The following is a 56649-nucleotide window of genomic DNA, read 5'->3' as shown; positions in this document are numbered from 1 at the left end:
CTCTCGGCGCGTTTCGCGATCACCCCGGACGTGGCCCTGCGCGGTACTGTGTCCACCGGCTTCCGTGCGCCGACACCCGCGCAGCTCAATACCACCAGCACCACCCAGGGCCTGGACACGCGTACCCTGCAGATCTTCACCAGTGGCCGCTTGTCGCCGAACGATCCGCTGGCGCAGCTGCTCGGTGCCAGGCCGCTGAAGCCGGAGGAATCGCGTACCGCGTCGCTGGGCCTGACCTGGCGCACCGACCTGGGCCTGTCCGGCTCGGTGGATGTCTACCAGATCAAGCTCACCGACCGCTTCAGCCAGTCGGCCAGCTTCGCCATTCCGGCTGGTACTCCCAATCCGCTGGGCTATACCTCGGTGAACTACTTCACCAATGACTTCGATACCACCACCACCGGCGTGGACGTGGTCGGCAACTACCTGCGCGATCTCGGTGCCGGCCGCATGACGCTGACCCTGGCCTACAACTACAACCGTACGCGGGTGGACAACGGCAGCACCTCGGTGGCCACCAACGAGACCCAGCGCGTGCTGTTTGAAGACCGCCTGCCCGAGCACAAGGGCAGCCTGACCGGCAGCTGGGATGTCGGCGCCTGGTCGCTGATGGCGCGCATGCGCTACTACGGTGCCTGGACCGACGCCAGCGGCAATGCGGTGGGCGACATCTACCAGCGCTTCGGCGCGATGAGCTTCCTCGACCTCGCCGTGGGGTATCGCATCAACGAGCACCACAGCCTGCGCGTGGGTGCAGACAACGTGCTCGACCGCTATCCGGATGAGGCGGTGTTCCAGGCCAGCCGTGGCCTGGTCTACTCGCGCAACGCGCCGTACGACACCGACGGTGCCAACCTGTACGCGCAGTACCGGTTGAGCTTCTGATGGACCGCACGCGCCGCTCCCTGCTGCGTGCCGGCACCCTGCTGCCGGCCGCAGCCGCACTGTCTTCACTGCCCGCCATGGCTGCCAGGCGTTACGCTGCGCCCATGCAGATTCCCGCAACGACCGTGGTGCCGGACGTGCTGGCCCGCGATGAAGGCTATTGGGCCTCCGTGGCCAGCCACTTCGACATCACCGACGAAGTGAACCACCTGGAGAACGGCTATTGGGGCGCGATGGGCCGCGAGACGCTGGCCAGCTACCAGCGCCATACCGCTGAAGTGAACCGTGGCAACGCCTGGTACGGCCGTCGTGAGTTCCCGGCGCAGTACCTGGCGGTGCAGCGGCAGGTAGCCGAGCTGTTGGGTGTGGGCGTTGATGAAATCGCACTGACCCGTGGTGCCACCGAGGCGATGCTGGCCCTGATTGGCGGCTACAACCGCCTGCAGCCCGGCGACCAGGTGCTGTACGCCGACATCGACTACGACAGCATGATCGGCGCGATGCGCTGGTTGCAGCAGCGTCGCGGCGTGCAGGTCGAGCGTATCGCGCTGCCGGCGGTGCCGGACCACGCGCAGATCCTGCAGGCGTATGAGGACGCATTCGCGCGGTTGCCGCGTCTGAAGCTGGTGCTGCTGACCCAGGTCAGCCACCGTCATGGGCTGGTGCTGCCGGTGGCCGAGATCGCCGAACGTGCGCGTGCACGTGGTATCGACGTGATCGTCGATGCGGCGCATGGGTTCGGCCAGATCGACTACGCGGTGCCGCAGCTCAAGGCTGATTTCGTCGGCATCAATCTGCACAAGTGGATCGGTGCGCCGGTCGGCGTCGGCGCGATGTACGTGCGCAAGGGCCGTGTGGCCGATCTTGACCCGTACATGGGGGAGACCGACGACGGCCGCGTGGGCAGCCGCGTGCATACCGGTACGGTCAACTTCGCCGCCTACCTGGCGCTGCCGGAAGCGATCGACCTGCACCAGCGTATCGGCGTAGCCAACAAGCAGGCGCGCCTGCGTTACCTGCGCGAGCGTTGGACGGTACCGGTGCGGCAGATGGCGCATATCGAAGTGCTGTCTTCACCGGACCCGGCGTTGGCGAGTGCATTGGCCAGCTTCCGCCTGCGCGGGCGTACCAGCGTGGCTGACAACCTCGCGCTGCAGAAGCGCCTGCTGGATGAGCATCGCGTGTTCACCACGCATCGTGACGGTTTGGACTCCGGCGCCTGCGTGCGGGTGACGCCGTCTGTGTTCACCCGGCCGGAGCAGATGGATGCGCTCGTGCAGGCCCTCTCCGCTCTGGCCTGACCCTGCTCTGGTAGGTGCCAACCTTGGTTGGCACATTCCGTCCGCGCCGGCGATTCCCCCGCCGGGCATGGCCCGGCGCTACCGCATCCCGGGCGCCGCGCATCGACGCATGGCGTGGATCTACGGCTCTGGTAGGTGCCAACCTTGGTTGGCACTTCCTTGCGCCTACCGCTCGATCGCCGGCAACGCATCCGACAGCAACAACCGGTCGATCCTCCGCAGCGCACTTTCCAGCTGCCGACGGTCCGCCGCCAGTCCCAGCGACAGCCGCACGCCGCTCTGGTGCGATACCCCCGGCAGGCAGAACGCCGATGAAGGCGCAATCGCCAGCCCCTGCAGCTGTGCGGTACGTACCAGGGTGGCATCGGTCCACGGCGCCGGCACGCGGCACCAGGCATGCAGGCCTTCCGCGCGCTGCAGCAGCGACGGCGCCAGCAGGTAGCGCGCCATGCGCATGCGCTCGCGCGCCTCGGTGCGCACCTGGGCCAGCAGTGACTGCGCCGAACCATCCAGCAGCAGCTGGCTGGCCAACGCCGAGACCAGCGGATGGCCCATCAACCGCGTTGCTCGCAGTGCGGCCGTCATCGCCTCGGCATGCGCGGCGCTCGGGCAACGCACGAAGGCGGTGCGCAGGCCGGGGCTGATCACCTTCGACAGCGTCGCCACGTAGAACACATGACGCGGTGCCAGTGTTGCCAACGGTAGCGGCGCATCTTCGGCCAGATGCCAGTACGGATCGTCTTCGATCGCCAGCAGGCGTTCGCTTTCCAGCACGCGCGCCAGCGCTTCGCGCCGCTGCAGCGGCAGGGTCAGTGCGGTCGGGTTCTGGCAGGTGGGATTGAGATAGACCAACCGCGCGCCGCTTTCGCGTGCCAGCCGGGCCAGTGCATCGGGGCACATGCCGTGTTCGTCGCTGTCCACCGGCAGCAGGCGCCGGCCCAGTGCGGCGGCCGCCTGTAGCAGGCCCGGATAGACCAGCGCATCGCACAGGATCGCGTCGTCGTCGCGTCCCTGGCTGACCAGGATCGACGCCAGCGCCACCTGTGCACCCTCGGTCAGCAGCAGGCAGGCATCGTCCACCTTTCCCAGCATCGGCTGCAGCCAGCGCGCCGCTGCGTGGCGGTCGGTGGGGTTGCCGCCGCCCAGGTGATAGGTCATCAGGTTCGGTGCGTTGCTGCGCGCAAGCACGGCGGCGGCACCGCGGCGCAGCGTCTCGGCCAGCGCATCGGCATCGGGCACCGGCGGCACGTTCATGCTCAGGTCCACCACCTGGTCGAAGCCGGCCTTGGGCGGTGCGATGAAACTGCCCTGTGGTCCACGCGCTTCGATCAGGCCACGCTTGCGTGCTTCATCGAAGGCGCGGGTGACCGTGGTCAGGTCGATACCGAGCTGCTGCGCCAACGCGCGCTGCGAAGGCAGGCGCTGTCCCGGTGCGAGACCACCGCGGCGCACCGTGCGTTCCAGCGAGTTGACGATGCGCAGGTAGATCGGCCCGCTGTGCGCGAGTACGTCCTGCACCCATTCGCGGGCTGCGACATCCGGTCGCGGCATGTACGGAGCATGTCGGGGCGTATCGTTGCTTCCAACGGCGGGAGCCTGTCCATAACCATCGGTCGGTTCGGACAGGTGACCGCCGTTGTTGTTTGCGGCGGCCACGCCGGCCAGCGTCAGTGATGTCATTGCGCGTCCTCAGCGCTTGGCCTGCCAGGGGCAGTAGCAGCCCACGGCAAGCAGTCCTTTCGGGCGCACGGTCTCGCCGCGCACCAGTCTGTCCAGCAGCGGTTCGACGAAGCTGTTGGCCGAGTTGCAGACCATGCCGATGCTGTACGGTCCTGCGTAGGCGAGGTGGCCCTGGCGATCCCAGATGGCTACGGCGGGGCTGGCCGGGATGTGTTCGATGCCGTCGATGGTCGGCAGGTTGATCACCTTGTTGCGCAGCGGCTCGGGCAGCTCGCCCTGCGTACCCGGGCGGCGGATGGCATAGAAGTCGATGCCGGCGCGGCGGTACATGCTGATCAGGTAGCTCAGGTGCGCACCGGTCTCGCGATTGCACACGCCGCAGGCCGGGTCCCAGAAATGCACCACGCGGATGCGGCCGGTATCACCGGCCAGGTCGGCCGGCAGGCGCAGCTGCGAATCGTCGAAGACGATGGCCTGTTCGGTGAAGGTGGACTGCGCGCTGTAGCCGAAGTACTGCCACAACGCAGCCGCGACGCCGGCCATGAACAGGCAGGCGAGGGCGATCATCGTCGGCAGCAGCCAGCGGCGACGCGGCGCGGCTGCGCCCATCAGGAATCTTCCCGGCCGAACTTGTGCACGTACTGCTTGCGCATCTCGCGGCAGGAATCGGCCTGCGCGCGGCGCTGGATCTCGCTACGCGACGGATCCTCGCTGCGCTGCACGCACTGCTCGATGGCGTGGCGTTCGGCGGCCTGCACATCCACGGTCTGCGGCTGCAGGCAGACCCAGGCCAGCGCGGCCAGCATCAGCACCACAAAGCCGCCGCACCCGGCCATCACCAGGTGGAATTTCAGTTTCTCGGCGCGCATCGATGCACGTCCCTTCATCCATACATTGCATACAAAATATCATCTTGTATGGATAAAGCGCCATGCGCCCCGTTCAGACGATGGCGTTGTGGCGTGCCTCGGGGGCCTCGGACAGGATCTCGTTCAGCTTGGCCAGCGCCCCGGCCAGCGCGCCCTGGTCGACTGCGCCGCCCAACGACAGGCGGATCGCATTGCCCGGCGGCGGTTCTTCCACGCTGAAGGCATCGGAGCTGGCAATGCCCAGCCCCTGCTCCTGTGCGGCCTGGATCAACCGGTACTGGTCGAGCCGCGGCGGCAGCGGCAGCCACACATGCAGGCCGGCCGGATGCGCCTGTGCGCGGGACGGCAGGTACTGCGCGGCAATCGCCTGGCGCTCGCGCAGCTCCTGCTGGAAGCGCTGCACCATGTCCTGGGCCTGGCCGCTGCGGATCCACTGCGAGGCCACCGCCACCATCGACTGGGTCGGCATCAGTGCGATTGCGCGCAGCGCATCCAGCACCGGTTCCATCGGCTCGCCGGCCGGCACCACCAGGTAGGCGGTGCGCAGGCCCGGGGCCAGGCACTTGGACAGGGTGGAGATGTAATAGACCGGGCAGCCGGCATCGCGGTGCGCGGCCAGCGGCGGCGCGGCGTTTCCGGCCAGCAACCAGTAGGGATCGTCTTCGATCACGGTCAGATCGTGGCGCTTGGCGACCGCCAGCAGCGCCTGCCGGCGCTGTGCCGACATCGTCGCCGTGGTCGGGTTCTGGATGGTCGGGACCAGGTACAGCAGGCGTGGGCGACGCAGCTGGCAGGCCTCCTCCAGCGCCTCCGGCAGCATGCCTTCGGCGTCCATCGCCACCGGCACCACGCCCCGCTGCAGCACGCGCGCGGCGGCCAGCAGGCCCGGGTAGGTCAGCTGCTCGGCGGCAATCAGCTCGCCCGGCTGGGTGCGGGCCAGGATCAACGCGCACAGCGCGGTCTGCGCGCCGGGGCAGATCACCACCTGGTCGGCGCCCACCGTGCCCAGCATCGGCGCCAGCCACTGCACCGCGGCGGCGCGGTCCTCGCGGGTGCCGGCGCCGACGTGATAGCTCATCAGTTCGCCCTGGCCCAGCTGCTGGCCCACGTGCTGGAAGCCGGCCTCCATGCCCTGTGCGAACGGCGCACTGCCCAGCAGCGGCGGGATGTTCATGCTCAGGTCGACCGAGGTGCTGCGGTTGCCGGCCGACAGCGCGATGAAGGTGCCACCGGCGCCCTGCGCATCGAGCAGGCCGGCCTGGCGCAGCTCGGCGAAGGCGCGGGTGACCGTGGTCAGGTCCACGCCCACCTGCTGGGCCAGGTCGCGCTGCGGCGGCAGGCGGTCGCCCGGGCGCAGCACGCCGTCATCCACCGCCTCGCGCACCTGCTGGGCAATCTGCAGATACAGCGGGCCGGCGCCCTCGCGGAAGGGGCGAACCCAGGTGCGATTGGGGTGTTTCAGGCGGCGGCCGGCGGCAGGTGGCGTCATCGGTCAGTTTTTTCCATACGTGCAGATGCACAAGTCCATACAATGCTGTATCTTGTATGGGCTTGATTGGAGTGGTTCACCTGCTTGTAGGTGACCTCGTACCCACAGTGTAGCCGCTCCACGCCCGGGCGCTGCGCGCAGGCGAGCCGGTCAAGCGCGCTTCTTCAACAGGGTTGACCTCCAATGAATATCTGCTGGAACCGCATCCGCCTGGCGCTGGTCGCCCTGGCTTGCATCGCTCTGACGGGCTGCGACTGGGTGCTGCTGGATTCGAAAGGCATGGTCGGGATCGCCCAGCGCGACCTGATCCTGATCTGCATCGGCCTGATGCTGATCGTGGTGGTGCCGGCCATCGTGCTGACCTTCGTGTTCGCCTGGCGCTACCGCGTCGGCAATACCAAAGCGAAATACATGCCTGACTGGTCGCACTCCACCAAGGTGGAGATCGTGGTCTGGGGCGTGCCGCTGATCATCATCGCGGTGCTGGCAGTGATCGTGTGGACCTCCACCCACGAGCTGGACCCGTACAAGCCGCTGGACGTCGCCGGTGAGCCGCTGCATGTGGACGTGATCGCCACTGACTGGAAGTGGGTGTTCGTGTATCCGGACCTGGGCATCGCCACGGTCAACCAGCTCAACTTCCCGGCCAACCGCGCGCTGGCGTTCAACATCACCTCCAACTCGACGATGAATACCTTCTTCATCCCGCAGCTGGGTGGGCAGATCTACGCGATGGCCGGCATGCGCACGCAGCTGCACCTGATCGCCAACGAGCCTGGCCAGTACCGTGGCATGTCCGGCAACTACAGCGGGCATGGCTTCTCGAACATGAAGTTCATCGCCACCGCCAGCAGCAACGAAGACTTCGAGCGCTGGGTGGCCGAGGTGCGCAGCGCGCCGGACGCACTCAGTTTCGCGGAGTTCAAGGCGCTGGCCGCGCCGTCGCGCAACGCGCCGGTACAACACTTCTCCAGCGTCGAACCGCTGCTGTTCAAGAAGGTCATCGACCAGTTTATCGGTGTCGGTGAGAACACCGCTGCTGCTACCCCGGCGGGCGCTGCCGGTGGTGCCCAGGTTTCCCAGGAGTAACGAACATGTTGGGTAAATTGACGTGGGAGGCCGTGCCGCTGCACGAGCCGATCGTCGTGGTCACACTGGCGGCCATGGTGCTGGGTGGCCTCGCGCTGCTTGGCGCGGTGACGTACTTCAAGCTGTGGGGCCCGCTGTGGCGTGACTGGTTCACCACCGTGGACCACAAGAAGATCGGCATCATGTACGTGGTGGTGGCGCTGGTCATGCTGGTGCGTGGCTTTGCCGATGCGCTGATGATGCGCGCGCAGCTGGCGGCGGCTGGCCCGGGCAGTGATGGCTTCCTGCCACCTGAGCACTACGACCAGATCTTCACCGCGCACGGCGTGATCATGATCTTCTTCGTGGCCACCCCGTTCGTGGTCGGCCTGATGAACATCATCGTGCCGCTGCAGATCGGCGCGCGCGACATGGCGTTCCCGTTCCTCAACGCCTTCAGCTTCTGGATCTTCGTGGTCGGCGCTGCGCTGATGATGATCTCGCTGGGCGTTGGCGAATTCGCCATGACCGGCTGGGTGGCCTATCCGCCGCTGTCGGGCATCGAGTTCAGTCCAGGCGTGGGCGTGGACTACTACATCTGGGCATTGCAGGCTTCGGGCATCGGCACCTTGCTGACCGGCGTCAACCTGTTCATCACCATCCTGCGCATGCGTGCGCCGGGCATGACCCTGATGAAGATGCCGGTGTTCACCTGGACCGTGCTGGTCACCAGCGTGATCATCATCGCCGCCTTCCCGATCCTGACCGTGGCACTGGGGGCGCTCACCCTGGACCGCTACCTGGACTTCAACTTCTACACCAACACGTTGGGTGGCAACCCGATGATGTACGTGAACCTGGTGTGGGCCTGGGGCCACCCGGAGGTGTACATCCTGGTGCTGCCGGCATTCGGCATCTTCTCTGAAGTGACCGCCACGTTCGCGCGCAAGAAGCTGTTCGGCTACAAGTCGATGGTGGGCGCCACCCTGGCGATCGGCATCCTGTCGTTCATCGTCTGGCTGCACCACTTCTTCACCATGGGCTCCGGTGCCAGCGTCAATGCCTTCTTCGGCATCATGACGATGATCATCGCCATTCCCACCGGCGTGAAGATCTTCACCTGGCTGTTCACCATGTACGGCGGCCGCGTTGAGTTCAGCGTGCCGATGCTGTGGACCATCGCCTTCCTGGTCACCTTCACCATCGGTGGCATGACCGGCGTGCTGCTGGCCATTCCGGGCGCGGACTTCCTGCTGCACAACAGCCTGTTCCTGGTCGCGCACTTCCACAACACCATCATCGGCGGCGCGCTGTTCGGCTATCTGGCCGGCTTCGCCTACTGGTTCCCGAAGGTGTTCGGCTTCACCCTCAACGAGCGCCTGGGCAAGTGGTCGTTCGCCTGCTGGGTGATCGGCTTCTACCTGGCCTTCATGCCGCTGTACATGCTGGGCTTCATGGGCATGACCCGCCGCATGAACCAGTACGACAACCCGGCGTGGACGCCGTACCTGATCGCCGCCTTCATCGGTGCGCTGTTCGTGTTCGCCGGCATCATCCTGATGCTGGTGCAGATCTACGTGAGCGTGCGCGATCGCAAGCGCAACCTGGACCTGACCGGCGACCCGTGGAATGCACGCACGCTGGAATGGGCCACGCCGTCGCCGCCGCCGTTCTACAACTTCGCCGTGGTGCCCAAGGCCGATGAGCTGGATGCCTTCCACGAAGCGAAGAAGCGCGGCCTGCCGCCGCCGCCGAAGAAGTACGCACCGATCCACATGCCGAAGAACACCGGCGTGCCGCTGATCCTCAACATCTGGATCCTGGTGCTGTGCTTCGCCCTGGTCTGGCACATCTGGTGGATGGCCGCGGCCAGCTTCATCGCGATGATCGTGACCCTGATCGTGCGGTCCTATGACGAGGACGTGGACTACTACGTCAGTTCCGAAGAGGTGGCGCGCACCGAAGCGGCCAACCTTGCCAAGCTGAAGGAGGTACGCGCATGAACCTGTTGACCCGCCCCGAGCTGGCCAGCGACACGCAGGCGCACGAGGACCACCACGAACACGACCATGGCCACGAACAGGGCGGCATGAAGGTGTTCGGCATGTGGGTCTACCTCATGTCCGACCTGGTGCTGTTCGGTTCGTTGTTCGCCTCGTACGCGGTGCTCAGCACCGCCTACGCCGGCGGCCCCACCGGCAAGGACCTGTTCTCGCTGCCGTTCGTGATGGCCGAGACCTTCCTGCTGCTGGTTTCCAGCATCACCTACGGCCAGGCCGTGCTGGCGATGCATCGTCACGACACCTCGGCAGTGCTGCGCTGGCTGGGCGTGACCTTCGTGCTCGGTGCCTCGTTCATCGGCATGGAGATCTACGAGTTCTCGCACCTGATCCACGAAGGCGCGGGCCCCAGCACCAGTGCCTACCTGTCGGCGTTCTTCGCGCTGGTCGCCACCCACGGCCTGCACGTGGCCAGCGGCCTGATCTGGATGGCGGTGGTCATGCACCAGGTCTACAGCCGCGGCCTGACCCCGACCAACATCACCCGCGTGTCGTGCCTGAGCCTGTTCTGGCACTTCCTGGACCTGGTGTGGATCTGCGTCTTCACCTTCGTCTACCTGATCGGAGCCTTCTGACATGGCCCACGTCGAAACCTCGCGCGCCGGCAATGCGCACGGCTCCACCAAGTCCTACCTGATCGGCTTCGTGCTGTGCGCGCTGCTGACCGTGGTGCCGTTCGCGCTGGTGATGAACCCGGTGCTGTCGCGGCCGCTCACGCTGTTCCTGCTGGTCGGCTTCGCGGTGGCGCAGATCCTGGTGCAGCTGGTCTATTTCCTGCACATGGACCGCAAGTCCGAAGGCGGCTGGAACCTGGCCAGCTTCGTGTTCACCCTGGTGATCCTGTTCATCGTCGTCGCACTGTCGGTCTGGATCATCTGGAGCATGCACTACCACATGATGATCAACTGACCGTGGCCGGGGTGATCGGCATGGACCGCGCGATCACCCCGGCACCTCCGTCCTCTTTCCCCCACGGGCAGGCCTGACCGAGACCCCGCCCGCGTCTGCGTTGGTGGTACCCGTGAAGCGTCCTGCTGCTGTTGCCCGTTCGTTGTTCTCTCCCCGTTTCCGCCTGCCGCTGCTGGCAGGCCTGGCCGTCGGCCTGCTGGCCGGCTGCAGTGCGCAGTCGCGCATGGACTTCTATTCCAAGGACATCGCCTGCGAAGAACTCGGCCAGCAGTGGTCGATGCCCGACAGCCACGGCACCGTGCGTGGGCCGAAGGACCTGCAGGGGCAGGTGACCTATCTGTTCTTTGGCTTCACCAGCTGCCCGGACGTGTGCCCGACCACCATGGTCGAGCTCAGCCAGGTCAAGCACCTGATGGGCAAGGATGCCGACCAGCTGCAGGTAGTGTTCGTCAGTGTCGATCCCGCACGCGACACGCCCGAAGTCGCCCGCACCTATGTGGAAGCGTTCGACCCCAAGGCGATCGCACTGGTCGGCAACGAAGCACAACTGGCCGCGATGGCCAGCGACTTCAAGGCGTTCTACGAAAAGGAACCCGGCCCGGTGCCGGAAACCTACACCATGAGCCACATCGCCGGCGGCTACGTATTTGATCGCCAAGGCCGTCTGCGCCTGTTCGCGCCCTACGGCATGCCGGTGGACAAGCTGTTCTCGGACGTGCAGCGCCTGCTGCTCGAGCCTGGCCATCCGGCCGCCGGCAACGGCCCGCTGGCCAGCTGCCACCTCAAGCAAAGCGACACGCTCGCTGCCCGGTAGGTGTCGACCTTGGTCGACACGCGGTGAATGAATCTGGTGGGTGCCGACCGTTGGTCGGCACACCCCCCACACCAATCCCCCGACCGGCCAGGAGAGCCAACCGGCCGAGGGCACCACTCAACGCCTTACTTGGTTTCTTCCCACTGCACCACGTCCGGCTCGGCTGCCTTGATGCCGGCGGTCGACAGCAGCTTGGTGGTCGCATCCAGTGCCGCGTTCACCGACGGATACTCCACAATCGCGCGGCCCGAGGCCTTGGATACCTTCACCACGGTGCCACCGGTGGCGGTGGCCGCACGCTGCGCCGAAGCCGCATCGGTGAAGAACACCTTGACCCGCGAGGTCGCCACGACCGGCGCGCCATCGTTGGAGACAGCGGCCGCAAACTTGCTGGCACCGGCATCCGCACGTGCGGCCACACCGGTAGACGCATCCGTGGACCGCTTGCTGCGGGTGCCGACGGCCGCCGCGCTGGCATCAGCCCCGGTGGTGATCCGGAACTGGCCGCCGCTGGCCTGCTGCACGGTTGCCGACGGTGCCAGCTGGAAGCGCGAGCCGCCCACATTGAACGAACGGCCAGTGGCCTCCGCCTTCAACTGCTGCGTGTCTACGGTCGACAAGGTCTTCGCCGGAGGTGTCTGGCCCGAGCTCTGTGCCCAGGCGGTGGTGGTCATCGCCGCGAGGGCGAGGGTGCTCAACAGAATGGTCGTCTTCATCATCAGTGCCCCAGAACGCGGATCTTGAAGAATTCGAGGTTGCCACGCGATGCAGCGTTCGCGGCCTGCCCCAGGTCGGTGACTTCCAGCGTCCAGGTGCCCGTGGCGTTCTCATCCAGGAAGGCATTGCTGGACAGCAGGTCCCAGTTGGTGAAGTTGCGCTGCACACCGTTGAGGCCAGAGCCGATGGCGGTGAATGCCGGTTGCACCACGCTGCGGGTGCCACTGGGCGAGATCAGCACGAACTGCAGCTGGCGGGTGTTGCTGTGGTTGACGCGGAAGCCGAGCTGCACGCTCTCGATGTTGCGCGCACCGTTGGCGAGCTGGAAGGTCAGGCGCGCCGCGGCCGCCGAGGTATTGCCGATGGCCACGGTACGCGTCGTGTTGCGCCAGCCACTATCCACCAGTGCACCCAGCGGCTGGAAGTCCTCTGCGACCTGTACCGCGCGTGCCGCATTGACCACACCGAAACCGTACCAGTTGCTGTAGGCACGGCCGGCGGCATTCACCGTCCAGCCCGGCACCAGCACGCGGCCGTCGGAGTGGGTCACCGCTGCCCGGTTCGGATCGGTGCGGGTGGCGGTGGTGGCCAGGATGTACTTCACATCGCGGTAGGACAGGTTCGGGTTGGTCTCCAGCAGCAGTGCCGCCACGCCCGACACCATCGGCGTGGCCGCCGAGGTGCCGTTCATCTTGCCGGTGTAGTTGCAGGTGCTGTCGATGGCAGACTGGTCGCCGTCCAAGGTGTTGCGCAGGCTCGTGTTCTTGTTGCTGCCCTGCGCGCAGCCGGTGACATCGGTGGTGAGGATGGCCGGATCGTAGCGGATCGCCAGCTGCCCCGGCACGACCTGCCGCTGCCAACCATTCTCACCGCCGAAGCCGGACACCCACAGCGCCGAGCCGGTGGACGAGTAGGACGAGCGCACGCCGTCGGCGCGCACGGCGGCAACGGTGATCACGTTGAACAGGTTGTTACGCGGATCGCGGCCGGCGGGAATGCAACCTGTGTTGCGGTTCTTGGTGTCTGCCGAGCAGATGTCGGTGCCATCCGAGCGTGCACCGTTGTTGTGGTTGTTGCCGGCGGCTTTCACGTAGATGCCACCGCGGCCGCCACGGGTGCCGGACATGGCCTGCTCATAGGCGGCGATGTCGTTCTGGCTGTAGGCCAACGGCAGGTTGGGGTTGCCCGGGCTGGAGCCCCAGCTGTTGTTGAAGACGCCCACGTCGGCCACTTCGGCGCCGTCCCACCACGAGTACTCGATGTTGGAATTCGAATTGCCTTGGGCATTGGACGCCAGGAAATTGAAGCCCTTCAGTGTGGCCGCCGAGGCCACGCCGCGCACGCCCAGGTTGTTGGCACCTACTGCACCGGCGATGCCGCCGACCATGGTGCCGTGATTGTCGCGGTCCGGATTGGACGGTGAAGGGTTGTTGCTCTGGTTGGCGAAGTTCTTGCCGGCGACCGCCGCAACGTTGGCGGCCAGGTCCGGGTGTGCGATCTGCAGGCCGTCATCGACGATGGCGATGGTGACGCCCTGGCCACGGATGCCATTGCGGAACAGGCCATCCACGTTCAGATCGTTGCCAGCCACCGGCAGGGTATCGCCCAGTACGGCCTGTCCGGTGTTGAGCAGATGCCACTGACGCCCGGCCAGCGGATCAGCCTGTTGGGCCTGGGCGGTGGCGGCCAGGCTGCCCAGCACCAGGGCAGTGGCAAGGGCCAGGCGCGCGGAGCGCGGTGGCGCGGAGCGTTGCGTGTGTCGCTTCATACACGAATCCTTCTGTTGTGAATCGGCATGGCAGGACGGCGGGGCGGAACTGCCCCATCGCAACGAGCCAAACGCGACACAACGAACAACCCCCTACCTCTTCACACTCCCAATCTGCAGATGTGCCGATTGCGTCACAAACACTTATGCCGTGGGGTAATGACGACTGCAGCGGCCCGCATCTGGTAGGCGCCAACCTGGGTTGGCATCCGCATCCACACATGGCGTGGATCCACCCGGCATCATCGCGCCCCCTCACGTCCGGCTGTGCTACTACAGCCCGTGCGCCCTTCCGCACGGAGCACGATGATGGTCAACCCTCTGGCCCAGGCCCATCGCGGCCTTGGCACCACGCTGTTCAGCCTGTTGAACCCGATACCCTTCGGCTTCTTCGTCGGCGCGCTGATCTTCGACGCGATCTATCTCAACAGCGCCGAGGTGATGTGGGGCAAGGCCGCCGCCTGGCTGATCACCTTCGGCCTGCTGATCGCCGTCATTCCTCGCCTGATCAACCTGTTCACGGTCTGGCGCCGCAACGGCACCGCCACCCGCATCGACCGCATCGACTTCTTCCTCAACCTGGTCGCGGTGCTGCTGGCGATCTGGAATGCCTTCGTGCACAGCCGCGATGCGTATGCCGTTGCCGTGCCGGGCACGATCCTGTCGGCGCTGACCGTGGCCCTGATCGCCCTGGGCCTGATCCTGCTGTCACTGCAGCCGCCGGTGCTGCAGGGAGGCCGTCATGGCTAAGCACATCCTGCCTACCGTGGGCGCCCTGGCGCTGGCCGTGATGCTGTCGGCCTGTGCCGGCAAGGCCGAATACCACCCCACCGACCAATCCGGTGCGAAGCCGCCTCTGCCGGCACCGAAGAACTTCCTGATGCCGCCGATGCAGGTGCCACGCGGCGTGGGCTGGGCCGATGGCCAGTCGCCCACGGTGGCCGAAGGCCTGAAGATCGAACGCATCGCCGCCAACCTGGAGCATCCGCGGCGTCTGCTGACCCTGCCCAATGGCGATGTGCTGGTGGTGGAAGGCAACGGCCCCGGTGAAGAACCGGTCACCACGCCCAAGCAGTGGATCGCCGGCAAAGTGAAGGCGCGCTCGGGCAAGGCCGGCAAAGGCGGCAACCGGGTCACCCTGCTGCGCCGCACGCCGGGCACGAACAACTGGCCCCAGCATGTCTACATCGAAGGCCTGCATTCGCCGTTCGGCATCCAGCTGATCGGCGACACGCTGTACGTGGCCAACACCGGCAACATCATGCAGTATCACTACGTGCCTGGTGAAACCCGCATGTCCGACAAGGGCCGCGAGTTCACCGACCTGCCCAGCACCATCAACCACCACTGGACCAAGGAACTGCTGGCCAGCCGTGATGGCAGCAAGCTGTATGTGGGCGTGGGTTCCAACAGCAACATCACCGAGAACGGCCTGGCCGTCGAGTACCGCCGTGCGGTGGTGCTGGAAGTGGACGTGGCCACCCGTGGCAGCCGCATCTTTGCGTCGGGCATCCGCAACCCGACCGGACTGGACTGGGAGCCGAGCACCGGCACGCTGTGGGCCGTGGCGAACGAACGCGATGAAATCGGTGCGGATCTGGTGCCCGATTACCTCACCTCGGTGAAGGAAGATGGCTTCTACGGCTGGCCCTACAGCTACTACGGTCAGCACGTGGACGAGCGCGTGCAGCCGCAGCGGCCGGACCTGGTGGCGAAAGCCATCACGCCGGACTACGCCATCGGCTCGCACGTGGCACCGCTGGGCCTGCTGTTCTACACCGGCCAGGCACTGCCGGCGCAGTACCACGGCGGCGCCTTCATCGGCGAGCACGGCAGCTGGGATCGCTCACCATTGAGCGGTTACGAAGTGGTCTACGTACCGTTCAAGGACGGCAAGCCGACCGGGCGGCCGCAGACCGTGGTCAGTGGTTTCGCCTCCAAGGACGAGAAGACGCTGATGGGCGCGCCAGTGGGCATGGCCATGGATGCCGAGGGTGCATTGCTGGTCGCCGATGACGTGGGCGACGTGGTGTGGCGGGTGTCAGCCAAGTAGTTCTGTAGCGTCGAGCCACGCTCGACTGCGTTGGATCTGGCCTTGTAGAGTCGAGCCATGCTCGACTGCTTTTGCCAGCAGCAGTCGAGCATGGCTCGACTCTACAAAAAGCCATAAGCCGCCGAGCCTGGGCTCGGCTCTACATTTCCGAAGGCGCAGCGCGGAATCCACTGAACACCGACTCGGCGGCAAACCCCACGCCACCCAGCAGCACGCCGAAATACACCACCGTAGCCACCACGAAACCATAACCAGCCGCCACCGCCGCACCATCGCGCTGGATGAAGCCGATCGCAAAGGACATCAGCGCCAGTGCCGGCAAGGTATTGCTGAACGGAATCGGCCCAGCCGGCGCCATCAGCAGCAGGGTCGCGAACACCAGCATCAGGTTGTTCAGGCGCATCATCTTCTTCGAGCGCACCATCACCGCCAGCCGCATCGGCCGCGACAGCCGCTCCATGCGGTGCACCCATTTCAGCGCACGGCCCAGGTTGGCCTTCAGCTTGTCGGTGGCGATCTCGCGGCGCGCCAGTTTCTGCGGCACCCACAGCGGGCGGTTGCGTACGCGGCTCAGGCCGATCAGCAGGATCGAGGCACCAAACACCGTGCTCAGCCCCGGAATCGACACCGGAATGATGAAGATGGCCGAGAGCAGGATCACGATCAGCAGCAGGCCTTCATCGCCCAGTGCGCTGAGCAGGATACCGACGCTGACCTGGTCGCCGGGCAGCTCGTCGATCATCTGCTCGATCTGCTCGGCCAGGGGCGCGCTGTCATTGGTTTCGGGGGCACGGTAGGTCATGCGTCGCAAGGTTCTCCAGGGAAGGGCGGTCAGCGGGCCGTCCTGCGGTGGGGGACGCACAGGCTCCCGCAGTATCCCGGCCAACGTGGGCAAAGAGGTGAACCGGGCATGAGGGGTTAAACTGGCGTGCCCCGCACGAGTTGAACGCAATGGACATGGGCCGCAGGCAATCGACCATCGAACTGGTCGCCATCGATATGGATGGCACCCTGCTGGACCCCAGCCACACCCTCACCGCGCGGGCCAAGCAGGCGATCGCGCAGGCGCGCGCGCTGGGCGTGCACATCGTGCTGACCAGTGGCCGCCCGGTTCCCGGCCTGGCACCGTTCCTGCACGAGCTGGGCATCACAGGCGACGACGACTACTGCATCGCCTGCAATGGTGGCCTGGTGCAGCGCATCGGCACGCGCGAAACCGTGGTCGAGTATCCGCTCAGCTTCGACGACTTCCTGTTCTGCGAGCAGGTGGCCCGAGACCTGGGTGTGCACTTCCAGGCGCTGGACAGCCGGCGCATGTATACGCCCAACCAGGACATCAGCTACTACACCGTGGCCGACTCGCATCTCTCGCGGATGCCGCTGTCCTATCGCCGCGTGGAAGACATGGACCCGTCGATGTCCTTCATCAAGCTGATGATGATCGACGCGCCCGACGTGCTGGATGCCGCCATCGCGCGCCTGCCCAGCGAACTGACCGAGCGCTTCGCGGTGCTGAAGAGCGCACCGTTCTTCCTGGAAGTGTTCGACCACCGCGCCGGCAAGGGCCCGAGCCTGCAGAAGCTGGCCGAGCACCTGGGCATCGACCGCGCCAACGTGATGGCCATCGGTGACCAGGAGAATGACCTGACCATGCTGCAGTACGCCGGTACCAGTGTGGCGATGGGCAATGCCATCGACGCGGTGAAGGCGGTGGCGCGGTTCGAGACCACCAGCAATGCAGACGAAGGCGTGGCGCGCGCCATTGAGCGTTTCGTCCTGCAGTAACCGCGCGCCCCTGTGCCCTGGTAGGTGCCAACCTTGGTTGGCGCACGCACGCCGTATGCGCCGACCAAGGTCGGCCTCTACCAAGTCCCATCCGCCCTGGTAGGTGCCAACCTTGGTTGGCACACGCACGCCGTATGCGCCGACCAAGGTCGGCCTCTACCGGGTCCCGTCCGCCTCGGTAGGTGCCAACCTTGGTTGGCACACGCGCACCGTATGCGCCGACCCAGGCTATACCCACGTATAGCCCACCCATCCCCATCGCCATCCGCGCTGTACCACCGCGCAATGGCGGATGCGGCAGTGCGATGCAAGAATTTCGCACGTCGAAATCACCCCATCGAATCCCGCAGCAGATGATCGTCCTCGTCTGCTGACCGGCGCGCACCGCGCCGTCACTCCCTCAACGCAATCGCATCGCCAGCCAAAGCGCCGACACCGGTGCTGCAACGCGCTGGGCGTGCGCCGGCGCCGCTCTCTCCCTGCACCCTGGATCTGCCCATGAACACCCCACCCACGACGCGCCTCGCTCTGGCCATCATCACGGCCATCACCGCACCTGCGTACGCCGCAGAAACGCACGATGCCACACATGACACCCCCACCACCTTGAACGCGCTGCAGGTCATCGCCACGCCACGCGGCGCGGCCGTTGCGCCTACCCAGGTGGTTGGCCCCAACCGCTACATCATCAAGGCTGAAGACCTCGACGCGATGGTCACCGGCAACAACGGCCTGGCCATGCTCAAGCAGGTGCCGGGCGCCAGCTACACCGCCACCGATGGGCTGGGCCTGGATATCTCCGCCACCAGCTTGTTCGTGCGCGGCTTCCGCATGAATGAAATGGGCATCACCTTCGAAGGCGTGCCACTGAACGACAACGGCTTCCTCTCGCTCACCGGCACCAGCGTGGTGAACGTGGGCGTGCCCGATGGCATCGGCGCGATCACGGTCAGCCCCGGTGGCGCACCGGTCAGCGTGTTCTCCAGCAGCGTCAACGGCGGCAGCCTGGAATACCGCCTGCGCGAGCTGCAGGACACGCCCAGCCTGCGCGTGAAACAGGGCGTGGGCAGCAACAACACGTTGGTCACCACCGTGTCCGGGCAGAGTGGCCAGCTCGGCGAGCATGGCCCGAAAGTGCTGGTCGACCTGCAGCGTGTGTCTGCCGACAAGTACCAGGGCGAGGGCACCCAGAACTTCCTGCGCGGCGACCTGAAGCTGCAGCAGGATGTCGCCTGGGGTGACTTCACCGTGTTCCTGTCCGACAGCAAGGCCAAGGTCTGGGGCTACAACAACATCTCCTTCGACATGATCCGCAAGCTGGGCTGGGAGGCCGACATCTTCTATCCGGACTACGCGTGGGCCTGGTACGTGGCCTCGCCGGAGAATGCGGACAAGTCCTGCGGCGCCTACACCTGCGGTGAGCTGTCCGAACTGATCCCGTACGACACTGGCCAGATCACTCGCGACCGCGTGTCCTCGATCAACCATCGCTTCCAGATCACCCCGGCGCTGAGCGGCAACGTGCAGCTGTACAACGCCAACAGCCACACCCAGGCTACGCTGACCGACCCGACCGTGCCGTCGCCAAACGGCGCACCGTTCTCCGAACAGGTGCAGACGCCGCGTGTGAATCGGCTGGGTGGCATGGTCAACCTGCAGTTCGAGACCGGCGCGCACACCTTCACCGCCGGTTTCTGGCAGGAGAAGAGCAAGGCCGCAGCCAAGACCGAGTGGTACCAGCAGCCGCTGCTTGGCGAGGGCCCGCCGCTGAAGGCCACCGGTCCGTTCGATGTGTACGGACCTGCGTTCAAGACCGACAACGCATCGAGCTGGGTGACCCGCTCGCGCCAGTTCTACCTGCAGGACGACATCGTGTTGAACGACACGCTGAAGCTGGGTGTCGGCTTCAAGGCCGTGGACTTCCGCACCAGCGGTGGCGGCCTGGGTGATGCCAAGGATCGCCCGGTGAACGGCACGCTGCGCGCGAAGAGCAACTTCCTGCCGCACGTCTCGCTGTTCTGGAGCCCGACCGAATCCACCGACGCCTTCATCGACTTGGCCAATACCATGAACGGCTATCGCGTGGCGCAGCGCGGCAACATCGGCTACACCGCCTCCGCGTGGACCATCACCGACCAGGAAGAGTTCGACCGCGTGGCCGGCACGCTGCGCCCGGAGAAGAACTGGAATCTGACCGTCGGCGCGTCGCATCGCTTCGACCGGCTGACGATCACCGGTGACGTGTTCTACAACGACATCCGCAACCGCCTGCTGTCGGCGGCCATTGGCACCCAGTTCGCGCAGATCAACACGGTGCGGCTGATGCCGAAGATGCACGTGATCGGCGCCGACCTCGGCATCACCGCCGACCTGACCGACCACCTGCAGTTCTATCAGGGCGTGGCGGTGGCCCGTTCGTACTACGACAGCGATTTCGTGGTGGGCGACACGGTGTACCCGATCAAGGGCAATGCCCAGCCGGGCTACCCGCAGATCTCGCTGGTCAGCGACCTGTCGGCGCATTTCGGTGACTGGCGCTTCGGTGCCACCAGCACCTCGTACCTGCGCCAGCCCTTCACCTACGAGAATGACATCCGCGTGCCGACCTTCTGGCAGGTCAACACCTATGCCGCCTACCGCTTCGGTGCGGACAGCGCGGTGCCGGGGCTCGAGCTGCGGCTGGACGTGAGTAATCTGTTCAACCGCCACAACATCGGCACCGCCACCATCGCCGGCTCGTCGTTCTCGGGGGATTACCAGACCCTGCAGCGCAGCGCGCCTCGGCAGCTGATGTTCAGTACCTCGATGGCGTTCTAAGTAGATCCACGCCATGCGTGGATGCACTTGGCGGCCCCCAGGCAGGTGCCCAGATCCGCCCACAAACCCGCCTTGCGCAATAAACAGGGATTTTCTGGCGGCGACGCAAGGTTCCCACAATGTTGCTGGGTCATGCTGTCGGCATGGCTCAGTACAACTCGCGATCACCGTTGTTCGACATCCGGAGCCCGGGACGGCCCCGGCAGGCGCTGTCCGTGGCGCCTGAAATCGACCTGCGGGCCGAGTACCAGTTCTGGCAGGTCTACGAACGCGTGGTCCGCCCGCTGCCCGGCGGAGGGCTGCGTCAGGCCTGGCTGGTCTGCCAGAAGGTGTACCGGGACCGTTGGCAGCACCCGCACGACAGCGACGAGGCGGCGTTGTCGCGGGTGCTGTTTGGCGGGAACATGACGGCTGACCGGGCGTCGGAGCTGGCGGAGCTGCACGCGCTGGTCAGCCGTCGGGTGGCGTTGCTGGCGAAGCGTGGGTGGGTGGATTCCGCGGCGTGATGCCTGCCCTTGGTGGGGTCGACTGTTAGTCGACCGCTCTTTGCATCTACTTCACAGAAGGCCGCGCTTCGCGCGCGAGTCGACCAACGGTCGACTCCACCAAGAGCCAACCCGACCGGCATTTCTAAGGCTTTCCCCGATCCAACTGCCGATACCCGATCGCTTCAGCCAGATGCGCCGTCTGGATCACCTCGCAACCCGCCAGATCAGCAATCGTGCGCGCCACCCGCAGAATCCGGTGCATCGCTCGCGCAGAAAGTTGCAGGCGTTCAATCGCCTGCTCCAACAGATCCTGATCGGCCTCGCTCAGCCTCGTGCAGGCACGCAGCGCCGCCGGTGGCAGATGTGCATTCAGCCCACCACGCGCCTGCTGCCGGGCATGGGCGGCTTCCACCCGCTCACGCACCGATGCACTGGGCTCACCCAGCGGCGTGCTCTCCCGCAGCTCCACCGCGTCCATGCGCGTCACGCTGATATGCAGGTCGATACGGTCCAGCAGCGGGCCGGACACCCGCGCGCGGTAGCGGTTGATACGTTCGTCGCTGCACAGGCAGCGGTTGCTTCGGTCGCCGGCCCAGCCACACGGGCAGGGGTTCATCGCTGCCACCAGCTGGAACCGCGCGGGATACTGCACGCTGCGCGCCGCGCGGGCGATGCGGATGTGGCCGGATTCCAGCGGCTCGCGCAGGGTTTCCAGCGCGCTGCGGTTCCACTCTGGAAGCTCATCAAGGAAAAGGACACCGTGATGGGCCAGCGAGATTTCGCCGGGGCAGGGCGGGTTGCCGCCGCCCACCAGCGCCGCCGCACTGGCACTGTGGTGCGGCGCCCGAAAGGGCCGCTGCCGCCATCGTCTTGGGTCCAACCCTTCGCCACTGACTGAGGCAATCGCAGCCAGCTGCAACGCCTCGGCTTCCTCGGTGTCCGGCAACAGGCTGGGCAGGCGTGAGGCCAGCAGCGTCTTGCCGCAGCCAGGACTGCCGATCAACAACAGATGATGCCCTCCCGCTGCGGCCACTTCCAACGCGCGTCGTGCGTGCGCCTGCCCGCGCACGTCGGCCAGATCGGGCAGTGGCAACGGCGTCGTGTCCACGCGCTCTACTGGCGGCAGCAGGCGCGGATTGCCAAGCCCCGCGCAGCATTCCAGCAGGGTACGGGCCACCCGCACATCGGCGTGCTCGGCCAGAGCAGCTTCTGCGGCATTGCCCGGCGGCACCACCAGGATGCGCCCGGCTTCGGCTGCCGCAATCGCTGCTGGCAGCGCTCCAGCCACAGGCCGCAGTTCACCGGTCAGGCCAAGCTCGCCCAGGAATTCGTACTGCAGCAGCGACTGTGGATCGACCTGGCCGCTGGCCGCCAGAATGCCCAGCGCGATGGCGAGGTCGTAGCGGCCGCCTTCCTTGGGCAGGTCGGCAGGCGCCAGGTTCAACGTGATGCGCCGCTGCGGGAAGTCGAAGCGCGCGCAGAGCAGGGCGGCACGCACACGCTCGCGCGATTCGCGCACGCTGGTTTCGGCCAGGCCCACAATCTGAGTGACAGGCAGGCCGCCAGAGAGATGCACTTCCACCCGCACCAGCGGGGCATCGACCCCGGCGCGGGCGCGGCTGTGGACCAGCGCCAGGCTCATGTGTGGATTCCTGCGGAGGGGCGTTTGATGGTGAGGCGGCGGTGCGCCGATCACCATCGGAGTACTCCGGCGGTGTGTATAGGATTTGTCCGGCCAGCCACTACGTGTGGTTCAGTCGTCGGGACGACGTCAGATATGTCGTTCGGCAGACCTCATCAACTCAACAATGTTGTCGAGGAGGGAGATCGGAAGGTTGCGCGATGCCGTCAACATGTGGGCTTCCATCTGCAGGCGCATGCCTTCAGGCTTCCCACCATCGGCGATGGTGTCCCCCGCAATCAGCCAAGATACGCTCACGCACGTGACCCTGCTCAACGCATGCAGATGGTCGATAGACGGCACGAAGCCTAGTTCGCGTTCCCAGTGGCCCACCGTCGCCCGGTTCACGTTCAGGGCTTTGGCGAGATCGGTTTGAGATAGCCCGTTGCTGATACGCGCAACGCGGATCCGGGCGGACAGTGAATCAGTGCGGAACTCCATGAATACTCCCCTTCCTATGCTCCCTTGCACAGGGCGTGCGGGGAAGTGTGTGAGCGCCAATACAGATCGTCAATTCTGTAGCAGTTCTACATATGTCGGTTCTCGCACGAATATCTTCTTGATTGCGCTGAGGACGCTGCTTCTGACACGTGGCGATACGGGATGAACGCCGCGTCCTCACTATCTTTGGCCAAGACGTTAGCGACAGTGACGTCCTTTCAGGGCCAGCACGCAAGCGCAAATTCAAGCACTCGACTCGTGATGGTTGCCCTCTGCACGCAGTGAAAGCTGGGGCGCAACCGCCCAAACGCGGCGGAAGCTGTGCGCGGCACAGCAGCGAGGTTGCAGCTGGATGCCGGCGGGCCGTTGAATCAAGTTGAGCCACAACGCTGATCGCGTTCGCAGCTCAGAAGATCAAATGCCCACCACTACATGGAGTAAAGAAAATGACCCAACGCACTGCTGTAAAGACTCTCTCGTCCATCACGCTGATCATTGCGGGTGTCGCGGCCGCAGGTTCGGCTTCTGCTGCTGCATCGAACGGAAATTTCGCCAATGACATTGCGGCGTCGACGTCCATCCAGGCGGATATGCAGTCTCTGAGCATCAGTGAGTTCAGAGACGAAAAATCCGCGCTTCTCGCAGATGGGCACCATCACTCCGATTCATTCGGATCCCATCACCATCATGACACGGCGAGCAAGCAGATGGCATTTGCTTCGCGCATTGCCGCGGATTCCCGATTCGACGTCTGAAGAGAGAGGGGCGGGGATCTCTCCGCCCCTTGCACGTGAATCACTGTCATGCAGCGCCTATGGAGGCCGGAGGTGGCTTTTTATCTTGGGCCTCAAAGTGGATTTGAAGGTGGATAAGAGCGGCCAGGAGCAAGTGGCGAGGACGGAGATCACCACATGGAGTAGGAGAATGAGTTCGATGGCCCAGGCCCAACCGCCAGATGTAAAGAACCCGATCTGCCTGATGGAAATCGCAGATGCAACAGAAAGCATGGAGTCGGTCGTCGAGGGCATCCTCTGGTCAAGACTCCGCAGGATGAGAGCGCGACTTCAGGAAGTGCTTGCCGACCAGCAGTACGGGGCCATGGCTCGTGTCATGCTCCAGATGTACCAGTCAATCGGTGCCGATCACCAAGCCCGCGTACTGCTCAGTTCCGAGTTCTGTGAGCAGTATCTGTGCCTGGAGTCCGCACGGAAGGGTAGGCTGGAGGCGGGAGCCGACGAGCAGGAGAGGGCAGAGGAACAGGCCCGCGCGCTTGGCGCGCTGCACGACATCATCGCTCGGGAGAAGTCGATCGCCGAACTGGCACAGGGACGGACCGGCAGGTACCTGAGGGAGGCGCGGCAGTGGCAGCTCTACAGTCCGGTTGGAGACTGCGTTGCGGAAAAGGATGCCACGGGCGTGTGGACCCTTCGGCAGTTGCCGAAGCTGGGTGACTGTATCGCGTTGGATCTTGAGAGCCCACCGGCGCGGCATCATGAGCCACGCTCTGGAGTGCTGAGCCAACCGTGCCTGCCGCTGACCGATGCGGAGCGCGAGCATGTCTCGCGAAAGCTGTCAGACGCACTGGCGGCGATCGATAGTGCAGAACCCATGTACGGCCTTCTCATCCGCAACTTCGTCCGGCGGATCACCGTACGCAAGTCGGCAGACGTCACCTCCGATGAAGCCGGCCGCTACGGCTCGGAGCATGTGCCGAGGCAGCCGGGTTCCATTCGACTGCTGAACACGCATAACCCTGAACTTCTGGTTGAGGCATGCATGGAGAGCATCATGCATGAAAGCACCCACAACTATCTGGCCGCATGGGAGCTGGCCAACGGATTCTTCGTTGCCAATGACTACCAGCATCGTGTCGTATCTCCCTGGTCCGGGAATCCCATTCCCAACTCCTCCTACATCCACGCTGTCTTCGTCTACTACGTGTGCCACCGCTTGCTGAAACGTCATCTTGAAGTCTCGCCGGACCTGGGTGAAACCGCCAAGCGCCACGTCCAACGCAGGCTGGCCGTCTGCGCTGCCGGCTTCCTGATCGAGCAGGATCTCAGTGGTCGGTTGATGACCAAGGACGCCATCAATAGTGAGGTTGGGCAGATGATCGATCGAATGCAGGCCGAAATGAAGCGGCAGTATCGCTATGGGGAGTGGCAGCAATGAGCAGAACGGTCGTCATCCATGCGGATCACCTTGACCCGGTCGCCCTGCGGGCCGTGGCTACAGGTGTCCCTGCCATGCACATCGATGAACTGATCCCGGTAATGGAGGGCCAGCCCTGGCCCGAAGTACTTCGCTTGAGCCCAGGTGCGCATCTCGAGCGTCTTTTCCGCGGAGCCAATGTGGTGAATCGGGTCTTCTCACTGGCAGGAACGCAGATCGAACAGTTTTTGGCCGAGCGCGGAGTGGACGCCCGCTGGTTCCATATCCGCCTGCAGCCGCTTCTGGCGCTGGGGGTGAGCCTCTGTCACGACACGGGCACGCGCGGTGTGTCCCGGTGCCTGGCTCCATTGAACGTGCAGTGGTTTGAACTCGAACGCGCTCTTCCAGGCGCGAACACGCCTGACTTCGCCTACAGTTTTGGCTACGAAGAACCAGACCTGTCCCGCATCGAAGACCCCATGCAGAAGTCGGTATGGTCACTTTTTGACTGGCGGCAGGAACGGCAGCTTGATGATGAAGAGCGCCGCAGACACCAGTTCCACGTTTCCAGGCCGAAGGGCGTCCCCGTGGTTGCGTGGTTCCTTGGGCGGGACTACAACGGAATCCACTTTCCCCGTGAAAGCGTTGAGGTCGATGGTGGTGTGTGCGAGCAACTAACGCGAGCGGCCGCACACGCCTTCCGATCCGAAGCGGGAGAGATGCTCCTGTACGTGGCGGATGAGGCAGTCACCTTCCACGCATTCTCCCCTTACCTTCGTTCCGTCGCCGCCGATGCTGCTGTGCGGGACGCGTTGGACGCGTGGTTGCTTGCCGGCAACGCAGGAGGTGCAAATGCTGCTTGAGAGGCTGAGCACGCTGCGTGAGTCCATGGGGTGGGTCTACGGGAGTGAGGACCTGTGCGTACTGCTGTACTGCTTGGTCAAGCGGATGCGCCCGAGCACCGTGGTCGAACTAGGAACAGGATTTGGCGTCACTGCCGCCTGGATGGCCGGTGCGCTGAGAGAGAACGGTGCCGGAGTCATTCATACCTACGACAATGGCTCGCACTTCTTCAGCGAGCCAGGTAGCAGATTTGTTGAGGGCCTGCAGGGGCCGCTTGCCGATTCGTTGCGGGAGATGCGGCAGGACTATCCCGCCTTCCTGAATTACCTATTCCAGTGGGCCGGGGTCGACGGTCACGTCGTAGCCAACTGGCGGGAGATCGGCTTCGCAGAAATTGCCCAAGCCCCCGCGTTTGACGGCGGAATAGACATGGTCTTCTCCGACTTCAACCACTCCCAGGACAGCATCCAGGCCTTGTTGGCGGCGTTTCTGCCGCGCATGGCGGAGAGTGCCTCGATCTTCATCGACAGTGCCTCCACCCAGCGGCTCAGCTACCTGACCCTGGAGGCCGTTGTGGAGGCCTTGAATCAGAACAAGATACCCAGGGCCTTAATCAAGGATCGCAGCGAGAAGGATATCGAAGCGATAGTTCGGATCGTCCAGCGCTCGCGTTTCCGCCTGATGCATCTGCTGGAAGCCCGCGACAGGGCGCAGAACAGCACAGCGTGGATTTCGATTGAACCGGTGGACGTGATTCCGACTGCGGCCACCTTCCTGCATTAGAGAAACGTACATGTTCGGCTATTACTTTGCGCTGGCCCGCACAAGGCTTCTGGAAACCAAGGGGATGAGCGCCGCGTTGATCCTGGCGCTGGGATTGGGCATCGGCGCAAGCATGACGATGTTGACTGTCGTGCGGACAATGACGTGGGATCCACTGCCGGGGCGAAGCGAGCATCTCTATCACCCATTCATTGACGCACTCCCCACCTCCTACGAGGTCAGGCCTGGCATGGACCCGCGGGTGGCCCTCACCTGGGTAGATGCACAGAACCTGCTTCAGCAGGCCCCGGCCTCCCATCAAACTGCGCTGGCATCTGCTCGTCTATTGGTGGATGCCCAGCGCAGCGTGCAGATTCCATTCTTCACGCAGGGGCAGTATGTCACTGCAGATGCGTTTGCCATGTTCGGCATCCCTGTGGTGCAGGGCAGGGCCTGGACGCGTGAAGATGATGCTGCCCACGCACGGGTTGTCGTGCTGAGTCAGGATCTGGCTGCTCGTTTGGGTAGTGAAGCCCTGGTGGGAACAACCGTTCTGCTTGGTGGCCAAGCATTCACGGTGGTGGGGGTTGCCGGTCCGTGGAGCCCGCGCCCTCGCTTCTATACGGACCTTCAGCAGGATGTGTTCAAAGGGCGCGAAGACTTCTTCATCCCGATTGGAGTTGCAGCAGAAATGCAGATGACGGTGTCCAGCAGCGTCTTCTCATGGAGCGGTGACAAACCCCTCAATCGCCTGCGGGACGCCCGCACATCGTGGATCCAGTTCTGGGCCGAGTTGCCTGACGCGGCCAGTGTCGAGCAGTACGAGCGCTTTGTGGGCAACTACGCACGTGCACAGCGCCAGGCGGGAAGGTTTGACAGGGCTACCACACCACGGATGGTGTCCTTGAAGGACTTCCTGGTCGAGCATCGCATCATCCCGAACGAGGTGAAGCTGCAGTTGGCGCTGTGCCTGGGGTTCCTGATCGTTTGCCTGCTGAACATGAGTGCCTTGATCTTCGCCCGCTTCATCCGCCGGTCCCATGAAATATCGGTCCGTCGGGCGCTGGGTGCGCGTCGGCAGGATGTCATCTATCAGCTCTGCACTGAAGCCCTGATCATTGGAGGCCTGGGGGGAGCGGTAGGGCTGATCGTTGCAGAGGCCGGCCTGTACCTTGTGCGGATGCAGCCGGAAGACTACGCCTCGCTGGCAAGCATGGACCTCAGCATGGCCGTTCTCACCGTGGGCCTGGCGTGTGTCTCCAGTGTCGTCGCTGCGTTCTTCCCTGCGCTGCGCGCTACCTCAGGCCGTCTGGCCATGCAGATCAAGGTTTCAGAATGAGCATTGCAGAAATCCCCCTTATCGTCCGCGCGCTCACCCGAAACCGCGTCATCGCGTCCATTCTTCTGGTGCAGGTGCTGGTTGCCACCGCGTGCGTGACGAACCTTGCGTTTCTGCTGTCCGAGCGGCTGGGAACCCTCACCTACAAGACGGGCCTGGAAGAGGCGAACCTGGGCGTCATCGAGACCGAGTACCTGGGGCCTGCAGCAGCCAACCCTTCAGCCTCGATCAGGACTGACCTGGAGGCCATCCGGCAACAGCCAGGCGTCGAACAGGTAGTCGCAGCAGAGTCGCTTCCCCTTTCCCAGCGCAGTTGGTCGGTGGGGTTCACCAACAAGGTGCTTGAAGGGAATGATATCTCCGGGATCGTCGAGGCAGAGCCGACTGTCTACACGGCATCTTCTCCAGCAGCCGAGGTGCTGGGTCTGACCCTTGTTGCCGGCCGTGACCTCTCTGCAACAGCGTTCGTTCCAATGGAGGCCAGCGCCGACTATGCCGGGCTCTACAAGGTGAGCGAGGCCGTTGTCTCCCAAGCACTGGCAGACAGGCTGTTTCCGCAGGGCGGCGCCGTCGGCAAGTTCCTGTATGCCGATGCGCAGCATCCCATCCAGGTGGTCGGCGTGGTCAAGACGCTTTCCCGGCCTGTTCTGAAGACCGATGCAGACAATGACATGTCACTCATTCTGCCGCTGATTCCTGACGGGCCTCGCGTGATGTTCGCCATCCGTGCCGCGGATGGGCGAGTGGCGGATGTGATTGCGTCCAGTGAGGCCACGTTGTCGAAGCGCGATGCGAACCGCACGATCTCCCGCAGCACCTCGTTCCGCGAGCTGCGCGCCGACTACTTCCGCCACGATCAGACCATGGCGATCATGTTCCTGAGCTCCGGGTTGGCGCTGTTGGTGGTAACCGCTACGGGCGTATACGGACTGGCCAGCTTCTGGGTCCGCAAGCGGTATCGACAGATCGGTATCCGGCGCGCACTGGGCGCCCGGAAATCCGACATCCTTCGGTACTTCCTGGTGGAGAACCTGATCCTCACCGCCACCGGGTCTGTGGTCGGTACCGCACTGGCCATCGGCCTGAACATGGCCGTGGCCCGGTACTACGAGGTAGCCAGGATCGAGGCGCCATTTCTCGCGATTGGCGTACTGACGGTGCTTCTGTTGGGCCAGGCCGCAGCCTATGTTCCGGCGCGACGAGCAGCCAAGGAAGCCCCGGTAGCGATCCTGCGCAGCGCCTGACGCCGACGGGCCGGTCATTGCGTTTCATGGAGTATGCATTGTCACGCTGCCATCAGCCCATCCGCGGCCCCTGCCGGCTCTCTTCCTGCTGCTGCTCCTGCACTTGCGCCAGCTGCTGTGACCGCTCCTGGTCCTGAGCGCCGAGGCTCCGGTTGGCCGCGGCATACTGCTGCTCCGGTGCCGCCGCCAGCGCGTCCTGCGTCGGCATCTGCACCCGGTTGGCGGCGGGGTCCGATGACGCGCCCGGCCCCGAGCGCGTCACGAACAATGTGGTACCCGCAGCACGGGTTTCGGTGGCCTCATTCAACGCCATGTCTATTTTGTCGCCGGGTTTGAACCCGGCCTCTGCCGCAAGCCTGTAGGCGCTGGCCAGCAGGCGATCACTGCTCTGGTCCCACGGTTTGTTGTTCTTTTCATCCAGCATGGCCACCGACGAGCGCAACTGCCCCAGCAGCCCGGCGTTCTCCGGGCGTGGCGCTGTGCTGTGGTGTTGGTCTACTTCAGTTTTGTGCTGTGTAGCAGGCGAGGTGGTATGTGGCGAGGGTGCGCTCGGAGGAGCGACTGCGGATGGCTGTTCCTGCGGAGCGGTCGTGCGCTGCAGGTGTGCCTGTGCAATCTCCGCCGGCGTGGTAACGGAAACGATCTGCATGCGCTCGTCATCCTTCCCCGCCAAGGTGGCCAGCGAGCCATCCTTCTGTACCTGCAGCGTGAACGTGCCGAAGTCGGGCACGGCGCGTGCGTGATCCTGGGCAACGGCGGCTACGGCGTCATCAATCTCTTCGGCACTGCGCACAATGCCGGCACTACAGTAGGCGTCCACCACCTGGCTGCGCAGGCCGTACTCGGTCGGCGTGGGGTTGGCCCGGGCGATGTCGGCCATGGACGTCAGCTCCCGTACGCCGGCCTGCTGGCTCTGGCGCGTACGATTGAGCTCCTCGATGATGCTGCCCTCGGCCGGGTTGGTGCCATACACCCAACCCGGCGTTTGCCACTGACCGTTGGCGTCCTGTGTGTACTTCTCGCCGTTGGAGGCGCGCAGGGGCTGCGTCTGGGTCAGCGCGTTGGTGATCACCTCCGGTACCGGCTCAATGGTGGCGAACTCGTGCCAGTTGTACTGGTTGAACGCGACCTGGTAACGGGCGGCGAGCGCCTCGGGCGTGTTTGCCGCGTTCTGGGCAATGATGCGCTGCGATTCCCGTTCCAGTTGGCCGGACTTTTCCGGGCCGACGGGCACGCTGTAGTCAAAGGGAACGCGTCCATCAATCATTGAGTGGATGGAGAGGTTCCATTCGCCGTTGTTCGGATTGCGCACGTAGTGGCGGTTGGTTTCAAACGGCTCGCGCGGCGGCGTGCTCTCGCCGCCTGCATCGAGCTTGAAGGGGGGCTGCGGCCTGGGCAGGTTGGCCATGCCCAGTGAATATGAGTCGTTGGCGGCTTTGTAGTTCAGCTCGTCCACCAGCCGGCCACCGGCGACCATCGTGATCTCGCGGTAGCTTCCGTCGGGCTGCGGTGTGCGCACGCTGCGGCTCCAGGTGCCCTCTGCATCCTCCGGGTCGCGGCTCCATTCGTTGCCACTGCGGTCCACCTGGGTGTAAACGGCTTTCTTGTCCTGGTACTGGGCCCAGTACTCACCGGCGAAGCCGCCGGCCACACCGCCCAGCAGCCCGGTAGCCAGCGCACCTGGTCCGGTCCACGAGCCGGTAACGACTCCGTACCCTGCGCCCAACAGGAAGCCGCCGCCAAAGCCGCCCGCGGTACGCCCCACGAAGTGGGTGGCCGCAGATTTTGCGCCGGCGTCGTTGCCCTCGCTGCGCAACTCGGCCACGCGGTGGCCGGTGATGGCGAAGTCCACGGCCAGTGCGGCGACACCCGCGGCCCCGAGTACGCGGGCGCCGGTAATCTGTCCGCGCGCGGCGGCAGCTTCGGCGGCACCTTCTGCAGCGCCCGCTCGCCCTGCAGAGCCAGCCAGTTCCGGGGCCGTGCTTGCCGGGCCAGGGCGCACGATGGTCAGTGGCATTTCCGGGTTGAACGCAGTGCGTACGCGGGCAGCGGTGTGCTCGGTCAGCGGCAGGCGACCGCCCTGGTTGGCCTCCTGAATCGCGGTGCCCATCGATGCGCGGCCACCCCAGCGCTCGCTCAGGGTCGAGTTGCCGGGTTCGTCGATGGCATCCAGCGCCGCCTTCACGTTGGCTTCGGACTGGGTGACAGCGCGCCAGCGCAACTCGGAGGGGTTGAGGGTCTTCAGTTCCGCAATTTGCGCGGCGTGGGTGCGCTGGTAGCCGTCCAGATCGGAGAAGAATGTGCGGATCTTGGCGTTGGCTTCCGCCGCGGTCATGTTCTCGGGCGTGTTGGTGACCAGGTCGCCGTTGAGGATGCCGGCGCGAAGGGTGTATTCCAGGTTCTGGATGCGGGCACCCATACGCTCGGCGGCGGCAGCGCGCACATCCGGCGGAGAATCCTTCGCCAGCAGGGTTCGGCCATCGTAGGTTTCCGTGAGGTCGTCGAGAACGAACTTCAGTTGATCCGTGTACGCACTCAACGGGCCGCCTGAGTGTGGCGAAATACCCAGGCGGGTTGCCAGCGCGGGGTTCGCGGGCAGGTTGAGAATGTTGTCGGGTCCGTGGAGCGTGAAATGACCACTCCTGGCAAGCGACTTCAGCAGTTGGCTTTGCTCGAACGCATTCTGTTCGATCAGATGGTGTCCCTGAAAAACCGGCGTGTCGGCCATGCGCACCACCTCGTTCAAGAATCCGTTTGAAGGAGCTCGTCTTAGAGATCGGCTACATCACGCAGCCGTACGCCGGAGAAGTTGGCCGCAGCCAATGCATCAAACATCGCGCGGTCGCAGATGGGCGGTGCGCCCATTCGATCCTGGCGGAAGATATGGGCATCACCCACAACGTCCTGTTTGAACACCAGGCTGGCTCCGCCGACAAGGCTGTAAAGCTTCTCGTCCTCGCCGGTCTGATAGTTGTGGTCGAGCTTGATTCTCACGCGGGAAGCGGCTTCATCCAGGGCATCGAGCCTGCGCAGCACATTGCCCAGGTAGTACCGAGGGCCGGGGCTGCCGTCGGCAAGGCTGAAGTCGCAGGCCACAAAGGCAAACGCTTCGGGGTCCATCCGCTCAAACAGCTGCTTCAACGGTTCCGACACAATCCAGATGCCAGCGAGTTCTTCCAGATCGCGTGGCATTGCTCCCTTCTGGGGCACATGAATCAGGTGGGGGCGCTCCGGATACTGGCCTGGCGTTCCATCAGGACGCGAGATGACATTCATCCCTGGATCGATCAGCTTCTCTTCGTTGGCGATCTCTATGCCTGGAACCCTGCCGTTGCCCAGGAGGCCGGCGTCGATCAGGAAGAATTCGCCCTTGTGAGATGCGGGTTCGGCTGAAACTTCAGTGGCGGTCGATTCGGTCACGGGGGCGTCCATCTATGGATGCGGGGGCAGAACGGGAAAGCCGTTGGACCGATGCTAGCTGGGCTTCAGTGCAGCCACAAGTTGCGCCGAAACGGTGCCCGAGGTGCCCGATTCGCGTGAATCCCGAGAAAGTTCGGAACAATGCAGAAGAGGGCGCTGCGATTCATTCGTCACTCCGCACACAGACAGAAAACGCCGCGCCATATGCGCGCTCAGTCCTTGGGTCGCATCCGCTCGTGGATGAAGGCGGTCAGCGCGAGGTCGGCCATCACCAGCCCCTCCATCACCCGGTCGCCCACGTACTGCTCCGGCTCGCCGTTCTGGCGCGTGCGCTCGGCCGCCAGCAGGATCTCCTGCACGATGCGTTGGCCGGTGAGCGCGCAGTCGGCGTCGGACAACTGCATCTGCCGGCTGCGCAGGTGATGCCGCTCGGGCCAAGGCTGTCCGTCGGCCGCAGCGCCAGCGCCGATGGCGTGCAGGATGGCGATGAGGCTGTTGGGGTCCGGGGCCGGAGCGTTCGAGCGCGCTTCCTGGATGGGGCGCGGGGGCGGGGAGTGCGGCGTGGTCATGACGGGCTCCGTGCAAGCAGGGGGAAGCCGCCACCGATAAAGGTGGCGGGCAGAGCGTGGCTCGAAAACCGGATGTTGGGAACCGGCGGGTACAAGACCCCCACGCCCCGCCCGCCATAGCCGGCAGACGGATTGCCAGCCGGCACCACGCGCGGTGCCGGCTGACAAGCGTAAACAACAACAGCAATCGGGTTTTCGACGCCCGGCCACCCGTTGTCGGTGGCTCTACCAGAGTTGCCTGATGTTGTTGGGAATGCCAAGGGGTTGGGGTCAATGCCGCCAAAGCCCGGGACGCTTTTGGCATTTTGGCATAGCGTGGGGTGGTGAGAGAGCCTTGTGTTGCGGGAGGAGCGGCTTCTCTGGAACCGAGTCGTCAGTTCCTTCAGCAAGAGGCGCTGTGTGCGGCAAATACGACATCCCCCTCATGGTGGGACTGCCGGCAGACGCGACGAATTTGCTTGCTTAGGCTCGCCAACAACCCAGGGAACTCCAGATCCAGCGTTCTCTCTGGAGCTGTCCTGACAATTCTGCTCACTTGGCCGTGGCTGAAGAAGTAGCCATCGTGGAGCTACACCGGCGGTTGCGCCGAGACCACCTTGGCTTGAGGCCGGGGCCCGTGATGCTCGTGCCCTTCTCCTGCATATAAAACTGTGACTCTCTTTGCGCCCTTCCGCTGACTTACAGGTTGCCTGAGCATTCCCTGGGCGCATACTGTTGTGAAGCCAGTCGCCAAGAATGCGGATGTACAACTTGCTGATGGTCTACCAAGAGGGAACATGGGATCAAGACGAATTTTTCCTCGAGCTACCTAGATTTCTTGAATATACCGCCCAGCCTCTTATTGAGCGGTTCGGCTCCCTTGATGGGCCAACTGTCCAACATCTCAAATCCCTTCCTACTCTATTCGCGTACGAGGACCGAGGACGTGATGTCGGTATTTCCGCCAGGGTCGGAAGAGTAGATGACATCCAGGTGAGATACGGCGGAGTGCGAATAAAGTGGTCTTTCGACGCTGGAGTGGGGCCGATTCCCGCCTTAGCGCTGCGCGAAATGTTTGGCTCACTAGATATTTCAGAGCGGAAGTGGGAGCACACGAGGAGCCACTGGGCGGTGAAGGACGTTGACCTCTACGATGTGCTACTGCGATATGGCCATCTCAAGAATAATCCAATGCCACCCCCCAGGGTGTTCGTGTCGTACTCTTGGGACTCTCATGAGCACATTGAATGGGTGAGAAGCCTAGTAAACACTCTGCGCGCGAACGGCATTGACGCTATATCTGACAGGACGCACCTTCGATTTGGCCAGAACCTGCCCCATTTTATGGAGCAGACTGCATCTTGCGAACGTGTGATTGTAATCTGCACTGAGAACTACATGAACCGAGCCAACGGGCGCGTAGGAGGTGTCGGCTACGAACACCTTGTGACTGCTTCTGAACTCGCGAGCGACCCACTGTCGATGAGGTTCATTCCGGTTATTCGCGATATCAGGGACGCCGCGCACATGCCCACCAACCTTAGAGGCCGTTTGTACGTCGACCTGTCCGGTGGTCCCAACTTCAACGCGAACCTGCAAGAGCTGGTAAGAGACTTGCACAACGCGATACCACCGATACCACCGATTGGGCGCAGGCCAAGCTTCTAATGCCCGCTAAGCCGAATCGTGCGGAGCACTTGGGTCGGTGCCGAGTTTCTCGGTATCGGCCTTGGCCCGGAAGGGGCATTCAAGCGAGAGTAGATGAAAACCTTGCGTATCTGGCAGTATATACATCAAATGCATTCCATTCTTCATGAGATAATAGATATATGCCATTTCTGCAGGGCGTCAAAGATCTCATTGCGTACCGTGCTGCCTATGTCTGCTCAAACCCAGATTGCCTAAGGCTTACCGCTGGACCATCCTTGGCAGGTGCAGCGCTCCGGGTTAAAATTGGTGAAGCTGCACATATCATTGGTGAGAATCCGGGATCTGCGCGTCATCAGCCCTTGGGCGACAGTGTGTTGAATGACGTGACGAATGCCATTTGGCTTTGCGCCAGTTGCCATGCCGAGATTGACAAGAACAAGGGGGTTGATCATTCGGAGTCGCTTCTTAGGCAGTGGAAGTCAGATATTGAGGCGAGAATTGCGGCAATACTTAAGACGCATCAAAGCCCTCTCCCGCTCTACGAACGGGCGAGCTCTAACTCGAAAATTGCACAGAATATTGTCGAGATCATTGACAGCCATGGTGCCTTCTTCAGGCATGTGGCCTCAGAGGATCCAAGTGCTGTGGGTAATTCCATCAAGTTGGCGCGAATTAAGATAGAGCGGCAGAGTAGGTTGATAGAGGGGGACGCTAGGCTTCGCTCGATCGCCAGGGCCATTCACGACGCTTGCCGTGACTACATGAATGAAGTATCTATTGATAACTCTTTGTGGGAAAGCTATCTACCCGTTCTAAGAATGCGCATCTGGGTACAGGTAAAGTCGCTCAACAGAGAGTTTGGCGTTATCGTCCCCCAGAATGTATCTCACTTGTTGCCATAGCTGGCTAAATTCATGACGCTTCGCGTCGCGGCTTGATAGAGGTTGTGCTGAATGAGTGCTCTGGGCAAGCTCAAGATCAATCTTATTGACTCCATCCTTAGGAAGCCTATATCCAAGGGTGGCGTCTTGCGTATGGGGGCGGGCGTCGAAAAGGTCGACTCGAAGATTATTTTGTTTCAGAAGGATGGTGGGCCATGGCTTATCGTTGAGCGTAGAGAAGCAGAAGATCTTGTCTGTTCAACTTGGAACGGAGACACGCACGCTGGAGAGGCTCGTTACCCCATTGGCGATTTCCAGAGCGGGGAATACAAGATCAAGCACTACTATGGCTCGGATACCATATACTATGAGGGGCTAAATGATTACGCGCGCGGCTACTATCTAAAGCTCCCTTACGTAATGATTCATCTTCGTCGTATCCTCGAGAGAGCGGGCGCGCTTCTTTACAACCGAAGACGGCTAGTGCGGAAGCAGCGACTTGATCTCCTTACATTTATGATTGAGCAGGCAGCAGAAGGAAAAAGCTCATTCAGCTCGCTTGATCTCATGACAGACATGCACTCTATCCGTTGGGTGACGCATCCAGACGGAGAGTCTGTGCGCAGTAGGCTAAAACTCTACTTGGATTCGCTAGTAGACACTGGCGAGTTGACAAAAGACGGGATGAACTATCGCCTAAATGGTCAGGCCCTTAGATTGGTCGAGGAGCGGTCTGAGCAAGAGAGAAGGCATAGCCAGGTAATTAAGATTCAGTGGCTTGTCGCAGGACTTACGTTGGCGACAGTGCTTCTTGCTTTGGTGCAGGCCGGTCTAGTTAAGCTAAAGCCGGTGCTCGATCTTGCGAGCTAGTTCCATAGTGCGTCCCAGCGAAGCTGCCTCGTGAGAACGTCAAGTTTGGTATTTTCGTATGGTCCGCTCTTAGCCGAAAGCGGATTCGGGCCAATCAAGCTCCGAGAATAGTTGTAGGATCTCGATCAGTATCGAACATCGCTCAGGTTCTTCGAGGCGTCCTCAATGGTCCGTTATGCAGAGCTTCTTGACCTTCACGATGGGCAAGGCTCTCTTAGCCGGCCTTGGCCAGGATCAAGTGATTCGCCAAAGTGTCGTTATAATATTAATTGCGTGCAATATCCTCGGGTTATTCAATGAATCATAAAAATAAGGACGGAAAGGCATATGAATCCATGGTTCATTTTGTCTATTCAAGTCTATGTAAGGATGAGAAGCTTACATCCGTTGCTATGAATGTTTTGCTTGCTGGCCCTGATGGTGATCGACAAATCGATGTTTTAGTTAAACACACCCATGCTGGCATCCAGTATGTGACTGCAATTGAATGTCGAGACTATGCGGCGAAGCTTACTGTCAGCCACGTTGATGCCTTTGCATCGGTCGTCACGGACATAAAGGCCAGTAGGGGCGTGCTGGTATCTAGGAAGGGCTTCAGCAAAACCGCTATCCAAAAGGCAAATAGGCTTGGGATAGGGCTTTGCGTCGTGGATAATGCTGATGCTGTCCTGAAAGGCCTTGTTGTGCAGGTCCCGCTAATTGTTAAGGTGGTTCATCCGACGCTGGAAGCCAGGACGCTAGTGGCCAGTCGCGACACAGCAAGGAAAATTTCCAATAGCGCGTGGACTACGATTAATGATGTTCCACTTCGTCAACTTGTCATCAAAGAGCTCAGGGACGGGCGTATTGAGCATCCTGACGCGTCGATGGTCATGAAATGGTCCCCACAAGATCTGGCTCCGCCATTCTTTATCCGCGACGCGTTTGGTGTGCCGGTGGAGGTTGTTCAATTCGATGTCACCCTGCACCTGAATGTTTGGTACCTATTCGGACACACTGACAACCTTCCAGACGCAATTACGCAGACGGAGGTCGGAGGTGCGGTCTGTAATGTATTCATGCCCGATCGATTCAAGGCTGGAATTAACGAAAGCTTTTCCCGCTATGAAGATCGTGCCGAAATTCCAATCCGCGATAATAATGCCTTAATTGGTGTGTATACGCCGGATGAGGATGGTTCGGTGACCTCTTCGCTCAGTACTTATCAATTGGAAGGGGTTTTATAGATTTCTTGGCCGATCCGCGAACCAGTCGTTCGATTGTTTTGTATTGAATCCTTGTCAGGATAAGTCTAGGGCGACGTAGCCCGCGGCAGTGGAGGAGCGAAGAGCATTAGGTGTGACGGGGGGCATGATCGGGTCAATTATGAAAGTGCAATAACGCGCCTGTACAGCTTGCGTAGATGGTCGTCAGCCATGTCAAGAATGGGCTCGTACATGAAAGAGTTGAGGTGGATGGACTCCGGAGTCATTAGCATAACCTTGCGAAGCACATCAACGGCTTCCCTATCACCCTCGCCTATTCGTTGTTTGTAAAGCTGATACAACCTTCCTGTCTGATTCGAGGTGATTTTGGCTACTTCCTCAGGGTCATTGATCTTTGCAATCATGAACTCTTCGGAGACCAGTCGTATGCCAAGTGAGAGTATGATCTTGTTCTCTAGATTAATGCCCTCAGGCTCATAGAGGCAGGCCGAGGCAGTTTCCTTGATCAACTCAACTACGCTTTTTTTCGCCTCAACTGACGCGCCCTTCTTATTGAATAGGTCGCAAAAAATGCCATCGAGATCGGAGATGCTGATGTCAGCCGTGTCCGCGCGAATGTGCAGCATTGAGGTGAGCTTTAGGTAGCTAGGATCTTGATCGTCAGCGATGTACTCGATCAGATTGCGGATGAAGGGTATGCAAGCAATCTTCATCTTCGGATTTTCAAAGAAATTGTCGCGCCATGTGGGGAAGATGCCCTTTAGTGCATAGGCGCTCTCGAGGCGCACTTCGGTTGGTCCCTTTACCGCCATGTAGCAACTGTTTCGCTCGATGTACCGAGATTGGGTGGTTCGAAAGAAGTCAAAATTGTGCGTGAGAATGAGCTGCAAGAACTTGGGGTCCTCGGACATCTCGCGTAGGTACTCGATGATCGCGTACTTGTTCTTGTAGTCAAAAGAGTCCGCAATGTCATCTACCACGAAGATAGTGGGCTCAACCTGCTGCCGTCGGATTTCGATCTCGAAGATGACGTTTAAGATGTAAAGCGCCTTCAATTCCCCGGTGCTCAATGTGCGCATCAGTCGACTGCGGTCGACTTCCGCAACATCTCCATTGCCATCCTCAAATCTAAAGCCAAGGGTCGGCGCGTTTTCCTGACCAAGCATGACAAGAGTTCGGTTCTGCACTTCGAGTCGGAAAGGTACGCTGAAGCGTTCATTGAATATGCGGATCACCTCACTCCACTGCGTGCTCTCTTGCGCCGCTTGATCCTCGATCTCTTTGAGTGCGCCTGCACCCTCCGCTTCCCGTTCAAGGAATGTCTTGAACTCGGACGCGCACGCTCTGAGGTAACAGATCCAGGTCTTCTGGCGAAAGCTCTCCATGTTCTCCAGTTCCGGAACGACTTCCTCATTGTCTAGTAGGAACGCATGCAGGTCACGTAGATCCGCGTTGGCATTAATTGCCTTCTCGATGGATTCAAAACTCTTACGCAACGTTGGATCGTTGAGGATCTGATCGCGCTCAGAATCGATGATCAGCTCGAGTTGCTGCCGGTCGCGCACTTCGGTGGGTTCGGCTGTACCGTTGAGTCTAACCGTATGCTGAGCATTGAAGAATCCGTTGTCCGCAAGGTTCTTCGCGATGGTGCTCGCATTGAAGTAATTGAAGACGCCCTTGCGGAAGTACGTTGAACGGGACAGGAGGGCGTTGTAGTTCTTGATGTAACCAGCGATCGCGGCCTTCACCTCCGGCTTCTCCAAAAACGCTGCTGGCTTGTCGCCGAATATTACTTCGTAAGGGGTCTTCGAGAAGTCCTGTATCGACTCGGCTTGCACTTCTTCTCGGACGCGGCGCAGCGCAGTAACGAAATCCCTGTCGTTTCTTACGAAAATCTGCGAGATTTCGCGCTCGATGTCGCGTTTGGTGCCGGATATCTTCCTCAGCGCCTTCAGAAGGGCTTCCTTCGCCTTCTGGATGCTTCCCATCTGTTCTTCATACCTCAGTCGAAGCTCATGATTGACCAAGAGCATTGCAGTCTTGTCAGAATTCGAGAACATTTCGTCGTAGCTGCGTACCACGAATACGCCCGTACTCTGCAACTCCTCTCGGTCAAGTAAAATGCTGCGTTTCGTAACTCGGTCGGTGAATATCTGGTCGGAAGAGTCAACGCCCTTACATAGATCTTGAAGGCACTTCGCTAGCGACGTTTTCATCGAGCCGTTTGGGGCATAGATGGCTGCGCAGCCCTTGCGGTCCAGGCGGACGTCATGACAGAGCCTACGGATGCCGTAGCAGTTCTCGAGATCAAGGCTGAGCGTCGCCATTTCTCTTGTGTCCCCCGTCATATTTAGTGATCAGTCTAGTGGTTCCGATTCTCGTCCGCTGAGACGGAGCTTTGGTCTTTTGAAACACTAAGCCATTGGCGGAGTATGAGGAGACGACGGCCCTCCTCGCGGTCACATTCCAATGTCACGAATGCTAGCCCCTGCCCGGCACGGTATTCCAACTACCTGCCATTCCCGCACTGGAGTGTCTGGCGTGGGCGCCTCTGGAGGCATCCGGTACCAATAAGACATATACCGCTTGGAGCGGCGCGTCGGTCACGTGTCCAGCTGGCCGTTCAGGCACCGCTCGTCAAGAAGTCAACCGGTAGTAGTAATTGCGGGTCGGGCTAGTCGGCGGCGGCGGCGATGCTCGTCCCGACCCTCAGGCCTCTCCAGCGCGGGCAGGGCTATGAGCTTGCGCGAGAACCCCATGTATGATTTGTGTGGATGTACGCGCTGTAAGGTATTGCCCAACTTAAGCCCGTAAATTAGACACCTCCGAACTGCCGCGTCAGCGTTTTCCCATTCATCAGTTGATGATCTCCCCACTCCCCGAAGCAACAAACGCCTTCAACTGCCGAACGAACTCCGCGTCGTAGGCTTCCCACTCCGTAATCTCCCCAACCACCCGCAACGGCTGCGCACTCCGATACGACCGCGTCGGGTTCCCGGGAAACTTCTTGTTGGTCACGTTCGGGTCGTCTTCAAACGGCCCGGTCGGCGCCACCACATACACGCGCGGACGCCCTTCACCCTTGGCCACCTCCGCAGCCAGCCCGGCCCCCTTGGCAATCGTGGTGAAGTAGATGTGGTTCATCACCACACTGTCGCGATAGTTGGACCTGAAGCCCGCGCTCAGCAGTTCGCCCACCGCGAGATCGGCGCGGGTGCCGTGATAGAACGGCCCGGCGACCTGGTCGCAGGTGTCATGCGAAACGGGTGTCCATTCGGTGTCCTGCGCCATCGGCACTGCCCCTGCGTGTCCTGCCGGATCGACAGGCCGGCGAGTCTAGGGCGCCCGGTGGGCCTTGCTGCAAGGCCCCATCCGGGAAATACTCTGTAGTGGGAGGCGCGGTGCGCCTCCTTTTTTCATTCTGCGGCGCGGCGCCCTTCCAGCTCGCGCACGGCGGTTTCCAGCGCGTCCAGCTTTTCGCGGGTCTTCAGCAGCACGGCGCGCTGCACTTCGAACTCCTCGCGGGTGACCAGGTCGAGCTTGGCCAGTCCGGCCTGCAGCGCGCTCTTGAAGGTGGCCTGCAGTTCCTCGCGCGATTCGCGCAGGCCCGGTGGCACCAGGTCGCTGAGGCGACGGGCGAGGTCATCGATTTGATTCAGGTCGATCATGGGGTGCTCCGTGGGGGTGGGCCCGTGCATCCGGCGCGGGCAGGCCATTCGGGCACAAGGATACTGCTGGCAACCACTGCCCGGACAGGCGGCAGCGGCTTCGCACGGGCCGTGTTCAGGCGCTATCCTCCACGCCGGAAGACAGGAGATAGACGATGAAGATGGTCATGGCGGTGATCAAGCCGTTCAAGCTCGACGACGTGCGCGAAGCGCTGGCCGAGCGTGGGGTCACCGGGATCACGGTGACGGAAGTGAAGGGCTTTGGTCGCCAGAAGGGCCATACCGAGCTGTACCGCGGCGCGGAGTATGTGGTCGATTTCCTGCCGAAGGTGAAGCTGGAAGTGGCGGTGACCGATGACCAGGTTGAGGCCGTGGTTGAGGCGATCGTGAAGGCCGCCGGCACCGGCAAGATTGGTGACGGCAAGGTGTTTGTGTACGACCTGGGCAGCGTGGTGCGTATTCGTACCGGTGAGCTGGACGCGGACGCGTTGTAACCCGGTTTCTGTAGAGTCGAGCCATGCTCGACTGCATTTCGCGCGATGCAGGAAGAGCAGTCGAGCATGGCTCGACTCTACAAGGAGCGGTAAAGCGGTCGAGCAAGCTCGACCCCTACCGGCGCTTCGCCCACTTGTAGAACCGCTTCCAGCCCTGGCGCACGGCGGCGACCCAGCCGGGGTCGGCCACGAGCGCGGCCTGCGCAGCACTCGGCGCCTGGCCAGTCACGCGCTGGCGGATCTTCAGCAGGTTCTTCATGTCGCTGCGGCGCATCTGGCGGCTCAGCGGGTTGCGGCGAAGCCAACGCGGGGCCCGCCAGGCCGAGGTGAAGTCCAGCAGCACCGGTACGCCGCTGCTGACCACCACGTTGGTGCCATGCAGGTCGTTGTGGGTGATGCCGGCGGCATGCAGGCGGCTGAGCGCGTGCTGCAGCTGCTCGAACACTTCATTGCCAACGGCCTGTGCGGTGCTCAGGGTCTGGCCGGGAATGAACTCCATGCCCAGCGCCAGGCCACCGAGGGTGCCGAGCAGCGCGGGGGCATGCTTCCAGCCGCCGAGGCGCTGCAGCATGCGGGCTTCACGGCGCACCATCAGCCGGGCGATCAGCGAAACGGGAGTGCCGCGGTAGCGGGAATAGTCCTTGATGACCGCCTCGCGCCCGTCCAGGCAGGTGCGGTAGACGTCGGGGGCCAGGAAGCGTTCGCCGCGCTTGAGCAGCAGCGGGGTGGCGGCGTCATCGCCGCAGGAGGAGGGGGGCAGAGCGGGAAGATACATGTCGGGGTCTCGGACGACCCGGTGGGTGGCGCAAAGCGTCAAGCGAACCGGTGTTACAGGGAGTTACTAAGTTTTCGTTAATTTTAGTACTCGCCAGTTCGCTATTCCACGATTTGTCGGAGAAATGTCGGGGTCGTGGCTGGAACAGTTCGTCGCGCCCAATCGGACAATTCTGTCTCACGTGGTCGGTGATTCTTTCAGAATCAATAGGTTGCGTTTCGCTCTATTTCGTTCATCCGCGGCCCGCTGAACGTCACGCACGTCCAGCTTGACCCCGACGCACGGCCTGCCGACCATAAGCTGTTAATTCGCGACATCGGCGGCCGCCCCTTCCTGGCACGTCCCCGTCCCCTGCCGCGGTCCCCACCGGTGCTGGCCGTCCGGCCGTGCATCGCCCTGATTCCCGTTCCGGCTGCGGCTGGAGGAAAGTGTTTTGATCATCAAAATCGTCATTGCAGCGCTGTTCGTCGCCTGCGTGCTGTACATCCACTTCCGTGGCAAGGTCCGCGCGCGCTGGTCGCGCCAGCTGCTGGACCACTCCAGTTTCATGGCCCCGATCAACGTGGTCATGTACATGTTCTCGAAGGTGCCGACCACGCCGTTCCTGGACCCGGCCAAGGAGTTCCCGCAGCTGGAGCCGCTGCGCCAGAACTGGCAGATGATCCGCGACGAGGCGCTGGCGCTGCGCGATGCACAGAAGATCGCCGCCTCCAGCACGTTCAACGATGCCGGCTTCAACTCGTTCTTCCGCCGTGGCTGGAAGCGCTTCTACCTGAAGTGGTACGGCCCGTCGCACCCGTCGGCGAAGGCGATGTGTCCCAAGACCACCGCGCTGCTGGAGTCGCTGCCGGATGTGCGCGCGGCGATGTTCGCGCAGCTGCCGTCGGGCAGCGAACTGCGCCCGCACCGCGACCCGTTCGCCGGTTCGCTGCGCCTGCACCTGGGCCTGGCCACGCCGAACAACGACGGCTGCTACATCGAAGTGGACGGCATCAAGAAGAGCTGGCGCGACGGCGAGTGGATGATGTTCGACGAGACCTACATCCACCACGCGCACAACGAGACGCCGGATGACCGCGTGATCCTGTTCTGTGACATCGCCCGCCCGCTGCGCTTCGGCCTGCCGGGCCTGTTCAACCGCGCGGTGGCGGCCACGCTGCTGGCCGGCGGTGCCTCGCCGAACCTGCCGGGTGACCCGACCGGTGGCGTCAACAAGGCCTTCGGCAGCGTCTACAAGGTGCGCCTGAAGGCCAAGGCACTGCGCGAGCGCAGCGTGGTGGCTTACCAGCTGATCAAGTGGGGCCTGGTGGTGGCGGTGATTGCGGGTATCTGGGCGCTTTGATCGTTACATGAGGTTGCCGGCCAGCGGCCGGCACTACCGGAACATGAAAAAACCCGCGCTGTCGCCAGCGCGGGTTTTTCTTTTGCATCGTTGGGTGCCGACCGTTGGTCGGCACGCATTACTTCAATGCAGCCTGCACGAACGGCGGGGTCACCAGCACGCCGGTGTGCAGTGCGGCGGTGTAGTACAGGGTCTCGAAGGTCTTGGCAGCCGAGTCGGCCTGGCGGAAGTCGAAGCTGCTGTCGCCCTTGCGCGCCATGGTCACGCTCCACCAGCCGGTGGGGTAGCACGGCTGCGGGAACGGCAGGGTCTTGAACGAACCGAAGCCGGCCTTGCCCATCTCGGTGCGCATTTCGTTGATCAGGTCCAGCTGCATCAGCGGCGACTCGGACTGCTGCACCAGGATGCCGTCGTCCTTCAGGGCCTTGAAGCAGCTCTCGTAGAAGGCCTTGTTGAACAGACCTTCGCCGGGGCCGACCGGGTCGGTCGAATCGACGATCACCACGTCCACGCTGCCGGCCGGGCAGTTGGCCATGTAGGCCACGCCGTCGTCGAACAGCAGCTCGGCGCGGGCGTCGTCGTTGGAATCGCACAGTTCCGGGAAGTGCTTGCGCGCCATCACGGTGACCTGCTCGTCGATATCGCACTGGGTCACGCTCTCCACGCCGGTGTGCTTGAGCACTTCGCGCAGGGTGCCGCAGTCGCCGCCACCGATGATCACCACGCGCTTGGGCGCGGCGTGGGTGAACAGCACCGGGTGGCTGATCATCTCGTGGTAGAAGAAGTTGTCCTTGCTGGTCAGCATGATGGCCCCGTCGATGGTCATCAGGTTGCCCCAGTCGGTGGTCTGGAAGATCTCGATCTTCTGGAACGGCGACTGCACCTCGTCCAGCTTGCCGGTGATGCGGTAGCCGATGGCCGAGCCGGTGCGCTCGAAGTGTTCGATGTACCAGTTGTTGCTGTCAGTCATTGAAAACAGTCCTGTTCGGAGGGGTGAAGCCGGGCTGGCGGGCGGGGCCGCGTGGCACAGATGCCACATCCGGACGGATCGGCCCGTTCAGGTTGGAACCTGTCACGGGCGCGGGCGCGCATGATAACGAACCTGTGGGCATATAGGCGTTATCATGCCCCCCCTTTTATTGCCAACAAGGCCGACTGAAATGACCGATTGGTCCCTCGACCAAGCCCGCAAGACCTACTCGATCCCGCATTGGGCGGACGGTTACTTCGACGTGGATCAGGCCGGGCACATGGTGGTGAGACCGACCGGGGCGGACGGCCCGGTGGTGTCGCTGCCCAAGGTGGTCGACGCGGCGCGTGCGGCCGGCGCCAAGCTGCCGTTGCTGGTGCGCTTCCCGGACATCCTCGGCCAGCGCCTGGGCAAGCTGCAGGCGGCCTTCGGCCAGGCCCAGCAGGACTGGGAATACAGCGGCGGCTACACCGCCGTGTACCCGATCAAGGTCAACCAGACCCGCGGCGTGGCCGGCACCCTGGCCAGCCACCACGGCGAAGGCTTCGGCCTGGAAGCGGGCAGCAAGCCCGAGCTGATGGCCGTGCTGGCGCTGTCGCGCCCGGGTGGCCTGATCGTCTGCAACGGTTACAAGGACCGCGAGTACATCCGCCTGGCCCTGATCGGCCGCAAGCTGGGCCTGCAGACCTTCATCGTCATCGAGAAGCCTTCCGAACTGAAGCTGGTGCTGGAAGAGTCCAAGGCGCTGGACGTGAAGCCGGGCCTGGGCGTGCGCATGCGCCTGGCCTCGCTGGGCGCCGGCAAGTGGCAGAACAGCGGTGGCGACAAGGCCAAGTTCGGCCTGTCGCCGCGCCAGCTGCTGGACCTGTGGAAGTCGCTGCGTGACACCGAGTACGCCGACTGCCTGAACCTGCTGCACTTCCACATGGGCTCGCAGATCTCCAACGTGCGCGACATCGCCAACGGCATGCGCGAAGCCACCCGCTACTTCGTGGAGCTGTCGCGCCTGGGCGCGAAGATCACCCACGTCGATGTGGGCGGTGGCCTGGGCGTGGACTATGAAGGCACCCGTTCGCGCAGCTTCTGCTCGATCAACTACGGCCTGCATTCCTACGCCAGCAACATCGTGCAGCCGCTGGCCAATGCCTGCGAAGAGTTCGGCCTGACTCCGCCGCGCATCGTTACCGAGTGCGGCCGCGCGATGACCGCGCACCACGCGGTGCTGATCGCCAACGTCTCGGAAGTGGAGGAGGCGCAGGAAGGCCGCGTGCCGGACCAGCACGACGACGAGCCGGCCGCGATCCGCCACCTGCGCGAGATCCACGACGAGCTGGACGTGCGCCCGGCGGTGGAACTGTTCCAGGAAGCGCAGCATTTCCACGCCGAAGGCCTGGCCAGCTACGCGCTGGGCCAGATCGACCTGCCGCAGCGTGCGCGCATCGACGATCTGTTCTACGCCATCGCCCATGGCGTGCGTGCGCGCCTGAGCTACGACGAGAAGAGCCATCGCCCGGTGCTGGATGAACTGAACGAGCGCCTGGTCGACAAGTACTTCGTCAACTTCAGCGTGTTCGAATCGATCCCGGACGTGTGGGCGATCGACCAGGTGTTCCCGATCGTGCCGATCGAGCGCCTGGACGAAACCCCGGACCGTCGCGGCATCATCGCCGACATGACCTGCGACTCGGACGGCATGGTGGAAACCTATGTCGAGAACGAGAGCCTGGACAGCTCGCTGCCGCTGCACAAGATGAAGCCGGGCGAGAGCTACCGCATCGGCTTCTTCATGGTTGGCGCCTACCAGGAAATCCTGGGCGACATCCACAACCTGTTCGGCGATACCGATGCGGTGGAAGTGCTGGCCGATGCCGATGGCTATGCCATCACCCAGCAGCGCCGCGGCGACACCACCGACGTGATGCTGGATTACGTGGGTTACCGCCTGGACGAGCTGCGCGCCACCTATGCGCAGCGCGTGGCCGAGGCGCAGCTGTCGCCGGAACGTGCGCAGGAGCTGTCGGAGGCGCTGGAAGCCGGCCTGACCGGTTACACCTACCTGTCCGACGAACCGCTGGTCTGAGGTCAACGGGAACGCCGGGCATGGCCCGGCGCTACCGGCCCCGATGAGCGCGCGCGCGATCTTCCACCTGTTCCTGCATGCCGCCGTGCCAGCCCTGCTGGCATGGCTGTTCTGGCGCAAGCGCTTCGCCTCGGCGTGGCTGCTGATGCTGCTGGGCTGGATCATCGATCTGGACCATCTGCTGGCCGATCCGATCTATGCACCGAACCGCTGCAGCATCGGGTTCCACCCGCTGCACACTGCACCGGCGATTGCGGTCTATGCGGGGTTGTGCGTGCCGAAGAAGACGCGGCTGGTGGGCATCGGATTGATGATCCACATCGTGCTGGACGCGATTGATTGCTGGTGGATGCACCACCGTTGATGCTGGGTGAATGCCGAACTTGGTTGGCACCTACCGGGTGCACGGCGACCGGTCGGATTGGCGCTTGGTAGAGCCGGCCGCTGGCCGGCTTCCGCAGGGTGTTCCCGATGACCACGTGGTTGCCGGCCAGCGGCCGGCACTACCCGCCGTTGGGTTGGCCAAGGTCGGCGCCTGCCAGATGCACGATGGCCGAGGGAACTGATGCACTGCTTTGGTAGATGCCGACCTTGGTCGGCGTTTTTGATGCGTGTCGACCAAGGTCGACACCTACCGGGAGCACGGCGACCGGTGTTCCCGTTGATCACGTGGTTGCCGGCCAGCGGCCGGCACTACCCGCCGTCAGGTTGGCCGCCTCACGCCACCGGCAACCACAACGTGGCCCGCAATCCCGGCTGTGCATTTTCCAACGCCAACCGCCCGCCATAACTGGCAGCGATATCACCCACAATCGCCAGGCCCAGCCCACTGCTGCCCTCGCGCTCATCCAGGCGCACGCCACGCTGGGTGACCTGCGACAGTGACTCCGCGGCCAGGCCCGGGCCGTCATCACGTACTTCGATGCGTAGCTGCCCGTCACTGCTGTCTGCGGTGACGTCCACCTGCTGTTGCGCCCACCGCCCGGCGTTATCCAGCAGGTTGCCCAGCATTTCTTCCAGATCGGCACTGGCACCGGCGAACTGCAGCGCCGGATCGATGCCTTCTGCCGTGAACGCAATGCCACGTTCGCCATGCACGCGTGCCATCAGCCTGCACAGTGCCTGCGCGACAGCGGCCACGTCGGTGCGCTGTCGATGGTCGGCGGCCAGTCCGGCCGCCAGGTAACGATCGACGCTGGCCTGCATGCGCGCGCTTTGCTCGCGCACGGTGGCGCGCCAGTCCGCGCCGTCGCCATCGGCCTCGGTGGCCAGCACGCTCAGGGGGGTTTTCAGCGCATGCGCCAGATCCTGTGCGCTGGTACGCGCACGCGCCACCATGCGTTGCTGATGCTCCAGCAGCGCGTTGAGCTCCTCACCCAGCGGCGCGACTTCCGCCCCCAGCCCCTGCGTCTCGATGCGCTGCGCGTCGCCGCGACGCACCCGTTCCAGCTGTGCACCGAGGCGGTGCAGCGGGCGCAAGCCGAAGTGCACCTGGCTGGCCAGCACCGCCAGCCACGCCGCGACCAGCACGGCCAGAGCGATGGCCGTGCGCTGACGGAATGCGGCCACATCCGCATCCAGCGCACTGCGGTCGGTGGCGACCACGACCACGAACGGCTCGCTGGCGCGCGGCAGGCGCACCTGCTGCACGCGTGCGCGCAGGGATTGCTGCAGCGGCCCACTCAGATTGCGCGTGGCCGGCCCGCTGGCTGTGGCGGGCAGGGTTTCATCCCACAGCGAACGCGACTGCAGCCGCACGCGGCCATCGGCACCGGCGATCTGCCAGTAGGCACCGGAGAACACACGCTGGAAGCGCGCGTCGTTCGGTTCCTGACGCAGGCGCAGCTGTCCGTCCGGATCCACTTCGGCCTGCGCCAGCAGGGTCAGCATGTCCTGCTGCAGTTCGTGGTCGAGGCGGTCACGCGCGCTGCGCTTGAACAGCTCGCCCAGCAGCGCACTGGCCAGCAGCGAGACCAGCAGCAGGCCGACACCGCCAGCCAGCAGCAGGCGCCGTCGCAGCGAGGGTTGCCGGCTCACGGCGCGGCCAGCCGCCAACCCTGGCCGCGTACGGTCTGGATCAGATCGATGCCGAGTTTGCGGCGCACCCGCCCGAGCAGCACGTCCAGTGCGTTCGAGTCCGGATCGTGGCCGCCATCGAACACCTGTTCGCCCAGGCGGTCGCGGCCGATCACCTGGCCGCTGTGATGGATGAAGTAACTGAGCAGGCGGAACTCCTGCGGGCTCAGCGCCAGCGGCTGTCCGTCCAGTTCGAAGCGACCAGCGTTGACGTCCAGTTGCAGCGGGCCGCAGTGCAGGCGCGGGCTGGCGTGGCCATGGCTGCGGCGGATCAACGCGCGCAGACGCAGCACCAGCTCATCGGCCTGGAACGGCTTGGTCAGGTAGTCGTCGGCACCGGCGTCGAAGCCGGCCAGCTTGTCGTGCCAGCGCCCGCGCGCGGTCAACACCAGCACCGGGAAGCTGCGGCCGTTGCCGCGCCAGCGCTCGATCACGCTCAGTCCATCCAGCCCGGGCAGGCCCAGGTCGACGATGGCGGCCTGCAGATCCTCGATCTGACCGATTTCCTCGGCCTCGCGACCGTCGGTAACCGCGTGCACCACGTAGCCGGCCTGTTCCAGCAGGGGCAGCAGGCGCTGTGCCAGCGCAGCATCGTCTTCGGCTAACAGGATGCGCATCAGTCGTCCAGCTCCGTCTTCAGCAGCTTTCCGCTGCGCGCATCATAGTCCAGCTCAACCACCACGCCGTCGCCGCGCAGGATCTCCACTTCGTAGACGCCATCGTCCAGCTCCACTTCCAGCAGCTGGCCCGGGTAGCGCTTGAGGGCATCGCGCACCACGCTTTCCAATGGCACGTAACGGCCTTGCTGCACGGCGCGGCGCGCGACCTGCTGCGCAGGGTCCTGTGCAGGCGCGGCGGCGGTCGGGGCGCTGGCCAGGGCCAGCAGCAGGGGCAGGGTGGAGAGCATCGGGGTGCAGTGAGAGCTGTAGGAACAGGCGTGAGTGTGCCGGGGGTGACTAACCGTTGGCTAACAGGGGCGGCTAAGGCGCTGTTAGCCACGGGGTGCATCGTGGCGTTGCCGGGATGGTCCGGCCACGAACACGAACAGGAGAACCCCCATGTTGAAGTCGCTCACCCTTGCCACCGTTGTCACCCTTGCGATTGCTCCCGCCGCACAGGCCGCGCCGCTGGGCATGGCCCAGGTCGAACAGACCCTGCGCAAGGCCGGCTACACCCAGATCCACGAGATCGAACGCGATGATGGCCTGTGGGAGGCGGATGTCAGCCGCGCCGATGGCCGCTTCAGCGAGGTCTACGTTGACCCCAAGACCGGCGAGATCTTCGACGAGCACAGCAAGCGCGCGCTGTTGACCACCGAGCAGGTGCTGGCACGGGCACAGGCGCATGGCCTGCGCGAGATCCATTCGCTGGAACGCGATGGTGCGACCTGGTCGCTGGAAGCGCGCAATGCCCGCAACCAGAAAGTGGAGGTGCGCCTGAGCGGCTATGACGGCCGCATCCTGCACAGCGAGCGCGATGGCTGGCTGGATTGACCTGCTGGTAGTGCCGGCCGCTGGCCGGCAACCCATGATCGTTTCCAACCCCGCGAGTCGCCGGCCAGCGGCCGGCGCTACCGCGCGACTACCAGCCGAGCATGGGCTCGGCTCTACAGGAGCTGGCTTACCAGCCAAACGGCGGCGGGTAATCCCAATAACCCGGGCCGCGGCCGTAGTAGCCGCCGTACGGGCCGTAGAAGCCCGGGCCCTTGCCTTCGCTCACGTGGATGTTGACGTTGACCCCGTGGGTCTTGCCTTCATCGGTGGTGTAGTTCTTGCTCAGGTTCAGCGTGGCCGCGTTGTAGTGGCTGTTGCCACCGTTCTTCGAATAGCCGATGCCGGTGGTGAAGCTGCCGGACACCTTGACCTTGTCGTCGGTCACGTCGGCGATCCTGGCGTCGTCGTGCACGCGCGGGCCGCTCTTGTCACCGTAGTACGTGCCCGGCGGGTCCTGCTGCAGGGCCGGGTCGTTGAGGTAGCGCATCGGCGCCTGCGGCAGCGTCAGGTCCAGGCCAGCGGCCTGCGGCGCGGTGGCGCCAGCGGCGGACTGGGCCAGCACGGTTCCCGGCAGGGCCAGGCACAGCAGCAGGGTCAGGGGGCGGATCATGACGGCGCTCCAGCGGACAGGTGGCCGCGCAACACGCGGCGGTACAGGCCGACGCTAGCAGGGGTTGCTTGAATGATGCCTGTCGGCGCCGGATTGGGGTAGAGCCAGGCCATGCCTGGCTGCAGGTCACAGCCGCCCGAACCCGAACAGCCCTTCCAGCGCATGCCTGCGCCGCTCGATCCGGGCCCGCAGCAGCTGGGCGCCGATCATCGAATAAGTGATGCCGTTGCCGCCGTAGGCCATGGCGAAATGCACCCGTGGCCCCCACTGATCGTGCGGGCCGAAGAAAGGCAGGCCGTCGGCGGTTTCGGCGAAGGTGCCGGCCCAGGAGAAGGCGGGCACCGGATCCAGCCGCGGGAACCAGTGCTGGAGCTGTTTCATCAGCTTGTCGGCCTTGCGCTCTACGCGCCGATCGCGGCGGGCGGGGATGTCGATGGCGTCGTCCAGCCCGCCCACCAGCAGGCGGCGGTCGCCGGTGGCGCGCAGGTACAGGTACGGGCGTGCGCTCTCCCACACCATCGTGTTGCGCAGGCGGCCCAGCACGTCCGCATCGATCGGGTCGGTGATGAAGGCATAGCTGCTGCGGTTGCGTGCGACGCGCTGATGCAGCCAGCGTTGGTTGGCATAGCCCATTGCCAGCACCACGTGGCGGGCGTGGATCGTGGCGCCGTCCTCGGTGAGGGCGCTCACGCCGCGTGCGGAGGGAGTGAGCGTGTGCAGCACCGTGCGGTCATGCACCTGGCCGCCGCGCCGGCGCACGCGCTGCAGCAGCGCATAGGTCAGGCGATAGGGATCGACCCGCGCCGCCTGGCGCGTGAGCAGGGCACCGCCGGCGTCCACGTCGAAGCGCTCCCGCAGTGCCTCCGGGCCCAGCCAGCGGGCATCCAGGCCGATTCCGCGCCGTGCCTCACCTTCGGCCATCAGGCGCGGCACGTCGCGATGGCGGCTGGCCAGGTACAGGCTGTCCATGCGCTGGAAATCAACGTCTTTCAGGCCGCGAGCCACGTCGCCCAGGGCCGGAATCGCCTCGGCACACGCCCGATAGGCAAGCGCGGCGGCGTCCTGGCCATGGCGCTGCGCCAGTTCCAGCAGATGGGTATCGATCTCGTACTGCAGCAACGCGGTGCTGGCAGCGGTGCTGCCCCAGCCGATATCGCGCTGCTCGATCACTGCCACGTCGTGGCCATGCCGGGACAGTTCGTCGGCAATCAGCGCACCGGTGATGCCGCCGCCGACCACCAGCACGTCGCAGCGCAGATCCTTTTCCAATGGCGGAAACGCCTGGATCAATCCATTGCGTATCGCCCACCAGGGGTAACCGCTCTTCAGGTCCATGGCCGTGTGCTGCTCAGGCGGTGGGACGGCCGGTATGCGGGGTCTGGATCAGTTCGGACAGATCGAAGCCCTGCAGGCGGGCGGCGGCCAGATAATGGTCCTGCACGGTAGCGTCCAGCTGCGGTTCGCGGGCCAGCAGCCACAGGTACTTGCGATCGGGGCTGCCGACCAGTGCCACGCTGTAGTCCGGCGCGACCTGGATCACCCAGTAGTCGCCCTTGGCGAACGGCAGCCAGCGCAGGCCCTTGGGCAGGAAGCTCACCTCCAGGCGCGCGCTGTCGTTGTCGACGGCGCAGGCCTCGCCGGTGGCTTCCTCGACCTCGCCGTCCATACGGCAGCGGTTGGTGACGCCGACGTTGCCGTTGTCGAGCAGGGTGTAGTGCGCCGACACGTCGGTGCAGCCTTCCGGCTCGTGGCGCATCGGCAGGCGCGCGATCTCGTACCAGGTGCCCAGGTAGCGGGGCAGCTTGAGGTCGGCGACGGTCTTCAGCGGCGGGTGCTCGGTCATCGGTGGTCGTGGCAGGGGTGGGCCTCCACGATGCCGATGGCCTTGCCATGGGCGGGTGAAGCCGGGGCGATGGCCGTGTCCAGAACGTTCCGTCGCCCCGGCGGAGCGCCCGTTGTCACCGGCGTGGCGGTATCCTGCTGCCAGCGCCGTGTTTTCCTGATCCAACCGAGGTGGAGGTGCCGATGTACCAGGTGATCCTGTTGAAGAGTGAATCCGCGTTCGCACGCGAACAATGGCCGCAGGTCGATGACCTGGTCGACTACGAAGGCGTGGCCTACAGCCTGCGCGCCGGCCCGCGCCAGCCGCTGCCGACCGACCACGACTGGCACCCGGTGGCGGTATATGCGCCCGATGAGATTACCGAGGAAGAGTTCCAGGACTGGTACGCGCTGCAGCAGCCGACGGTGGAAGAGCTGCGCCTGAAGTACTGATGCTCGACGCTGCCAGGGCCGTCCATCCGCCCTTGACCGGCTCTGCCGTATAGTCGCGCGCAGGCGCGGTGGTCCGCGCGAACCGGTGTGGCTGGCTTGTCTTCTTTCCTGCGATCGATCCGTGCACGGGGCCCTTGGCTGGCCCTGCTGCTGTGCAGCGCCTTCCTGCTGTCCGCGTCGGTGCTGGCGCAGGATGATGCGCCCACGCCGAAGCAGCAGCTGGCAGGTATCGATGCGAAGCTGAAGGAGGTCGACCGCAAGCGTGGTGATGCGGCCGCCATCGAGACGCTGGCGATGCTGTCCGAGAATGCCTCGCAGGTACGGCGTGACGCCGAGGCGCTGGAAAAGGAGTTGCAGCCACAGCTCGTCCGCCTCGACGAACAGCTGGCGCAGTTGGGCACGCCTGCCGAGGGCGCCACCGAGCCGCCCGAACTGGCGGCGCAACGGCGCAGCATCAACAAACAACGCGACGGACTGGCCGCGTCGGTAGCGCAGGCCAAGACCAGTGCCGTGCGCGCCCAGCAGCTGGCGACCGACATCGACCAGCAGCGCGCCGCGCAACGTACCGAAGAACTGGGGCAGAAGGTCGCCTCGCCGTTGTCGCCCGCGCTGTGGAGCAAGGTTGCCGAGCGCCTGCCGATCGATATCGCACGCGTCGCGCCGTTGGCCGAGCAGGGGCGCGATACGTTTGTCGCTGGCGTCCGGGCCAATGGCTGGGGCACGCCGTTGCTGGGCCTGCTGGCTGCACTGGTCATGATGTTCCCGCTGCGGTTGTGGCTGCGCCGGCTGGGTCGCCGCTTTGCCGCGTCCGAGCGTGCGCCCGATGGCCGCCTGCGGCGCTCCGGCCTGGCCATGTGGCTGCTGCTGGTGGGCACGCTGCTGCCCGGCTATGCCGTGGTGGTGCTGATGGCGGCGCTGGATGCCATCAATGCGATTGCGCCGCGCCTGCAGGTGGTGGCCGACGGGCTGGAGACCGCAACGTTCCGCGCTGCGTTCATTGCGGCACTCAGCGCCTGCATGCTGGTTCCCAAGCGGCCGTCGTGGCGGTTGCTGAATCTGGATGACACCGCCGCGCTCAAGCTGCGCAAGTACGCGTGGGGCGCGGCGGCGCTTGCCTGGCTGAGCACGGTGCTGGTGGCCCTCGATCAGGCCACGCGTACCAGCGACGTCACCACGGTGGCGTTGGATGGCCTGATTGCGCTGACCTATCTCGGCCTGATCATGGCCATGCTGGTGACCCTGGCGCGCCTGCATCGCCGGCAGACCGCCGAGGCCGAGGCCAAGCTGGAGGCGCAGGCCGATGGCATGGGCGCGACCACGCCGGTGCGCCGCAGCAGCTGGCTGGTGCTGGCGCGCGTGGCGGGCAATGTCGCGGTGGTGGCCGCCATCGTCGCGACGTTGATGGGCTACCTGAACTTCGCCAAATTCGTGAACCAGCAGCTGATCGGCGGCAGCATCGTGGTGCTGGCGGCGACGCTGCTGTTCAAGTTCGTCGATGACTTGAGCACGTGGATGCTCAACGCCGACAGCAAGGTGGGTCAGACCATCCTGCTCAGTACCGGCCTGAGCGTGTCGCGGCTGGAGCAGGCCGGCGTGCTGCTGTCGGCGGTTCTGCGTACCGTGGTCGTGCTGCTCACGCTGCTTGCCCTGGTAGCGCCGTTCGGCAACATCGGCGCAGTAGTGGAGCGATTCACTTCACTGTTCACGACCGGATTCGATATCGGTGGCACCAAGCTGGCACCGGCGGGGATCGTGATGGCAGTACTGGCGCTGCTGGCCGGCCTGGCGATCACCCAGCTGGTGCAGCGCTGGCTGACCGACACCTATCTGCCCAAGACCGAACTGGACCTGGGCGCACGCAATTCGGTCAGTACGGTTGCCCGCTACGTCGGCATCATCATCGCGGTGATCTGGGCGTTGAGCGCGATGGGCCTGCAGCTGAGCAAACTGGCACTGCTGGTCAGCGCGCTGTCGGTGGGTATTGGTTTCGGCCTGCAGGTGATTACCCAGAACTTCGTCTCCGGCCTGATTCTGCTGGCCGAGCGCCCGGTGAAGATCGGCGACTGGGTGAAGCTGGGCGACCAGGAGGGCGACATCCGCCGCATCAGCCTGCGTTCGACCGAGATCCAGGTAGGCGACAAGTCCACCCTGATCGTGCCCAACTCCGAGCTGGTCACCAAGACCGTGCGCAACATGACGATGGGCAACAACCAGGGCCGCATCCAGATTCAGTTCGCGGTGCCGCCCAGCACCGATGTCGGCAGCCTGCGCCAGGCGCTGCTGGATGCGTACACCGCGCACACCAACGTGCTGAAACAGCCAGCACCGACGGTCTACATCGACAGCATTGCCGGTGGCCAGATCACCATCAACAGCTTCGCGTACGTGGCCAGCCCGCGGCAGGTGTATGCGACCCGCAGCGATCTGTACTTCAGCCTGTTGCAGATCCTGGCGGAGCGGAACATTCCGCTGTCGACCCCGACCGACATCCACATCACCCGCGATCCGCAGGAGTAGGGGGTTCTTTGCAGGGCTGCGCCCTGCACCCGCTACAAGCCGGAGCAACGACAACAGCAACAGCAACAGCAACGGCGTGCATTCCGTTGGATGGCGGGGCGATGTCGGAGTGCGGGGACGCCGTAAATCCGTCCATGGAGGCTTGGCAGCCGCATCCATGCGGCTGACACCCCGCACTCCGACACCGCCCCACCTCTGACAGATTCCTGCGGCTGTCGGTAGGTGTCGACCTTGGTCGACACGTCTGTCAGATATCGAAATCAATCTGGGGTCAGATCCGTTTTCCTCCGGAAAACGGATCTGACCCCAAGAGTATTTCCGACAGATCGCGGAAAACTGTCGAAGGCGGGGTGGGGGGGGGGGGGGGGGGGGGGGGGGGGGGGGGGGGGGGGGGGGGGGGGCGGGGGGGGGCGGGCGGGGGGGCGGGGGGGGGGGGGGGGGGGGGGCGCCGCGGCGCCGCCCCCCCCCCCCCCCCCCCCCGGCAAACAAAACCCCAACACCCACACAAAACCAAAACCACACACCCCCCAGCGCAACCCCCCAAACAACACCACCCCACACAGCAACACCACCCCACAACACACACCACACACACAACACACAACAAAAAAA

Annotated in this window: 52 protein-coding genes (1 of these 52 only partly in view); 29 read left to right on the top strand and 23 right to left on the bottom strand. The window is 63.7% G+C overall.

The window, feature by feature from the left end:
• Window positions 1-885, top strand: the 3' end of a protein-coding gene (locus AC5O77_RS04230) for a TonB-dependent receptor plug domain-containing protein (RefSeq protein WP_478057531.1). 1518 nt of this gene lie to the left of the window's left edge; 885 of the gene's 2403 nt are visible here — the last part of the coding sequence; its start codon lies beyond the left edge, outside the window; the stop codon is at window positions 883-885.
• Window positions 885-2186, top strand: a complete 1302-nt coding sequence (locus AC5O77_RS04225) for an aminotransferase class V-fold PLP-dependent enzyme (RefSeq protein WP_494506508.1) — start codon at window positions 885-887, stop codon at window positions 2184-2186. The genes AC5O77_RS04230 and AC5O77_RS04225 overlap by 1 nt, the downstream gene beginning before the upstream one ends.
• A 165-nt stretch (window positions 2187-2351) precedes the next feature.
• On the opposite strand, the gene AC5O77_RS04220 is transcribed toward AC5O77_RS04225, so the two are convergent.
• Genes AC5O77_RS04220 through AC5O77_RS04205 form a run of 4 tightly spaced genes read right to left on the bottom strand, consistent with a single transcriptional unit; the run spans window position 2352 to window position 6224 of the window.
• Window positions 2352-3866 (bottom strand): aminotransferase-like domain-containing protein, encoded by a 1515-nt coding sequence (locus AC5O77_RS04220; protein ID WP_478057529.1) that lies wholly within the window; start codon window positions 3864-3866, stop codon window positions 2352-2354.
• A 9-nt stretch (window positions 3867-3875) separates the two neighbouring features.
• The gene (locus tag AC5O77_RS04215; RefSeq protein ID WP_012481503.1) at window positions 3876-4475 is read right to left on the bottom strand and encodes a DUF6436 domain-containing protein; all 600 of its coding nucleotides are present in this window, start codon (window positions 4473-4475) and stop codon (window positions 3876-3878) included.
• Window positions 4475-4753: a hypothetical protein gene (locus tag AC5O77_RS04210; RefSeq protein WP_005414763.1), complete on the bottom strand. Its 279-nt coding sequence runs from the start codon at window positions 4751-4753 to the stop codon at window positions 4475-4477. Before AC5O77_RS04210 ends, AC5O77_RS04215 begins: the two co-directional genes overlap by 1 nt.
• 55 nt (window positions 4754-4808) lie before the next feature.
• Window positions 4809-6224 (bottom strand): aminotransferase-like domain-containing protein, encoded by a 1416-nt coding sequence (locus AC5O77_RS04205; protein WP_478057528.1) that lies wholly within the window; start codon window positions 6222-6224, stop codon window positions 4809-4811.
• 183 nt (window positions 6225-6407) lie between these two features.
• Between AC5O77_RS04205 and cyoA the strand changes: the two genes are divergently transcribed.
• The 5 genes from cyoA (at window position 6408) to AC5O77_RS04180 (ending at window position 11075) form a co-directional block, all read left to right on the top strand.
• On the top strand, window positions 6408-7313 hold the full coding sequence (gene cyoA / locus AC5O77_RS04200; protein WP_478057527.1) for a ubiquinol oxidase subunit II: 906 nt from the start codon (window positions 6408-6410) through the stop codon (window positions 7311-7313).
• Between the two features lie 5 nt (window positions 7314-7318).
• The gene (gene cyoB / locus AC5O77_RS04195) at window positions 7319-9295 is read left to right on the top strand and encodes a cytochrome o ubiquinol oxidase subunit I (RefSeq protein ID WP_006474876.1); all 1977 of its coding nucleotides are present in this window, start codon (window positions 7319-7321) and stop codon (window positions 9293-9295) included.
• Window positions 9292-9927 carry a cytochrome o ubiquinol oxidase subunit III gene (cyoC, locus tag AC5O77_RS04190; RefSeq protein WP_012512371.1) on the top strand — a complete coding sequence of 212 codons (636 nt, stop codon included), beginning with the start codon at window positions 9292-9294 and terminating at the stop codon, window positions 9925-9927. The genes cyoB and cyoC overlap by 4 nt, the downstream gene beginning before the upstream one ends.
• Before the next feature lies 1 nt (window position 9928).
• Window positions 9929-10261 carry a cytochrome o ubiquinol oxidase subunit IV gene (gene cyoD, locus AC5O77_RS04185; RefSeq protein WP_006399830.1) on the top strand — a complete coding sequence of 111 codons (333 nt, stop codon included), beginning with the start codon at window positions 9929-9931 and terminating at the stop codon, window positions 10259-10261.
• A 142-nt stretch (window positions 10262-10403) separates the two neighbouring features.
• Complete coding sequence (locus tag AC5O77_RS04180) at window positions 10404-11075, top strand: SCO family protein (protein WP_263010110.1); 672 nt, start codon at window positions 10404-10406, stop codon at window positions 11073-11075.
• Between the two features lie 125 nt (window positions 11076-11200).
• Here the strand turns inward: AC5O77_RS04180 and AC5O77_RS04175 are convergent, their stop codons facing one another.
• Entirely contained in the window at window positions 11201-11794 is a 594-nt protein-coding gene (locus tag AC5O77_RS04175) for a S8 family serine peptidase (protein WP_006399785.1), read from the bottom strand.
• Window positions 11794-13560, bottom strand: coding sequence for a S8 family serine peptidase (locus AC5O77_RS04170; protein WP_100435394.1), 1767 nt, complete (start codon window positions 13558-13560; stop codon window positions 11794-11796). Before AC5O77_RS04170 ends, AC5O77_RS04175 begins: the two co-directional genes overlap by 1 nt.
• Window positions 13561-13869: 309 nt before the next feature.
• On the opposite strand from AC5O77_RS04170, the gene AC5O77_RS04165 reads away from it, so the two are divergent.
• Window positions 13870-14310, top strand: coding sequence for a DUF2231 domain-containing protein (locus AC5O77_RS04165; RefSeq protein WP_478057525.1), 441 nt, complete (start codon window positions 13870-13872; stop codon window positions 14308-14310).
• Window positions 14303-15613 carry a PQQ-dependent sugar dehydrogenase gene (locus tag AC5O77_RS04160; protein ID WP_478057524.1) on the top strand — a complete coding sequence of 437 codons (1311 nt, stop codon included), beginning with the start codon at window positions 14303-14305 and terminating at the stop codon, window positions 15611-15613. Before AC5O77_RS04165 ends, AC5O77_RS04160 begins: the two co-directional genes overlap by 8 nt.
• Window positions 15614-15752: 139 nt before the next feature.
• On the opposite strand, the gene AC5O77_RS04155 is transcribed toward AC5O77_RS04160, so the two are convergent.
• Complete coding sequence (locus AC5O77_RS04155; protein WP_494506507.1) at window positions 15753-16415, bottom strand: exopolysaccharide biosynthesis protein; 663 nt, start codon at window positions 16413-16415, stop codon at window positions 15753-15755.
• 149 nt (window positions 16416-16564) lie between these two features.
• Between AC5O77_RS04155 and yidA the strand changes: the two genes are divergently transcribed.
• From yidA to AC5O77_RS04140, 3 genes are all read left to right on the top strand, one after another.
• Window positions 16565-17398 carry a sugar-phosphatase gene (yidA, locus tag AC5O77_RS04150; RefSeq protein ID WP_032127107.1) on the top strand — a complete coding sequence of 278 codons (834 nt, stop codon included), beginning with the start codon at window positions 16565-16567 and terminating at the stop codon, window positions 17396-17398.
• Between the two features lie 498 nt (window positions 17399-17896).
• Window positions 17897-20215 (top strand): TonB-dependent receptor, encoded by a 2319-nt coding sequence (locus AC5O77_RS04145; protein WP_478057523.1) that lies wholly within the window; start codon window positions 17897-17899, stop codon window positions 20213-20215.
• Window positions 20216-20334: 119 nt separating this feature from the next.
• Complete coding sequence (locus AC5O77_RS04140; RefSeq protein ID WP_494506506.1) at window positions 20335-20721, top strand: hypothetical protein; 387 nt, start codon at window positions 20335-20337, stop codon at window positions 20719-20721.
• 124 nt (window positions 20722-20845) lie between these two features.
• Here the strand turns inward: AC5O77_RS04140 and AC5O77_RS04135 are convergent, their stop codons facing one another.
• Together AC5O77_RS04135 and AC5O77_RS04130 are read right to left on the bottom strand one after the other, a co-directional pair.
• Entirely contained in the window at window positions 20846-22345 is a 1500-nt protein-coding gene (locus AC5O77_RS04135; protein ID WP_478057521.1) for a YifB family Mg chelatase-like AAA ATPase, read from the bottom strand.
• A 129-nt stretch (window positions 22346-22474) separates the two neighbouring features.
• Complete coding sequence (locus AC5O77_RS04130; protein WP_032973525.1) at window positions 22475-22825, bottom strand: helix-turn-helix domain-containing protein; 351 nt, start codon at window positions 22823-22825, stop codon at window positions 22475-22477.
• A 446-nt stretch (window positions 22826-23271) separates the two neighbouring features.
• Between AC5O77_RS04130 and AC5O77_RS04125 the strand changes: the two genes are divergently transcribed.
• From AC5O77_RS04125 to AC5O77_RS04100, 6 genes are all read left to right on the top strand, one after another.
• Entirely contained in the window at window positions 23272-23580 is a 309-nt protein-coding gene (locus AC5O77_RS04125) for a hypothetical protein (protein WP_494506505.1), read from the top strand.
• Window positions 23581-23749: 169 nt separating this feature from the next.
• On the top strand, window positions 23750-24997 hold the full coding sequence (locus tag AC5O77_RS04120; protein WP_494506504.1) for a hypothetical protein: 1248 nt from the start codon (window positions 23750-23752) through the stop codon (window positions 24995-24997).
• Window positions 24994-25839 (top strand): hypothetical protein, encoded by an 846-nt coding sequence (locus AC5O77_RS04115; protein ID WP_494506503.1) that lies wholly within the window; start codon window positions 24994-24996, stop codon window positions 25837-25839. The genes AC5O77_RS04120 and AC5O77_RS04115 overlap by 4 nt, the downstream gene beginning before the upstream one ends.
• Complete coding sequence (locus AC5O77_RS04110; protein WP_032973517.1) at window positions 25829-26602, top strand: class I SAM-dependent methyltransferase; 774 nt, start codon at window positions 25829-25831, stop codon at window positions 26600-26602. Before AC5O77_RS04115 ends, AC5O77_RS04110 begins: the two co-directional genes overlap by 11 nt.
• Before the next feature lie 10 nt (window positions 26603-26612).
• Window positions 26613-27920 carry an ABC transporter permease gene (locus tag AC5O77_RS04105; RefSeq protein ID WP_100469831.1) on the top strand — a complete coding sequence of 436 codons (1308 nt, stop codon included), beginning with the start codon at window positions 26613-26615 and terminating at the stop codon, window positions 27918-27920.
• Window positions 27917-29164 carry an FtsX-like permease family protein gene (locus tag AC5O77_RS04100; RefSeq protein WP_478057517.1) on the top strand — a complete coding sequence of 416 codons (1248 nt, stop codon included), beginning with the start codon at window positions 27917-27919 and terminating at the stop codon, window positions 29162-29164. The genes AC5O77_RS04105 and AC5O77_RS04100 overlap by 4 nt, the downstream gene beginning before the upstream one ends.
• A gap of 52 nt (window positions 29165-29216) precedes the next feature.
• On the opposite strand, the gene AC5O77_RS04095 is transcribed toward AC5O77_RS04100, so the two are convergent.
• From AC5O77_RS04095 to AC5O77_RS04085, 3 genes are all read right to left on the bottom strand, one after another.
• Window positions 29217-31892: an XVIPCD domain-containing protein gene (locus AC5O77_RS04095; protein ID WP_478057516.1), complete on the bottom strand. Its 2676-nt coding sequence runs from the start codon at window positions 31890-31892 to the stop codon at window positions 29217-29219.
• Between the two features lie 41 nt (window positions 31893-31933).
• On the bottom strand, window positions 31934-32596 hold the full coding sequence (locus AC5O77_RS04090; protein WP_478057515.1) for an imm11 family protein: 663 nt from the start codon (window positions 32594-32596) through the stop codon (window positions 31934-31936).
• A gap of 200 nt (window positions 32597-32796) precedes the next feature.
• A complete protein-coding gene (locus AC5O77_RS04085; protein WP_153676133.1) occupies window positions 32797-33153 on the bottom strand; it encodes a hypothetical protein in 357 nt (118 codons plus the stop codon).
• A gap of 741 nt (window positions 33154-33894) precedes the next feature.
• On the opposite strand from AC5O77_RS04085, the gene AC5O77_RS04080 reads away from it, so the two are divergent.
• The 4 genes from AC5O77_RS04080 (at window position 33895) to AC5O77_RS04065 (ending at window position 37759) form a co-directional block, all read left to right on the top strand.
• Entirely contained in the window at window positions 33895-34800 is a 906-nt protein-coding gene (locus tag AC5O77_RS04080) for a toll/interleukin-1 receptor domain-containing protein (RefSeq protein WP_317217003.1), read from the top strand.
• 161 nt (window positions 34801-34961) lie between these two features.
• Window positions 34962-35684 carry a DUF6650 family protein gene (locus AC5O77_RS04075; protein WP_478057514.1) on the top strand — a complete coding sequence of 241 codons (723 nt, stop codon included), beginning with the start codon at window positions 34962-34964 and terminating at the stop codon, window positions 35682-35684.
• 51 nt (window positions 35685-35735) lie between these two features.
• Window positions 35736-36533, top strand: coding sequence for a hypothetical protein (locus AC5O77_RS04070; RefSeq protein ID WP_317217005.1), 798 nt, complete (start codon window positions 35736-35738; stop codon window positions 36531-36533).
• A 296-nt stretch (window positions 36534-36829) separates the two neighbouring features.
• Complete coding sequence (locus AC5O77_RS04065) at window positions 36830-37759, top strand: restriction endonuclease (protein WP_317217006.1); 930 nt, start codon at window positions 36830-36832, stop codon at window positions 37757-37759.
• Window positions 37760-37896: 137 nt separating this feature from the next.
• On the opposite strand, the gene AC5O77_RS04060 is transcribed toward AC5O77_RS04065, so the two are convergent.
• From AC5O77_RS04060 to ubiK, 3 genes are all read right to left on the bottom strand, one after another.
• Window positions 37897-40065 carry an AAA family ATPase gene (locus tag AC5O77_RS04060; protein WP_478057513.1) on the bottom strand — a complete coding sequence of 723 codons (2169 nt, stop codon included), beginning with the start codon at window positions 40063-40065 and terminating at the stop codon, window positions 37897-37899.
• Window positions 40066-40594: 529 nt separating this feature from the next.
• Complete coding sequence (gene arr, locus AC5O77_RS04055; RefSeq protein WP_317217008.1) at window positions 40595-41029, bottom strand: NAD(+)--rifampin ADP-ribosyltransferase; 435 nt, start codon at window positions 41027-41029, stop codon at window positions 40595-40597.
• A gap of 125 nt (window positions 41030-41154) precedes the next feature.
• Window positions 41155-41406: a ubiquinone biosynthesis accessory factor UbiK gene (gene ubiK / locus AC5O77_RS04050; RefSeq protein WP_065723617.1), complete on the bottom strand. Its 252-nt coding sequence runs from the start codon at window positions 41404-41406 to the stop codon at window positions 41155-41157.
• 155 nt (window positions 41407-41561) lie between these two features.
• Between ubiK and AC5O77_RS04045 the strand changes: the two genes are divergently transcribed.
• On the top strand, window positions 41562-41900 hold the full coding sequence (locus tag AC5O77_RS04045; RefSeq protein WP_005411374.1) for a P-II family nitrogen regulator: 339 nt from the start codon (window positions 41562-41564) through the stop codon (window positions 41898-41900).
• A gap of 115 nt (window positions 41901-42015) precedes the next feature.
• On the opposite strand, the gene AC5O77_RS04040 is transcribed toward AC5O77_RS04045, so the two are convergent.
• Window positions 42016-42675, bottom strand: a complete 660-nt coding sequence (locus tag AC5O77_RS04040) for an RIO1 family regulatory kinase/ATPase domain-containing protein (RefSeq protein WP_032127129.1) — start codon at window positions 42673-42675, stop codon at window positions 42016-42018.
• A 436-nt stretch (window positions 42676-43111) separates the two neighbouring features.
• On the opposite strand from AC5O77_RS04040, the gene AC5O77_RS04035 reads away from it, so the two are divergent.
• The gene (locus tag AC5O77_RS04035) at window positions 43112-44017 is read left to right on the top strand and encodes an aspartyl/asparaginyl beta-hydroxylase domain-containing protein (protein WP_024957655.1); all 906 of its coding nucleotides are present in this window, start codon (window positions 43112-43114) and stop codon (window positions 44015-44017) included.
• 118 nt (window positions 44018-44135) lie between these two features.
• Here the strand turns inward: AC5O77_RS04035 and speE are convergent, their stop codons facing one another.
• Window positions 44136-44987: a polyamine aminopropyltransferase gene (gene speE, locus AC5O77_RS04030; protein WP_478057512.1), complete on the bottom strand. Its 852-nt coding sequence runs from the start codon at window positions 44985-44987 to the stop codon at window positions 44136-44138.
• 190 nt (window positions 44988-45177) lie between these two features.
• Here speE and speA point away from each other — a divergent pair, with 190 nt between their 5' ends.
• Together speA and AC5O77_RS04020 are read left to right on the top strand one after the other, a co-directional pair.
• Window positions 45178-47067, top strand: coding sequence for an arginine decarboxylase (gene speA / locus AC5O77_RS04025; protein WP_012512349.1), 1890 nt, complete (start codon window positions 45178-45180; stop codon window positions 47065-47067).
• 43 nt (window positions 47068-47110) lie between these two features.
• Complete coding sequence (locus tag AC5O77_RS04020) at window positions 47111-47431, top strand: DUF6122 family protein (protein WP_012512348.1); 321 nt, start codon at window positions 47111-47113, stop codon at window positions 47429-47431.
• Between the two features lie 353 nt (window positions 47432-47784).
• On the opposite strand, the gene AC5O77_RS04015 is transcribed toward AC5O77_RS04020, so the two are convergent.
• Genes AC5O77_RS04015 through AC5O77_RS04005 form a run of 3 tightly spaced genes read right to left on the bottom strand, consistent with a single transcriptional unit; the run spans window position 47785 to window position 50050 of the window.
• A complete protein-coding gene (locus AC5O77_RS04015) occupies window positions 47785-49104 on the bottom strand; it encodes a sensor histidine kinase (RefSeq protein WP_478057511.1) in 1320 nt (439 codons plus the stop codon).
• A complete protein-coding gene (locus tag AC5O77_RS04010; protein WP_478057510.1) occupies window positions 49101-49760 on the bottom strand; it encodes a response regulator transcription factor in 660 nt (219 codons plus the stop codon). The genes AC5O77_RS04015 and AC5O77_RS04010 overlap by 4 nt, the downstream gene beginning before the upstream one ends.
• On the bottom strand, window positions 49760-50050 hold the full coding sequence (locus tag AC5O77_RS04005; protein WP_046984201.1) for a PepSY domain-containing protein: 291 nt from the start codon (window positions 50048-50050) through the stop codon (window positions 49760-49762). Before AC5O77_RS04005 ends, AC5O77_RS04010 begins: the two co-directional genes overlap by 1 nt.
• 151 nt (window positions 50051-50201) lie before the next feature.
• On the opposite strand from AC5O77_RS04005, the gene AC5O77_RS04000 reads away from it, so the two are divergent.
• Window positions 50202-50636 (top strand): PepSY domain-containing protein, encoded by a 435-nt coding sequence (locus AC5O77_RS04000; protein ID WP_478057509.1) that lies wholly within the window; start codon window positions 50202-50204, stop codon window positions 50634-50636.
• A gap of 127 nt (window positions 50637-50763) precedes the next feature.
• Here the strand turns inward: AC5O77_RS04000 and AC5O77_RS03995 are convergent, their stop codons facing one another.
• From AC5O77_RS03995 to AC5O77_RS03985, 3 genes are all read right to left on the bottom strand, one after another.
• Window positions 50764-51246, bottom strand: a complete 483-nt coding sequence (locus AC5O77_RS03995; RefSeq protein WP_478057508.1) for a hypothetical protein — start codon at window positions 51244-51246, stop codon at window positions 50764-50766.
• 126 nt (window positions 51247-51372) lie between these two features.
• Complete coding sequence (locus AC5O77_RS03990; RefSeq protein WP_478057507.1) at window positions 51373-52581, bottom strand: NAD(P)/FAD-dependent oxidoreductase; 1209 nt, start codon at window positions 52579-52581, stop codon at window positions 51373-51375.
• Between the two features lie 13 nt (window positions 52582-52594).
• Window positions 52595-53089: a lipocalin family protein gene (locus tag AC5O77_RS03985; protein ID WP_285301785.1), complete on the bottom strand. Its 495-nt coding sequence runs from the start codon at window positions 53087-53089 to the stop codon at window positions 52595-52597.
• A gap of 182 nt (window positions 53090-53271) precedes the next feature.
• Here AC5O77_RS03985 and AC5O77_RS03980 point away from each other — a divergent pair, with 182 nt between their 5' ends.
• Window positions 53272-53520: a hypothetical protein gene (locus tag AC5O77_RS03980; protein WP_006399378.1), complete on the top strand. Its 249-nt coding sequence runs from the start codon at window positions 53272-53274 to the stop codon at window positions 53518-53520.
• Window positions 53521-53607: 87 nt separating this feature from the next.
• Entirely contained in the window at window positions 53608-56037 is a 2430-nt protein-coding gene (locus AC5O77_RS03975; RefSeq protein WP_478057506.1) for a DUF3772 domain-containing protein, read from the top strand.
• Window positions 56038-56649: the final 612 nt, after the last annotated feature.

The sequence above is a fragment of the Stenotrophomonas sp. INTA L402-1 genome (assembly GCF_059295135.1).
Note: the sequence above shows the minus strand (reverse complement) of the source record. Positions and strands in the feature narration are given on the sequence as shown.

Bases quoted from the DNA above. Each gene is read 5' to 3' on its own strand.
- AC5O77_RS04005 (WP_046984201.1), bottom strand. From the start codon at position 50,050: ATGCTCTCCACCCTGCCCCTGCTGCTGGCCCTGGCCAGCGCCCCGACC.
- AC5O77_RS04125 (WP_494506505.1), top strand. From the start codon at position 23,272: ATGACCCAACGCACTGCTGTAAAGACTCTCTCGTCCATCACGCTGATC.
- AC5O77_RS04170 (WP_100435394.1), bottom strand. From the start codon at position 13,560: ATGAAGCGACACACGCAACGCTCCGCGCCACCGCGCTCCGCGCGCCTG.
- AC5O77_RS04215 (WP_012481503.1), bottom strand. From the start codon at position 4,475: ATGGGCGCAGCCGCGCCGCGTCGCCGCTGGCTGCTGCCGACGATGATC.
- AC5O77_RS04040 (WP_032127129.1), bottom strand. From the start codon at position 42,675: ATGTATCTTCCCGCTCTGCCCCCCTCCTCCTGCGGCGATGACGCCGCC.
- AC5O77_RS04095 (WP_478057516.1), bottom strand. From the start codon at position 31,892: ATGGCCGACACGCCGGTTTTTCAGGGACACCATCTGATCGAACAGAAT.
- AC5O77_RS04085 (WP_153676133.1), bottom strand. From the start codon at position 33,153: ATGACCACGCCGCACTCCCCGCCCCCGCGCCCCATCCAGGAAGCGCGC.
- AC5O77_RS04140 (WP_494506506.1), top strand. From the start codon at position 20,335: ATGTTGCTGGGTCATGCTGTCGGCATGGCTCAGTACAACTCGCGATCA.
- AC5O77_RS04120 (WP_494506504.1), top strand. From the start codon at position 23,750: ATGAGTTCGATGGCCCAGGCCCAACCGCCAGATGTAAAGAACCCGATC.
- AC5O77_RS04115 (WP_494506503.1), top strand. From the start codon at position 24,994: ATGAGCAGAACGGTCGTCATCCATGCGGATCACCTTGACCCGGTCGCC.
- AC5O77_RS04175 (WP_006399785.1), bottom strand. From the start codon at position 11,794: ATGATGAAGACGACCATTCTGTTGAGCACCCTCGCCCTCGCGGCGATG.
- cyoD (WP_006399830.1), top strand. From the start codon at position 9,929: ATGGCCCACGTCGAAACCTCGCGCGCCGGCAATGCGCACGGCTCCACC.
- AC5O77_RS04145 (WP_478057523.1), top strand. From the start codon at position 17,897: ATGAACACCCCACCCACGACGCGCCTCGCTCTGGCCATCATCACGGCC.
- cyoA (WP_478057527.1), top strand. From the start codon at position 6,408: ATGAATATCTGCTGGAACCGCATCCGCCTGGCGCTGGTCGCCCTGGCT.
- AC5O77_RS04075 (WP_478057514.1), top strand. From the start codon at position 34,962: ATGCCATTTCTGCAGGGCGTCAAAGATCTCATTGCGTACCGTGCTGCC.
- speA (WP_012512349.1), top strand. From the start codon at position 45,178: ATGACCGATTGGTCCCTCGACCAAGCCCGCAAGACCTACTCGATCCCG.
- AC5O77_RS04065 (WP_317217006.1), top strand. From the start codon at position 36,830: ATGAATCATAAAAATAAGGACGGAAAGGCATATGAATCCATGGTTCAT.
- AC5O77_RS03985 (WP_285301785.1), bottom strand. From the start codon at position 53,089: ATGACCGAGCACCCGCCGCTGAAGACCGTCGCCGACCTCAAGCTGCCC.
- AC5O77_RS04105 (WP_100469831.1), top strand. From the start codon at position 26,613: ATGTTCGGCTATTACTTTGCGCTGGCCCGCACAAGGCTTCTGGAAACC.
- AC5O77_RS04135 (WP_478057521.1), bottom strand. From the start codon at position 22,345: ATGAGCCTGGCGCTGGTCCACAGCCGCGCCCGCGCCGGGGTCGATGCC.
- AC5O77_RS04155 (WP_494506507.1), bottom strand. From the start codon at position 16,415: ATGACCTACCGTGCCCCCGAAACCAATGACAGCGCGCCCCTGGCCGAG.
- AC5O77_RS04010 (WP_478057510.1), bottom strand. From the start codon at position 49,760: ATGCGCATCCTGTTAGCCGAAGACGATGCTGCGCTGGCACAGCGCCTG.
- AC5O77_RS04160 (WP_478057524.1), top strand. From the start codon at position 14,303: ATGGCTAAGCACATCCTGCCTACCGTGGGCGCCCTGGCGCTGGCCGTG.
- AC5O77_RS03995 (WP_478057508.1), bottom strand. From the start codon at position 51,246: ATGATCCGCCCCCTGACCCTGCTGCTGTGCCTGGCCCTGCCGGGAACC.
- AC5O77_RS04110 (WP_032973517.1), top strand. From the start codon at position 25,829: ATGCTGCTTGAGAGGCTGAGCACGCTGCGTGAGTCCATGGGGTGGGTC.
- AC5O77_RS04205 (WP_478057528.1), bottom strand. From the start codon at position 6,224: ATGACGCCACCTGCCGCCGGCCGCCGCCTGAAACACCCCAATCGCACC.
- AC5O77_RS04225 (WP_494506508.1), top strand. From the start codon at position 885: ATGGACCGCACGCGCCGCTCCCTGCTGCGTGCCGGCACCCTGCTGCCG.
- cyoB (WP_006474876.1), top strand. From the start codon at position 7,319: ATGTTGGGTAAATTGACGTGGGAGGCCGTGCCGCTGCACGAGCCGATC.
- AC5O77_RS04220 (WP_478057529.1), bottom strand. From the start codon at position 3,866: ATGACATCACTGACGCTGGCCGGCGTGGCCGCCGCAAACAACAACGGC.
- speE (WP_478057512.1), bottom strand. From the start codon at position 44,987: ATGACTGACAGCAACAACTGGTACATCGAACACTTCGAGCGCACCGGC.
- AC5O77_RS04100 (WP_478057517.1), top strand. From the start codon at position 27,917: ATGAGCATTGCAGAAATCCCCCTTATCGTCCGCGCGCTCACCCGAAAC.
- cyoC (WP_012512371.1), top strand. From the start codon at position 9,292: ATGAACCTGTTGACCCGCCCCGAGCTGGCCAGCGACACGCAGGCGCAC.
- AC5O77_RS04020 (WP_012512348.1), top strand. From the start codon at position 47,111: ATGAGCGCGCGCGCGATCTTCCACCTGTTCCTGCATGCCGCCGTGCCA.
- AC5O77_RS04080 (WP_317217003.1), top strand. From the start codon at position 33,895: ATGTACAACTTGCTGATGGTCTACCAAGAGGGAACATGGGATCAAGAC.
- AC5O77_RS04000 (WP_478057509.1), top strand. From the start codon at position 50,202: ATGTTGAAGTCGCTCACCCTTGCCACCGTTGTCACCCTTGCGATTGCT.
- arr (WP_317217008.1), bottom strand. From the start codon at position 41,029: ATGGCGCAGGACACCGAATGGACACCCGTTTCGCATGACACCTGCGAC.
- AC5O77_RS04060 (WP_478057513.1), bottom strand. From the start codon at position 40,065: ATGGCGACGCTCAGCCTTGATCTCGAGAACTGCTACGGCATCCGTAGG.
- AC5O77_RS04130 (WP_032973525.1), bottom strand. From the start codon at position 22,825: ATGGAGTTCCGCACTGATTCACTGTCCGCCCGGATCCGCGTTGCGCGT.
- AC5O77_RS03990 (WP_478057507.1), bottom strand. From the start codon at position 52,581: ATGGACCTGAAGAGCGGTTACCCCTGGTGGGCGATACGCAATGGATTG.
- AC5O77_RS04210 (WP_005414763.1), bottom strand. From the start codon at position 4,753: ATGAAGGGACGTGCATCGATGCGCGCCGAGAAACTGAAATTCCACCTG.
- AC5O77_RS03980 (WP_006399378.1), top strand. From the start codon at position 53,272: ATGTACCAGGTGATCCTGTTGAAGAGTGAATCCGCGTTCGCACGCGAA.
- AC5O77_RS04070 (WP_317217005.1), top strand. From the start codon at position 35,736: ATGAGTGCTCTGGGCAAGCTCAAGATCAATCTTATTGACTCCATCCTT.
- AC5O77_RS04045 (WP_005411374.1), top strand. From the start codon at position 41,562: ATGAAGATGGTCATGGCGGTGATCAAGCCGTTCAAGCTCGACGACGTG.
- AC5O77_RS04165 (WP_478057525.1), top strand. From the start codon at position 13,870: ATGGTCAACCCTCTGGCCCAGGCCCATCGCGGCCTTGGCACCACGCTG.
- AC5O77_RS04090 (WP_478057515.1), bottom strand. From the start codon at position 32,596: ATGGACGCCCCCGTGACCGAATCGACCGCCACTGAAGTTTCAGCCGAA.
- yidA (WP_032127107.1), top strand. From the start codon at position 16,565: ATGGACATGGGCCGCAGGCAATCGACCATCGAACTGGTCGCCATCGAT.
- ubiK (WP_065723617.1), bottom strand. From the start codon at position 41,406: ATGATCGACCTGAATCAAATCGATGACCTCGCCCGTCGCCTCAGCGAC.